Source organism: Stenotrophomonas sp. STEN240 (assembly GCF_056756175.1).
The window spans coordinates 1-57,671 of record NZ_JBRRBO010000025.1 but is presented as its reverse complement, the minus strand read 5'-3'; the positions used below and the strand labels follow the sequence as shown (position 1 = coordinate 57,671).

The window sequence follows — 57,671 nt, the reverse complement described above, 5'->3', positions numbered from 1 at the left end:
ATCTCGGCACCGGTGTCGTAGCCGAAGGCCGGGAGCACGCGGCTGTTGAAGAAGCTGCCGTTGTCGACGATCTGGGTCTGCGCCTGGTCGGCGGTGATGCCGTTGGGATGGATGTCCACGGTGAAGCGGATATCACGTTCCTCGCCCGGCGCCATCGGCGTATCCAGATGGTAGATGCGGTAGCCCAGCTCCTCGTCGTGGGTGGTCAGCTTTGCGCCGCCCAGCTCGATGCTGGCAAGCGTGCTGTCATCGCCCATCGCGACGTGGATGTCGGGGATGGCGGCCGCATGCGTATTGCGCACGCGGTAGACGCCATCAATGCGTACCGACTGCGTCTCCGGATGCAGGTCGACCATGTTGTCGATGGCGACAATACGAGGCTGCGGCAGGTCCTTGTACTTGCGGTACTCACGCTCATAGCGGGCCTGGCGGTCCAGCATCTGGTCCGGCGAGACAAACTCGTTGCGGATGTTGGTACTCCAGTACAACCAACCGCCGCAGGCGATGAAGGCGAGCGTGGCGGCTGCCAGGCCTGCACCCAGCGGACCGCGCAGGCGCTGTTTGGCCAGGCGCAGGCGCTGCCGCCATCCCGAATCCACACCGCGTACCCACAAAGCCGCGCACAGCAACAACAAGGCCAGCAGGAACAGCGCCCAGTAGCCCTGGAAGGCCAACTGCCCGGTCAGGAAATGGCCGTAGCCGTTCATATCCGAGTACGGGGCGATCGGCCAGCTGCCGAAGTTGTACAGGTTCTGGGTGTAGTCCAGCATGCCCAGCACCGATTGCCCGATGAGCAACAGGATCAACAGGGCATAACCCATGAACTTGTTGTTGCTCAGCACCTGCAGCACCAGGGCCATGCCGCCCATCAGGATGTAGACCACCGAATCCAGTGCCAGCGTCTTCAGGTACAGCAGTGGCTCGATCTGGGTGTAACCCTTGCTCAGCTGGATGGCGATAGCGGTCAATCCACCCACGGCCTGGAAGGCAAATACGACGGCCACCAGGGTGAGGAACTTGCCCAGCAACGGCACCCAGTTCGGCACTGGCATGGCATCGCTGATGCCGGCGATGCGCGCGCTGCGCTCACGCCAGACCAGTTCGCCGGCGTAGAACAGCACGATGATGATCAGTAGGAAGCTGAAGCTGCCCTGCAGGGCTTCCAGCATCTGCGAGGTCACAGGCCAGCTGGGCGTGCCGTACATGGTGCGGCGGTGCAGGGCAGTTGGGATGAAATTGGCCATGCCCAGCACCAGCAACACCAGGAACGGTGCGCTGCGGAACACGCCTACGGCATCGAATCCGACCTGACGCAGCAGCTGCCGCCAACCGGTGGCGGCGTTGAAGCTGGGCGTGACTTTGGGTGCAACCACGGTGCTGCGCTTGCCGTCGGTGGTGGCAGTGCTGGTGATCTTCTTGCCACGTCTGCGGCCGGTGCCACTGCGCTCGGTGCGGAACAAGGCAAAGGTCGCGGCGAACAGCGCGCCAGTCACCGCCAGCCACAGCACGCGGTTTTCCAGCAGATAGCCGCTGAAGGCGGGCAGGCCGGTGTTGCGTTCTTCGGCCGACCAATAGCGCATGGCTTGGCTCATCGCACGCATGCCGAGCGGATCGAGCAGCGAGGCGATCCGCATATTGTCGATATCGGCCAACAGGACGCGGCTGACGCCATACAGCACAAAGAACACGATGACGCCGATGTACACCCACAGGATGTTGCGGGTGGTCACCGCCAGCAGCGACAGCAAGGCGGTGGTGAACAGCACGTTCGGCACCACCATGAACGCGAACGCCCACAGGTAGGGCCGCAGCGATACCGGGCCGAGCCGGGCGGCATCGATCCACGGCATGAACTGGGCGATGAACAAGCCCGCTGCGATGATCGCGTACATCAGCAGGCTGGCCAGCAAGGCAGCGCCGAGCCGGCCCAGCAGGTAGTCACGGCGTTTGATCGGGCTGGAGAACACCAGCTCGGCGGTGCCCAGCTCGAAGTCGCGCAGCAATGCATTGCTGACGAACAGGGTGACCACCAGCAGACCGATCAGGGTGAAGGAGGTCATGAGGGTGGTGATCACCGACGGTGCATTGCGATGCACATTGCCGATGCCGCCACCGATCTGCACCGCATCACTGGACGCGGCGCCAAAGGCCAACAGTGCGAACAGAGCCGCAAGCAGCCACAGCAGGGGAGAACGCAGCTGCTCACGCAGCTCGAAGCGCAGGAAGGCGAGGGTCATGGTCGTCTCCGTCAGGCGGCCTGCGCCTGCAGGCGCAGGCGCTGGAAGTAGACGTCCTCAAGACCAGGTGCCACCGGCTCGAAGCCGGCTTCCGGGCAGCTGTCGGCAAATACATGGATTACCGGATTGCCGCCAACCAGACGGGTCGACAGCACGGTGAAGCGGCTTTCGTAGCCCGGCAAGGCTGCCTTGGCCACCTGCTTGCGCCATACCTGTGCCTGCAAGGCATTGATGGCGTCAGCCGGGCGCCCGGTCAGCAGCACCTCACCCTTGTTCATGATGGCCATGGTCGGGCACAGGTCGGTCACGTCCTCGACGATGTGGGTGGACAGGATCACCGCCACGTTCTCGCCGATTTCGGCCAGCAAATTGAGGAAGCGGTTGCGTTCCTCCGGGTCCAGGCCGGCGGTGGGCTCATCGACGATGACCAGTTGCGGATTGCCCAGCAATGCTTGGGCAATGCCGAAGCGCTGGCGCATACCGCCGGAATAGGTGCCCAGCTTGCGCTTGCGTGCATCCCACAGATTGACCTGTTGCAGCAGGGCCTCGACCACTTCCTTGCGCTGCTTGCGCGCGGTCAGGCCCTTGAGCACGGCGAAATGATCGAGCAGGTCGAGCGCGCTGACCTTCGGATAGACGCCGAAATCCTGCGGCAGGTAGCCGAGTTTGCGCCGCAGCGCGTCCTTGTCGCGCAGGATGTCGATAGTGGCGCCATCGGCGGTGGTCAGGGTGGCGCTGCCCGCATCGGCTTCCTGCAGGGTGGCCAGGGTACGCATCAGGGAGGACTTGCCGGCGCCATTGGGGCCAAGCAGGCCGAACATGCCGCGGGGAATGTCGAGATCGACGTTTTTCAGTGCATGTACGCCATTGGCGTAGGTTTTCGACAAACCACGGATCTGCAGCATGTGACAGGGCCTCTCCTTGGATAATGACCGCAACAGTGTGCTTCGGCCGTGCTTTCGGCAATGCGCCGGAAGTCACTAGGTCCAGGGACTGCGGCAGGGCCGGAATGTGACCGGCGGGCTCAGTTGGGGAGACGGGCTAAGTTGTAGGAGCGGCGTAAGCCGCGAAGCTCCCGCACCAGCAGATTGCGCGAAACCCTTTTCGCCAACATCGCCAACATCGCCAACATCGCCAACATCGACAGGTTCGTCAGCTTCGCGGCTTACGCCGCTCCCACAAGGGCAAGGCAATGGCCTTTGCCCCCTCCCTTTTGCGCAGCAAAGGGGAGGGCTGGGGAGGGGTTGGCTTTGCGCTGTTGGATGTGTGGCTTCGCGGCTTACGTCGCTCCCACAAAGGCAAGGCAATGGCCTTTGCCCCCTCCTTTTTGCGCAGCAAAGGGGAGGGTTGGGGAGGGGTTGGCTTTGCGCTGTTGAATGTGTGGCTTCGTGGCTTACGCCGCTGCAGCAGCTCTTGGCGCTGAGGTATTGCCAGGAACGCTTCTGCCGAGCATGGCTCGGCACTACGTTACGGTGCGGGCGCTTCGTAGAGCTCCAGCGGCAGGTCGTCGGGGTCGGCGAAGAAGGTGAAGCGGCGGCCGGTGAATTCGTCCACGCGGATCGGCTCGCAGACCACGCCTTCGCGCTGCAGGTGCGCGACCACATCGTCCAGCTGCGCCACCCGGAAGGCCAGATGGCGCAGGCCACGGGCTTCCGGCCGGCTGGGGCGTGGCGGCGGGTTGGGAAAGGAAAACAATTCCAGCTGGCTGCCATCGGCCAAGCGCAGGTCCAGCTTCCATGAATCACGCGCGCTGCGGTGGTTCTCTGCAATCACCTCAAGCCCAAGAATGCGTACATAGAAATCGCGTGACCGCGCATAGTCCGATGCGATCACCGCCACATGGTGGATGCCACCCAGCAGGTTCATCGCGCGGCATCCCGCCAGCGTCGGGCGATATCGATGGCCAGCGCGTACGGCTCGGGTTCGTTGCGGTTGCTCAGCACGATGACCGTCAGCTTCTGTTTGGGGTAACGCACGATCACATTGCGGAAGCCGATGCTCTCGCCGCTGTGCCACAGCGCATCGCCGTTGATGCGCCAACCAAAGCCATAGAACGGTACGTCGGGCTCCTTGGTCGGGGTTGCCGGGTTGAAGGCAAGCTGCAGCGAGCTGGCCTTCAACAGGCGCTCGTCATACAGCGCCGCATCCCACTTGGCCAGGTCATCAATCGAGGAATAGATGCCGCCATCGCCGAGTACCGCGCTGGTGGTGCTTTGATCGGTGCGCTGCCAACGGCCATCGATCTGGCTGTAGCCATACGCGCGGTTGGGTACTTCATCCACGCCATCCTGGTGGGCGTAGCTATTGCTCATGCCCAGCGGCAGGAAGATGCGCTGCCGCAGGAAGCTGGCAAAGTCGGTGCCCGACGCCTTGCCGACGATCAGTGCGAGCAAGGCATAACCACCATTGCTGTAACGGTAATCGCTGCCCGGCGCGAAGTAGCTGCGGTCCTGCTTCTCCAGCAGATGCAGCACGTCGATGTCATGCACCTGGCGGCTGTCGGCCGGGTCCATCAGATCTTCGTAATCGATCAGGCCACTGGTATGGCTGAGCAGCTGGCGCAGGGTCATCGTGTCGGCCACGGCTGGCAGGCTGGGCAGCCATTTCTTCAGCGGGTCGTCGATACCCAGCTTGCCGTCCTCGGCGAGCAGCAGGATGGCGGCGGCGGTGAACTGCTTGCTCACCGACGCCAGGCGGAAATTGCTGGCCGGGGTGACCGCGGTGCCGTCTTCCAGCACCGCCAGCCCATAGCTGCGGCGGAATGCGGGCTGGCCGTCCTTCAATACCAGCACCGAGGCGCCGGGGACCTGGCCGTCATAACGCTGCATCAATGCGTCGATGCCGGGATCGGGCGGGGCCAGTGGCGCCGCGGCGGCCAAGCTGGAACACACCAGACTGGAGCACGCGAACAGGCATAGCAGGGCGAGTCGGGGTTTCCAGCGAGGCATGGTGGCTCCAAGGTTGGTGATCAGGCTTTCTTGCTGGCGATCCAACGGTCGATCTTGGCTTCCAGGATGTCCAGCGGCATGGAGCCATCCTTGAGGATCTCATGATGGAATTCGCGCGGATCGAAGCGTTCGCCGAGTTCGGCCTTGGCCTTTTCGCGCAGCAGCCGGATCTTGATCTCACCGACACGGTACGCCAACGCCTGGCCCGGCAAGGCCATGAAGCGCTCGACTTCCGAGGCGGCATCGGCAGCCGGGATGTCGGCGTTCTTGACCATGTAATCGGTGGCCTGCTGGCGGCTCCAGCCAGCGCCGTTGAGGCCGGTGTCGGCCACCAGCCGCACGGTGCGCAGCAAGGTGGTCTGCAGGTAACCGAGCTGATCGTACGGGTCGCTGTACAGGCCCAGTTCCTGGCCCAGTGATTCGGCGTACAGGCCCCAGCCTTCGACATAGGCGACATCACCGCCGAGGCGACGGAAGCGCGGCAGCGCGGTCAGCTCCTGCTGCGCGCCAAGCTGGTAATGATGGCCGGGAATGGCCTCATGCAGGTATTGCATGGTCACCGCCCAGCGCTTGCGCGAGGGCAGGTCACTGGTATTGACGTAGAGAACGCCCGGTTGCTGGCCATCGGCGCTGCCGGGCTGGTAGCTGGCGGCGCTGGAGGTGGCGGCGCGCTCGGCCTCGACGGCCTTGATTTCCAGGCGGGCCTTGGGCCGCTCGTTGAACAATGCCGGTACCGCAGCGTTCACCCGGCGGCCTGCATCGGCGTAACTGGCCAGCAGGGCATTGGCGTCGCGGAACACGAACTGGCGGTCATTGCGCATCGCGTTGAAGGCTTTCTGCTGCGAACCACGGATCCTGGCCTGCTTCATCACCGTATCGATGCGGGCCTGCAGGTCTTTCACCTCCTGCTCGCCCAAGGCGTGGATTTCTGCCGGCGAGCGTGCCGGTGAGGTGGTGCTGGCAACGTTGTGCGCATACCAGGCGCGGCCATTGGGCAGCGCGGCCATGCCGTCGGTGCTGCGTGCGGCGGCCATGTATTCGGTGGCGATGAAACCGCGCAGCGAGCGGTAGGCCGGCATGATCCGGTTCTCGATCATGCGCTTGTACTCGGCAGTGAGCCTGGCCTTGTCCTCGGCGGAAAAATCCGCCGGCATGTTGCGGATGGGGCCCCAGAACAGGCTTTCCTCGGCGCTGGGTTTGATCACTGCATCAAGCTGCGGCAGTACTTTTTCCATCAGTGCGCGCGGCTGCACCACGCCGGCGGCCTTGCCTTCGCGCATGTTGGCGATGGCCTGATCGAACAACGGCGGGATGCCGAGCGAGCGCCTGGACCAGTTTTCATAGTCCTTGACCGTACGGAAGGGCTGCGCACCGGCGCCGGAGCCGAGCACGGCGATGATGCTGGACAGGTTGTAGTACTGGTTGATCGGCAGCATCCAGGTCGGGTACTGCTCGCCGGCCAGCGAGACATGCGCATCGCGCACGAAGATCTCGTAGCTGAGCAGGTCCTGGCCCTGCAGGCCGGTGGCGCCGACGGCTTCGACCTTGCCCAGCCATTCGACCATGAAATCGTGTGATTGCTGGCGCGAGGCCGCGGACAGGAAGTTGGGCAGCTGGTCGTTGTAGCGCGGGTCGCCCTGGAAGGTGGCCTGCAGCGGGTTCAGCCGCATCGAGGCATCCCAATACTCGTCATAGATGCGGTTGAGCTTGGCGGCGTTGTCCTGCTTGATCGGCAGCGGCACCGCTGCGGGCCTGCGAGGGGCTGCGCGTGGCGCCGCACGCGGCGTGCTGCGGGCGCCGGCTGCGCGGCTCTGCGGCGCGGCTTGGCGCTGGGTTTTCTTCTTGGCGGCCTCGGCAGGCGCTGCAACGGGCAGCATCATGATCGAGGCAATGGCGAGCGCAAGCAGGCGCAACGGGCTGGAAGACATCAGGTGTTCCGCAAATACATCGACCCGGGAGCTTGCCCGATATCGGCGGTGACGACCAGCCGTGGCGTGGATGAACACGCGCAGCTTATACAGCTTGGGTTGTGTCCCATGCCCTGCGGCAATGCCTGCAGGGCATGAGCAGGGCTCAGCGGTCGCCGGCGCGGGTGAACGGCACGCTGTCCGGGGCTACCGCACCGCCGGAAATGATGAAGCTCATCGCCTGGTCCACGGTCCAATCGGTGGGCGTGAGCAGTTCCACTGGCACGATTTCCAGGTAACCCGAGGTCGGATTGGGAGTGGTGGGCACATACACGGCGGCCAGCTCGCGGCCGGTGCCCTGCTCGGTGATGACCCGGGTGACAAGGCCGATGGACTTCATGTCACGGTGCGGGAAGTCGATCAGTACCACGCGCTGGGTGCTGCCGGGCTTGGTCTGCAGGATGTCCAGCAGCTTCTTGGCGCTGTCGTAGATGATGCTGGCCAGCGGGATGCGGCGGATGACCGCGCCGAACCAGCGCAGCAGCTGTTGGCCGATGACCTTGCGGCTGAGGATGCCGACCAGCAGGATCACCAGCAAGGTGGCAAGCAGGGCAATGGTGTCCTGCATCCATACGGCCTCGACCCAGCCCAGGTAATCCGGAAACGAGGCGGCAATCCGCTCGGACAGCGGAACCACCAGCGGGCTGCTGATGCCCGAGAGCAGGACGAACACGAACTTGACGACCACCCAGGTCAACCAGATCGGCAGCAGGGTCAGCAGGCCGGTAAGGAAAAGACGTTTCAGGGAGGGACGGGGGGCGGGGGAGACGGCTTCGGGTGACATCGCGCAATTGTAGCGGTCGGCTGTCAGCCGCATACGTGCGGCCAACGCCCGGAACAGCTGCGTTCAGAGAAATCTGTGTTGCCGCAGTGACTCAGTCGGCCTTGCGGGCATCCGGCTTGAGCCGCACGTAGACCTGCTTGCGCACCCGCGCCACCACCTCACCCTTGGCGTCGAGCACTTCGTTCTCGAACCAGTGCAGGTATTTGCCGCCGCCGGCAGTGGCCGCCCGCACTTCATCCAGGGTGGCCTCGTCCAGCCGGAACTCGGTCCACACCACGCCACGGCCGGGCTTGAGGAACTCGATGGCGCCGGCCTTGTCCCAGACGAAGTAGCGGCTGCCCATGTTCTGCAGCAGGCACAGCATCCAGAACGGATCGGTCATCGCAAACAGGCTGCCGCCAAAGTGGGTGCGCACGTAGTTGACGTTCCACGGCCGCTGGCGCAGCTCGACCCGCACGTAGCGGTAGTCGGCGCTGATGTCGGTGACATGGATGCCGGCAAACAGGAATGGCGGCCACAGGTTGATGCCGCGGCGGAACAGGCTGGCTTTCATCGTGAAGGCGGATGCACGGGGGAGTTGGAGTCTAACATCCGCAGGCGTATGGAAAGGCTAGTTGGGCCAGGGCGGGGCGATCCGGTAGCCGTCACGGCCGGCTTGTTTGGCCTGGTAGAGGGCGCTATCGGCCGCTTCGAACAACCGCGCCGGGCCGTCATCCAGGCCCGGCAACACCGTGCACAGGCCGATGGTGACGGAGGTTTTGATCTTGCTGTGATGGGCCTTGTCCACCGGAATGCTGAGCTGCCGGATCTGGCTGATCAGGGATTGCACCAGTTGCTCGGCCCCGGCCGGCGGCGTGTCGGGCAGGATCAGCGCGAACTCATCGCCACCAAAGCGCGCGGCCAGATCACGCGGGCGCCGCGCTACTTCCTCGATGGTGCGGCCCAGGTGACGCAACAGGCGGTCGCCTACCTGGTGCCCATAGGTGTCATTGCAGGCCTTGAAGTGATCCACGTCGATCAGCAGCAGGGTGAGCGGGCGTCCGCTGCGGCGTGCCGCATCGTTCTCCCGACGCAGGGTTTCCTCGAAGCGCATGCGGTTGGCCAGCCCGGTGAGCGTGTCGCGGTTGGCTTGCCGGCGCCAATAACGCATCTGCCAAAGCGTCCAGACCCCCATCATGGCGGCAAAGCCCATCGTCGCCGAGACCGGTTCGAACCAAAGGTTGGCACCGTGCAGCAGGCCCAGGCTCAGCAGCAGCGGAACCGGTATGGCCAGCACGCCCAGCAGCCAGCGCCAACGGAAGCGGGAGGTGATGGCGAATGCGGCAAACGCCACCAGCAACGCGCTGATCGCGATCTGTGCGGCGGCCGGCAGGGTGGTGATGGCATTGCCGGCCAGCAGCATCGAGGCGACATTGGCCTGGTACTCGCTGCCGCTCATCCAGCTGTCGTGGGAGGTGGGCGTCAGCAGGCGTGGGGCGATGCCATTGGCTGTCATGCCGACGATCAGCAGCCGCCCCTTCAGCAGACTTGCCGGTACCCGGCCTTCCAGCACATCCACATAGGACAGCTGTGGAAAGCTGCCGGGTGGCCCTGCGTAGCGCAGCCGCACGTAGTTGTCGCGATGCCACTGGTAGGGGGAGCGGGTGCTGGCGGCGGGGTTGGTCAGGCCGGGCAGCGGCTCCTGCACGCCAGCCAGGGCCGCTCCCAGGGCCAGCCAATGCGGCGAGCCGATACCGGCCTTCAGGTAGATGCCACGGGCCACGCCGTCGGCGTCGATCTCGATATCGGTATGCGCCAGACTTGCCGAGGCCTTGGTAATGGCAGGCACCGGCAGCAGTTCTTCCGGCACGGCCTCGTCGCTGGGCGGCGCGGCCAGTACCGGCAGCACCACGCGTCCGTTGCGGCTGATGGCCGCCGCCAATGCCGCGTCCTGGCCGGCATCGTTGCGGTCGGCCTCCGGCAGCATCAGGTCCAGCGCGACGCGCTCTGCCCCGGCGTGATGCAAGCGGTCGAGCAGTTGCGCATGGGTGCTGCGCGGCCATGGCCATTGGCCCAGCTGCTGCAGGCTGCGATCGTCAATGGCGATGATCGCAAGGCGCGGATCGGGTGGGTACTCCCACTCGCCGGTCAGCAGGTCGTAGCTGGCGACGTCCTGCTGCCAGAACACGCGCCCATGGCTGGCCCAGGCCGCCAGCAGGCTGCAGCTGAGCACGAACAGCAGGCGGAAGTGCCAGCGTGGCCGCAGCGGTCTCACAGGGCGAGCAGCAACAAGGCGCCAGCGCCGAGGCCATAACAAAGCCGGCACGACAGTTGGATCTGTTGCGGCGTCGAGAACATGCCGGCATAGCCGTCATCGGCGATGCTCTGTACGCGGACGTGCAGGTTGCCGCCGCGCCATGGGCGCTTGAGTGAGACTTCGGGGGCATCGGTCTGCCGATCCAGCAGCAGGCGCGAGAAATCCGCATCGCGTGCAATCTGCACCCGGTAATGGCCGGCGTCGCCGTCGGCCGGCCAACGCAAGGTGAGTTGGCCTTTGTGCACCGTGTCCGACTGCAGTGGCGTCGCCAGCGGTGCATCACTGAGCTGCAGTGGCAAGGCCTGGCCATAGCGGCCGGGCGCGCCCTGCGCATCAAGCGAAGCCACGCGCCAGAAATACCCACCCGCCGCCAGCGGGTGGCTGATGCGCAATTGCTGGCTGCGGCTGGTCTGTTCGATCAACGGCTGCACGAACGCGGGGTTGTCGGCGACCTGCAGGACCGTGCCGGTGGCATCGGCAACCTTGGCCCATTCAAAACGTGGCTGCAGCTGATGCAGGGTCTGGCCGTGTGTCGGCGCAAGCGTCAGCGGTGCAGGCAGGCCTTCTGGGACGGAAAAATCACGTTCGGCATCCAGGCCTTCGACGCCATCGGCGTCGACTGCGCGTACCAGCAGGCGCAGCTGGCCCGGCGGCAGGGTGTCGATCTGGATCTGTGGCGCGCTGACCTCGCGGGCAAACAACTGCACGTCGGGTGCGGCTGCCAACACGATTTCCACCCGGTAACGTGTAGCGCCATCTACCGGCTGCCATGCGGCCAGCAAGGGCAGCGGTTGCAGGCGCAGCTGTGACTCCAGCAACGCGGGCGGCGCCGATAGTTTTTGTTGTTGAGTAGGGGCGGTGCCAGTCGCACGCACCAAGGTGGCATGGCCAGCATCGATCACCCGCTGGCCACCTTGATTGCCGACCTGCACATGACCCTCGACGACTTCGGTGCTTGCCGGGCTGTTCTCGTCACCGGCGTTGACCCGGAACAAGGTGCCGCGCACGCTGCTGGTCGCGGTGGGGGCGGTGATGATGTAACGCGATGCTGGCCCGCGCGCTGGTGTCACCTGGCTGCTGCTGCGCCCGCGTTGCAGGCGGATGCGGGTGTCGACCATGCCGGTGGCGCCATAGCTGCTGAGCTGATCCAGCTGCAGCTGGGAGTTCTCGCGCAGTTGCAGGCGTGAGTCATCGGCAAACCCCAGCGTGACACTGGCATCGTCGCCGGTCTGCACACGGCTGCCGATGGTCAGCAGCATGCCGGCCTGCAGCGGGCGGGTGCCATTGACCGGGTCGCTTGCCTCGGCGTGGCCGCGCATTGCCAACACCCTTGCTGGCGCTGGCTGCACGCGCAACCAGCTGATCGGGAAGCGCAGGTTCTGGCCGGGCGCAAGCCGATACGGGTCATCTATCTGATTGTGTGCCTGCAGCCGTTGCCACGGCACATCGGCCTTCAGGTAACGCGCGCCCAGGTCCCACAGGGTATCGCCGGGGCGGGCGCGGTAAGTCCAGTCCTGCGCGCTGGCGACCGTCGCCCAGCAGAGCAGAAAGGCAGCCAGCAGCAGTTGCAACAACGAGGGGCGAACGTTGGTATTTCTCACGGCGACTTTGATTCCGAAAGCGCGTGTCCGTTACGCTCACATCGTGCAGGCTGCAATCTCATACGCATCCTATCCCCTGGCCGTGGCAGGCACCACGGCGGGATCATCCTTGTATGAGTCGTCCATTTCCGTGCGATTGACACACAAATTGAGCTGTCTGGAAACAACTCAGAACAGCAGCGAGGACATCTTGCGGCGGTAGCGACCTACCAGGTCTTCGTCCTCGATCACGCGGAAGGCATCGATCAGCGCTTTCTTCGGCAGGCTGTCACGGAAGCCGCGATCGATCCGCAGCATTTCAATGAACTGCTCCAGCGCGGCTTCATCTTCGCCGGCCAGCAGATGCTGGATGCCCAGCAGGTAACGGGCTTCCAGATCATTGCCGTCCGCCTGCACGCGCGCGGCCAGCACATCGGCCGCCGGTGCGTCCTGCAAGGCTGCGGCAAAGTCCAGGCGCGCGCGTGCGCGGATGGCGCGGTCGTCGGTGGCGAGGTTGGCGGGCAGGTTGTCCAGCAGCGGCCCGGCTTCACCGGTGGCACCGATCTTGAGCAGGGCCAGGGCAAGGTCGAGCTTGAGTTCGTCCTTGTCGGGTTCGGCGCTGATGGCCTCACGCAGTGCGGCTACTTCGGCCTGCGGATCCAATGGCAGCGCCTGGACTTCTTCCTCGACAGCAGCGGCCTCGGCCGGCACCACGCCGTGTTGGGTGAGAAATTCGCGCAGCTGGCCCTCCGGCATAGCGCCGGGGAAGCCATCAACGATCTGCCCGTCCTTGATCAGAAAGACGGTCGGCACCGAGCGGATCTGGAAGGCGGCAGCAATCTGCTGCTCCTTGTCCACGTCGACCTTGGCCAGCTCGAAGGCGCCGTTGTATTCACCGGCGAGTTTTTCCAGGAGCGGCCCCAGGCTCTTGCACGGCCCGCACCAGGTTGCCCAGAAATCCACCAGAACAGGGGTCTGCGAGGATTTCTGCAGGACCTCGGCTTCGAAGGTTTCGGTGGTGGCCTCGAAAACGTGGGGAAGATCGCTCATGGCTGACTACGTTGCTGACAGGAACCCCCTTTATGGCGACGTTGGGGCAGATTCTCAACCGCCAGAGGTACTGGAGCGGCGTTTTCGGCGCGGGAGGCCTGTGCTGGCTGGCTTTGCGAGATTGTTGATGATGGAGGCCTGGCGTTGGGGGCTACGGGGGCTTTGGGGGCTTCGGGGCTTCGGGGCTACGGGTAACGCCCCTGCCGAGCATGGCTCGGCACTACGCTTCTGCTCCCTCCCTTTGGCCGTAGGCCAAGGGGAGGGTTGGGGAGGGGTGGTTTTTAGGCCGGTAGATGTTGCCTGGCTAGCAGCTGCCCATCGTGTGCGCGATCGGATTGCTGGGCACGCCCCTGCCGAGCATGGCTCGGCACTACGCTTCTGCCCCCTCCCTTTGGCCGCAGGCCAAGGGGAGGGTTGGGGAGGGGTGGTTTTTTAGGCCGTTAGATGTTGCCTGGCTAGCTTCTGCCCATCGTGCGATCGGATTGCTGGGCACGCCCCTGCCGAGCATGGCTCGGCACTACGCCTACGCATGAAAAACGCCGCTTCTGCGGAGAGAAGCGGCGTTCTGGTTGCTTCAGCGCTGAGCCGTCGCGGCAGGCTCAGGGGTGGCTGGCGGGTTCCTGTGCCGGTGCCAGCGGCACCGTCACGGCGGCCGGGGCCACGCTGGGCGCGGCCGGCAGGCTCAGCTCGGGGTTGATCTGCTGCGCCTGCAAGGCCTTGATCTGCTGGTTCAAGGCTTCCAGCTGGGAGTTGGTGGCGCGCAGGTCCGTGCTCAGCGCTACCGCCTGCTGCTTGCGCTCCTGCAGGGCATTGCTGACCTGCAGCGACTGCTGGCGCTGCTGCTCTACTTCCTGCTGCAGCCCGCGCAGGCGGCGTTCGTTCATGGCGACCAGCTTCTCGCTATAGGCCTTGCCGGCCTGCAGGCGCACGGTGTCCAGGTAGACCTGGGCCAACTGCTTGGTCTGGTCGGCGAAGGTGAGGTAGAGGCTCTCGGCGTTGTCCACCGACTCGGTACGGATCACCCGCCAGAATTCCTTCTCATGGAACAGGGCCACGTAGTAATTCAGGGAATCGGCGTGGAACAGCAGGCTGGCGCCGTAGTTGCCGTTGTAGGTGGTGCGCAGTTCGGTGAGGGCGTTGCTGCCCATCAGCCGTTGCAGTTCGGCCACGGTATTGCCCACGGCGCTGTCTTCGCTGTTGGCGGGGGCGGCCGGTACCTCGGCCTCACCGCGCTGCCAGCGCCCGGCCATTGCAGCGGGGGCCGTGAGCAGGCCGACAACAAGCAACAGCGCGCAGCCAAGCCGGCTCGGAAGCATCTCGATCCTTCTCATAAGTCCTCGTAATTCCCCCGAACTGCGATGGTCGTCGCATTTAATGAATGCGCCGGTTTCGGACCCGAGCATAGCACGCGATTTGGCGGCGAAAAGGCCGGTGGTGTGGGCGTTTCCCTTGTTTGGGAGGGCGCTCATTCGACCAGTTGGCTGCGGCCGCATTGGATCGACTGCATATGCACGTCGGTGCGGCCCAGCTGCAGCCCCAGCACGTCGGACAGCAGGTTCGACAACAACTTGCCGACGCCATCAAGCAAGGGCCGCAGCAGGTTGTCCACCACCGGCTTGAGCAGCAGGCACAGCACGCTGCTGCAGCTGCCACTGCCGGTGACCGGGTTGTAGCTGCCGTTGCCGCTGAGCCCGCCGGGTTTGGTCTGCAGGTATTTGGCCAGCGAATTGCTTACGCAATCATTGAAGCCCAGCCCGGCAATCAAACCCTGGCAGGAAGTCAGCCCGAGCACGTCGAGCAGGCCGCCGATCAGGTTGGGCTTGCTGAGCGTGGTTTCGTAGAGAAAGCCCTGCCAGACCTCGCCCTGCACTTTTTTCGGCGTGCAGCCCAGAACCCAGCTTTCGCAGGTGGGTATTTCGGTGACCCAGCTGCCCAGCGGCGGCAGGTTGGCGGCGGCATTGCCATTCTGCAGCGCCTGGACCACGGCGGCAGGCTGGTACAGGCCGTTCTTCTGGGTGGCTTCCAGGTATTGCACGGCCAGGTCCTTGGCTGCGGTGCCGCTGTTGCCCTGCGGGGTGAACAGGGACTGCACCGTACCGAGCAGCACATCGACCAGGTCTGATACCAGCTTGCCGACTTTCAGATCGTTGGGTTTGACCGTGCCGGTCTGTCCTTCGCTGAGGATCAGCTGGTCGCGTTGTGACAGCGCTTCGAGGATTATTTTCTTGGTGAGTACGTCGCGGCCGAGCAGGCTGACCAGTGATTCGTCAGCGAGCCCGGTGCGGCACAGCTCGCGGGTCGAATTCCATGGCGTGGTGGCCTTGCCGATGCAGACGTTGGCGATGGCGCTGGTGACGTCGACGGTGGCAGTAGCCGGCTGGCTGCTGCAGTCGATCGCGGTGAGTTGCCCGTAGCCATCGATCACATCGATATAGGTCGGCAGTTTGATACGCGTGCCCAACCAGTTCAGCACCGCGCCGAGTGCGGGAATCCGTTGCGAGTCGATATCCAGGAACAGCCGTACCTGGCTGTTGTAGGCGGTGCTGCCCACCGGGCCGATGGCGATCGAGGCCGGTTCGACAATGCTGGCCTTGGCCTTGAGCAGGCCGAGCAGATCCAGTTGCGGGACTTCAACGGCATGTTTGGAGTTGGCGATGGAAATGCTGGTGCCGAGCAGATCCAATGCATTCAGATCCACATCCAGGGCGCCGCTGGCTGCTTCGCTGCCGCCTGCCACCTTGGCGAACAGGCCGCTGCTGCTTCCATTAGAACCCAGTTGCACAAGTACATCGCTGATGCCGGCGCCGAGCAGTTTCTGCTGCAGCAGGCGCAGATCAACACCGGCGACGCCTTGCTGGCTGGCCAGCGAGGCCATCACTTCCAGCAGCTTGCCAACCGACACCTGTTTGGCGGCCAGCAGATTGTTGAAGTCACCGACGTTGATGTCGGTGGCGACCGGGATGCCCAAGGCCTGCAGCAGGCCGCGCGGGGTGATCTTGACGTTGGCCAGGCCCTGGTAACTGGCGATCTGGGTCTGGGTCAGATCGACCCCGACCAGGCGCAGAATCCCCTGCAGCGGCGCATTGCTGTTGGTGTTGAGCAGACGCGAACCTACGCTGAAGGCGGCCTGCGGTGGCATGCGGCGGGCAACAGCGGTTGCGCTGATGCGGGGCAGGGAAGTGAGCTGGCCCAGGAACGGCACCGATTGCCGCGAGGCAGTGACCTGCACCGCGTTCAAGGGACGGCTGCTGGCAACCCCGACAAAGCGCGCGCCCGGCGCCAGCTCGGCGCCCCAGTAGCCGCAGCTGATCGCCAATTGACCGCCAAATTGATTGTCGACCAAGGCATTGCTGCGTGCTGCCAGATTGTCCTTGTAATCGGTGGTGCACTGCTCCAACCGTTGTGCGCCGGCCATTGCGGCCAGGTCGGCGGTTTTCTGTACGTCACGCTTGCTCCAGTACAGATAGCCCACTTCTATCAGGCCCAATATCACTACCAGCCCGAGCAGCAACAGCAGCATTGGCAGCCCCGCGCCGCCACGTTGATGCGCGCTGTGCGGGAGATCGCGGAGCGCGCGTGACAGGCGGGACGAAGACGGGCGCGGGCTGTGCATGGTAGGCCTCAGCGGCTGCCGCCGCCTTGCTTGGAATTGGGGAGCGCGGCTTCGAAATACTCGGGAATGGGATGGTCAAAACTGTTGAGGTAGCGCTGGTAACTGCGGCTGGCGGCCTCGCCGAGCATCGGCAAGGCGGTGCCTGCACGGCTGCCATCGGCCTGCATGCGCAGCAGGTCGCGGGTGGTGTCGCCGATCTGCGAACGGGGCAGGTCGACAACGGCGGTGCTTGCTGCCGTGACCGCCGCAGCGCTGGCGTTGTTGTCGCTGGTATTTGCAGTGGGCGCGGTGCCATCGGACATGCGTTCGATCAGCGGCGCGTGCTGCGCTGCTGCGGGTGTCGTGCTGAGCGCGGCAATCAGCACGGCAGCGGCAAGGGCTGCGGATCGGATCATGGTGTTGCCTCCTGCGCGGTGGACGTGGAAGGACTGAAACGGTCCAGCATCGAACCGGGAGGACGTGAGGCGTGGGCGGCATCGGCGCGTTGCTGTGCGGCCAGCGTGGTGCTGTTGGCCAATGGCGCGGCTGCAGCGTTGGACGCCGCCACCGCTTGCCGCAGCGTCTGCGAGAGCCGGTAGATTTCCGCGCGGGTCGGCGCTGGCAGATTGGCGCGCTGGATCATGCTTTCGGCGGTTGCCGGTTGCCCGGACAGCAGCGCCCACAAGGCCAGATTGGAAATGGCGCGGATATTGTCCGGCCCCAGTTCGGCGGCCTTGGCCAGCGGCGCACGCGCCTGTTCTATCTGCCCAGCCTGCAGCAGGGCAAAACCCAGATCGCCCAGATAGGCGACGTTGAGCGGGTCGGCGCGTACCGCATTGTCCAAGGCCACTCGCGCTCCATCCAGATCGCCGGTGGCCGCTGCGACCAGCCCCAGCCCATGCCAGGCCGGTGCCGCCTGCGGGCCCTTGGTCAGACCCCGGTAGATCGCGCTGGCAGTGCTGCTGTCGCCGGTTTCGCGCAGGGCATTGGCCTGCAGGATGCGCAGCTCCGGGCTGTCGCCGAAACGCTGCCGGAATGCGTCGATGTGCGCCAGCGAGGCGTAGTGGGCACCCTGCGCCTGCATCTGCTTGAGCAGGCCCAGGTACATGCCGCGATCATCCTGCGCGGCTTCCACCAGCGACGGTTCAATCTGCGGTTGCCGGTAAGCGTTGCGATTGCTGGCACAGCCGGCCAGAAGCGCAACCGTCATCATGCTCAGCAGCGCGGTCTTCGTGTTCATTACATCCCCTTGATCGCGGCGGCCAGCGAAATGATCGCCGGCCCGGCCAGTACCAACATCAAGGCCGGCAGCAAGGTGATCATCATCACCACGGTCATCTTCACCGAGAGCTTGCCGACCTTCTCTTTCATCTTCATGCGCCGCTGTTCGCGCAGGCGCATGCCGAATTGTTTGAGCGGCTCCTGTACCGCGCCGCCATGCTGGTGCACCTGCAGCACCATCTGCATCAGGCTGCGCAGGTCGTCGTTGCCGAAGGACTCGGACAGCCGTCGCAGCGACTGTGCACGGCTGCGTCCGCGGGTATAGCCGGCGTTGGCCAGCTGCAGTTCCTTGCCCAGTACCGGAATGGCGATATGCAGTTTTTCGCCGACCATCTGCAGGCTCTGGTCGATGCTGAAACCAACACCCTGCAGCAATCGCAGCAGGTCGATCAGCAACGGCAGCTCGTCATCCACCTTGCGGCGCAGGCGTGCCGCCCAGCTGCGCAGCAGCAGTTTGGGCAGCAGGATGCCCAGAGCGAAGCCGACCAGCACGATGATCAGGATGTCGCTGCCGTGCGGGCGCATCAGCAACACCGCCAGCAACGGCAGCAGCACGGCCAGCAACAGGCGCATGGCCAGGAATGCGGCGGTGCCACTTTGCTGGCTCCAGCCCACCTGTTCCAGCAGCAGCCTGTCCTCCGGGGCCAGCAGGGCTTTCTGCACGCGGCTGCCATCGAAGTGCTGGCCGATGGCGGCCAGGTCGGCCAGCCGGCGGCGCCACCAGACCGCTTTGGGGGCGTTGTCCTGTTCAAGATGCTGGGCGCTTTCCAGAGCGTTCTGCAGCGCTGCGCCGGCTTGCTGACTGCGCCGGCCGCGATACAGCAGGCCGCCGGCGGCCAGCACCAGGGCCAGCACGACCAGCAACATGGCGAGGGTGTACAGCAGGTTCATGCTGCGCTCCAGGCGGGGGAGACCGTGCGTGTGTTCATAGCGATTTGGCCAGCCGGTACAGCAGGAAGCCGCCACACAGTTCCAGCAGCACCGCGATCAGCAGGATCTTCTTGCCGAGCGGGTCGTGGAACATGGGCTGGAAGAAATCCGGGCTCATCAGCGCCATCGACAAGGCCGCGCCGACCGGCAGCAGCGCCAGCACCCAGGCCGACATGCGGGTTTCGGAGGTGGTGGCCTGCAGCTCGCGCTGCACTTCTTCAAGGTCACGCATGAAGTCGCTCATGCGTTGCAGGATCTGGTCGCTGCGGCCGCCGATGCGGATGCTGGTGCCCAGGATGACCGCCAGCATTTCCAGTGGGCGCAGCCGGTAGGCCTGGGCGGCATGCTGCAGGGCGCGGTCCAGATCCATGCCCGCGCGGGTATAAGTCAAGGCGTTGTCGAGAATGGGCCGCAGCGGCGGATCGACATTCTGGGTGGCGCTCTGGAAAGCCATCGACAAGCTGTTGCCGATGCCGGCCATGCGCACCATGTTCTCGAGGAAATCCGGCATCTGCGCGACCAGCCGCTGCTGGATCTTGTCGATGCGACGGTATAGCCACAGCGCCACGCCCAGCAGATAGAGCAGCAGCACGAACGCGCCAAACCAGGCGCTGCCAAGACGCAGGCCGGCGCCGATGGTGGCGGCGATGCCAGGCAGGGCGATCAGCACCAGGGTGCGCGGCGAGTCCTTCAGTCCAGCGCGGCGCAATAGCTCGGCCCAGCGCTGGCTTGGCGGCCGCTGGTTGCGGGCTTCTTCGGCCGCGCGCTGCGGATCGGGGCGTGACAGCCGGGTGTCGGCGTGGCTGGCGGCAGCGCGCTGCTGCACGCGGGTGGCCAGACCCCACCACAGGCCCATGGCTACTGCCACCAGCAGCACGGCAAGGCTCCCGAGCAGCAGCGGCAGCATCATGAGGGGAAGCTCCCCATGTTGGCCTCGCGCAGTTCCTGCCGGAACGGTTCTAGCTTGTAGCAATGCGGGTGGAAGCCCAGGCCTATCCAGCGGTCGCGCTCACGGCTGTCCGGGTCCACCCAGGCCTCGTGCTTGAACAGTTCCTGGCTGGTGATGACGTTGTCGCTGACGCCGGTGATCTCGGTGATGGAGGTGATCACCCGGCGCCCGCTGCCCAGCCGCGAGATCTGCACGATGAAGTCGATGGCGCTGGCAATCTGCCGGCGCAGGCTGTCCTCGCTGCCCTGGAAACCTGCAAAACCGGCCAGCATCTCCAGCCGGTACAGGCAGTCACGCGCGTTGTTGGCGTGCACGGTGGCCATCGAACCGTCGTGGCCGGTGTTCATCGCCTGCAGCATTTCCAGTACTTCCGCGCCGCGTACCTCGCCGACCACGATGCGATCCGGGCGCATGCGCAGGCTGTTGCGGACCAGGTCGCGGATGCTGACCGCGCCGCTGCCATCGAAGCCGCCCATGCGCGATTCAAGGCGCACCACATGCGGATGATTGAGCGCCAGCTCGGCGGTGTCCTCAACGGTGATGACGCGCTCGTTGTGCGGGATGAAGGTCGCCAGCGCATTCAACAGCGAAGTCTTGCCCGAGCTGGTGCCGCCGGAAATAAGGATGTTGCAGCGCCCGCGCACCATCGCATTGAGCAGCGCATACATCGGCTTGTCGAAGGCGCCACGGCCGAGCAGTTCGTCCGGGGTGAACGGGTCCTTGCGGAACTTGCGTATCGACACCATCGGCCCATCCACAGCCAGTGGCGAGATGATGGCGTTGAGGCGGCCGCCATTGGGCAGGCGCGCATCGACCATCGGGTTGGAGTCGTCCAGGCGCCGGCCGAGCGGGGCGATGATGCGGCGCAGGATGCGCAGCAGGTGGCGGTCGTCGCTGAAGCGTTGGGTCGAGCGGCGCAGCATGCCGCCGGCCGAGACATGCACGTCCTTGTAGCCGTTGATCAGGATGTCTTCGATCTCCGGATCGCGCAGCAGGTCGTCCAGTGGGCCAAAGCCGGTGAGTTCCTTCTGCAGCGCGCTGGCGACGGCTTCCATTTCCTGCGCATTGACCGGGATCTTCCACTCCTTGACGAAGGCCGCAGTCTGCGATTGCACGTACTTGCCGATGGTTTCCGGCGCCCAGGAATCGATGTCCACGCGCTGGTCTTCGACATGGTTGAGCAGGTATTCGTGGGCGGCGGAGAGCACGCTCTGGAACTGCTCGGTCTGTTCGAACGGAACACTGGGCGCCGGTTCGGGAGACAGTGCTGCCACGGCCAGACGCGGGGACAGGGGAGTGACTTTGTCTTCCATGGTTATCTACCCAGCAAAGTGGCGAGGCGTGCCAGCGGTGAGGCCGGTGCGGTGGACGAAGGTGCAGCTGCACGACGGCGGTCCAGCCGCTGCTGCAATGGCAGCAGTGCTTTCAGATACGCATCACGCGGTGCCGCGTCGGTAAGCAGGCGGCCGAGCCCGGCGTTGGAACGCAGCACCCGCGCGCGGTCGGGCAGGGTGGCAAGCAGCGGAAGATTGAAACGCTGGGCGATCTGGGTGTCGGCAAGGCCGCCATTGGGGTCGAAGCGGTTGACGATCAGCTGCAGGCGCTCATCGCGCAGGCCACGGCTTTCGAGCTCGCGCATGGTCTGGTCCAGCGACACCAGCGAACCTATCGCCTGGTCGGTCACCAGCCACACTTCCGATGCGCTCTTGAGCAGGGTATTGGGCAGCAGTTGCAGCGGCAGCCCGCCGACATCGCACAGGCTCAACGGGAATACGCTGCGCAGGCGGTCGAGCAGGGCGATCGGCTCGTGCTTCTTAAGCAAGGTGCCGCTGCTGATGCCAAGCAATGCCAGGCCGCTGGGGTGATGGGCAAAGGCGGTGCCGGCAAAGGTGCGATCCATGCGTTCGACATTGCGCAGTGCTTCTTCATAGCCGAAGTGGCTTTCCATGCCCAGGTACAACGCGGCATCGGCAGCGGGTTGGCCCAGGTCGATCAGCAGCAACCAGCCCTGCAGGCCGGCGACATCGGGAGAGGTTGGGTTCTGCTCGGCCAGGCTCACGCCCAGATGGGTGGCCAAGGTGCTGGTGCCGACACCGGGCCGGACGCCGAGCAATACGATCAGCCGGCCATCGGCGCGGACTTCCGGTACGACGCTGCTGGCCCGCGCCGGGGCGGGAACCGCAGCTACCCGTTCAAACACTTCCAGCATCTGTGCCGGACTGTTGTCGACATCGATGAAATCACAGACGCCGGCGCGCATGGCGGCCAGTAGATGTGCGGCCTGTTCCGGACCGGTGGTGCCCAGCCCGATCAGCGCCGGGCAGCCCGGCAGCGCATGCAGCTGGCGGGCGACATCGGTGGAGTAGGCGGCATTGCCGCCGCAGTAATCGAGCAGCACGAATGCCGGGCCGTTGGCGCCCTCCAGCAATTGCCGTGGATGGATTTCGCGGCTGTCTACCCAGCGCAGGTTGGCCTGCCCGGCCAGTGCCGCGCCCAGACGCGCCATATGGCGGTTATCCGGCGCGTACAGCAGCAGGTTCAGTTCTGGATGGCTTTGGGTCTGGGGCAACGGCATCACCGGGGGCATGGCGGCGCTTCAGCGAGAAAAGCCGGGGAGTTGATCGGGACTGGCCGGGTGCAGCAGCCATGCACCCCAAACCGGCAGTTTGGGTTGCGCTTCGCGTTGCCCGGGCAGGGGTATCTCGGTGCCGCGCGCCAAGGGCTTGACCAGCCGTGGCGTCACCACGATGACCAGTTCCTTGTCCTCGCGCTTGTAACTGAGGTTGCGGAAAAACGAGCCAAGTATCGGAATGTCTCCCAGTAGAGGGATCTTGTTGACGTTGGAAGACAGCTGGCTGCTGACCAGCCCGCCGATGACGAAACTCTCGCCGTCGCCGAGCTCAACGGTGGTGTCGGCACGACGGGTGGAGATGGCCGGGATCTGGGTGCCGTCCAGGGTGATGCCGCGGCTGTAGTCCAGGTCGCTGGCTTCCGGGGCCACCTTCAAGGCGATGCGATCGGCCGACAGCACGGTGGGGGTGACGGTCAGGCCGATGCCGAACGGTTTGAAGCTGACCGTGGTGGTGCCAAGGCCTTGCGGTTCGAGGATGGGCAACTCGCCGCCGGCCAGGAAGCTGGCACTCTGCCCGGACAGCGCCACCAGGGTGGGTTCGGCCAAGACGCGGGCCATGCCATTGGCCTGCAGCAGGTCGATATTGGCGCTCCAGGCGCCGGGCAGTGAGCTTGCCACCAGCTTGAACGCCGACGACAAGGCGCCGCCACTGTCGCTGCTGCCGCTGGGCGAGGTGATGCCGTAGCTGAAGCCGCCGTTGATGTTCTTGAAGCTGATGCCGACCTGGCGCAGCACGCTGCGGTTGAACTCCACCACTTTGACTTCGACCTGCACCACGCCGCCGTTGGCAATGGTGGCTGCATCGCTGATCATGCCCTTGTCGCCAATGGCCGAGGCCGCCGCCTTGCGGCTGGCCTCGTGTTCCAGCAACGAGGCGGCACTGCCTGACAACAGCGCCTGGCCACCTTGCACGGTGAGCTGGCTGCCGCTGCCGTCAAGCAGGCCACCTTGCACGGCGTTGCGCACTTCAACACGGATGCGCGTTGGTGCGGCCTGCTTCTGCAGCCACAGCAGCAACGTGGTGCTGCCCGCGGATTTGCCGACCAGCAGCGCTTCGCTGTTGCGCCCGATGCGGGTGATGTCGGCGATGGAGGGATCGGCGATGGCGATGCGCTCAACCCCTGCCGGCAGATTCCACGGGTGCTGCTCATTGAGTTCGAGCACAACGGTATTGCCCAGGGTCTGTGCCTGTGCGGCCGGCGCAAGCGGCGGCGCAAAACCGCCCAGGCCGAGCAGCGTCAAACCGAGCAATGCAGCAGATACGGTGTTGGAAGAGCGCTGGTGCAAGAGAAAGCCCCCGGTCATGGCGAAGACAGACGGTTGGATGGGGTCGTACCGCGGATGATTTCGATGCCCTGGCGGGGTGCGGGGCGTGTGGCGCGCCGCCGCTGTGGCTCGGCGCTGTTGCTGGCAGCGGCTGGCGCACGGGTGGTGTTGCCGCCGGCCAGTGCATTCAGATCAATGCCGGCATAGGCACGGTTTTCCGGGCGCGCGGCGGCTTCGGCCGCGCCTTCCATATTGCTGCGCACGGCCAGCACCGGAGCCGGCGTGGCGAAGAGGGCTTCGTCCGCCAGGCCGGTGTCGCCGGGGTTGCGCAGGGCCAGGAACAGCTTGCCGCTGTGCGCGGCCAGCAGCAGCCGGCCGGCGTCCTGCACCGGCACCGCCAGGATCGCGCTGCGCGCCTGCGCGCCGTCGCCGTTGGACGTGGTGGAGCCACGGTTGTCGCGGGCGGCAATGGTTTCGGCCCGACTACCCGGTTCGGGTGCGGTGCTCCCCACGGTGTTGTCCTGTTCGGCGCTGGCAGGGTTCGCCTGGCCGATGTCGGCGTTGCCGTAACCCAGCACCTGCAGGCGCGAAAGCAGAAGACGGGCTTGCGGATTGGCCTGCCCACTGCCGCTGGCGGCGGGGTTCTGCAGGCTCATGAAAACATCGACATAGTCGCCAGGGCTGACCCGGTTGCTGACCCCGGCCAGCTCGTCGACCGGCACGGCAACGGCGCGTTCGCCGGGTTTGATGCCAATGGCGATGCCCTGCAGCAGCTGTTCGGTGGTGATCATCGCGCCGGCGGCGATGTTGACTGCCGGCGTGCGCCCGTCCACCTCGGCGATGGTGGTATAGCCGTTGGCCGGCGGCAGCGCCATTTCAGCGATGGACAGATCGGCAGCGCTGATGGGGTGGCCGGCCGGAAGATCCTTGTTGGCCACGACCAGCATGCGCTTGGGCACACTGGTTGCCGCAGGCTTGTTGGCCATGCCTTCGGGCGTTGGCGCGGCTTTGCGGCCAAGTCCAAAGGCCAGCACCATCAACAGCGCCGCCAGGACCAGTAGCAGGATTGCAGCTATGCGTATTGCCTTTGGCATCGTGAAGCTCCTTCCCCTTGGAGTCCCTGGTCAGCGGTCGCCCAGATCCAGTTGAACAACAGCGGTACTGCTCAGTGATTTACCCATGCTCCAACCCATCAAGGTGCCGGTGCCCGGCATGAAGGGGTGGGCGTCATGGTCATAGGACGTGGTGACCTTGATGCACTTGACCGAGCTATCGGCAGCGCAGGCATAAGGTTGAGAGACGGCGATGGGTGCGGCAGCGGCGCTGCTGCAGCCAGACGCTGTCTTGGAATAGTTCAACAGCCATTGCATCGAGCGTGCGGCAGCTTCGCAGGCATTGCTGCGTCGCTCGGCGGTACTGCCGTAGCGCAACGATGCGCGTGCGCCTTCACCTGCCGCCAGGGCCAGTGATTGCTGGGCGGCGAAGATCATCACCCCGGTGAAGGTGATCAACAGCAGCGGCAGCACGCCGAACAACATCATCAGTGCGAACTCGATGGTGACCACGCCGCGTGCGCGTCGCCTGCCTGCCCGTGATTGCCTAGACATACGCTGCTCCCTGCACGATGGTGCCGATCATCGCCATGCCCATGTACGCCGCATACGGGATGCCGCGGCGCCCGCGACGTGCCGAACGCAGATCCATCTGCCAATCCATCACCCGGTTTGAGCCCTGCAGTGACTGCACCATCCGCTGCAATGGCAGCGGCGCGCAGCGTGTGGCGGGTGCCCATGCGATGACGATCAGCGCATGCGCACCGGCGGCCAGGCTGGCAATCAACCAGATCGGCAACAACGCACTGCCGCCCAGCAGAAAACCGATGACCGAAAACAGCTTCACATCACCGGCGCCCATCCAGCCGATGGCATAGAACGGCAGCAAGGCCGCCAGCCCCAATACGCCACCGAGCAGGCAGTTGCCCAGCGATGGCGAGCCGGCGAGTTGCAGCAGCTGCATTGCCAGCACGCAGGCCAACACGGCCAGCAGCACCCGGTTGGACACGCGCCTGGCGAACAGGTCGCTGATGGCAACCTGTACACCAAGCAGCAGCGCAGTCAGATGGATGGCGGTCATGGCGGCGGCCTGGGCTCAGCTGGTCGGCGCGGTACCGCCGCTGCCGCCTACCAGGGCGGTGAGCTTGTCCAGTACGGTCTGGAAGATCGTCTTCAGGCCATCGCGTGCGAAGAAAATGATCAAGCCGGCCACGACTGCGGCCAGCAACCCGTACTCAAGTGCGGTGACACCATCTTCTTCGCGGAAAAACCTGCGCAGCTGTGCGTTCATGATGTTCTCCCTGATGACCCGGTGTCGGTGTTGCACCGACGGTAGCCGGGTGCTGGGCATTGCTGCCCGATTGAGGTCATTGGGATACGCATGACACCGGCAAGAGTGTGCCGACGGTTGCTCAGGCTGCTGGGCGTACCAGCAGTTTCCTACCCTTGCTTCCGTTGTCCCCTGTCGGCACGCAGCGCATGCCCGGAAACATCATTGCAATCGCCCTGCTGGACGCATGCGCATATTCGGCAAGATTCAATTGTTTTTCGTATATGTGATGGACTTGGCTAATCCGCCGTGGCGAACCCGGCGTGAAGACTTGTTTTCTTTGTCAGTATCTATTGCGAGGGAAGTCGCTCGTTGTTCCTGTGAGTGCGTATCTGTAATACGGGTTTCAGGCTGTGCGGCAGGGGATTGCAGGTTGGGTAGATGACCTGCAGCGGATGGTCAGGCTTCTGAAGCGCGTGCTTGTCCAGGATGCGCAAAGGCTTTCACATGGATGCGGTTGTCGGCGGAAATGGTTTGAGGTCATTTGATCTTGCGTCGCTGAGCGGCACGCTGCGCGTGTGCCACGTTGAGCTCGTGCTGCTTGATGACCAGCCGCCCTCGGCATCGATTTCTTCCTTCGTTCATGACCAGGCGCTGTTGTGCACGTTCGAGATCGGTGCGCGCACGCGCGGTCGCTTTGTGCTGCCGCTGGACTGGTGCCTGCTGGGCTGGCTGCAATCAGTGGACCCGCAAAGCAGCTGGTGCCATGGCGTACCGCTGCAGTCGGGCAATATCGTTTCGGTGATGCCCGAGGGTGTTACCGAGTTCGCCTTGGGTGCGGGCAGCCGCGTCACCTTCGTACTGGTGCCGGTGAAGCGCTTCCAGGAACGCGCCGCAGCACAGCGCTTGGGCGGGCTGGGCGAGGAGGCGGCGGTGCCACTGCTGAGCGCACGCCCGCATGTGCCCCTGCAGGAGTATTACCAGGGTTTGCAGGAGCGCATCCAACAGGGCGAAGTGGGCGCCGAAGAAATCGACGCGATGCTTGATGCCCACGTCAAAGAGGTTGTCACCAACGGCCCGCCCGAGCGTGCAGGCTGCAATCGCAGCCGCCGCGCCAGATACCTTATTTTCCGCCGCGCCGAAGACATGATGTATGCCAACCTGCGCCGGCATATCTATATGCATGAGCTATGCGATGCGGCAGGTGTGAGCGAGCGCGCGCTGCGCTATGCCTTCGAGGAACTGGTGGGTATTTCGCCCGTGCGCTATCTGTCGATGCTGCGCCTGTGCGAAGCCTGCCGCAGCCTGTCCAGCGCCGATGCCGGGCGCAAGTCGGTCAAGTCGATCGCGCTGAGTTGCGGCCTGTGGGATCTATCGCGTTTTGCCGACAACTATCGCAAGGTGTTTGGCGAGCTGCCGAGCGAAACCTTGATGCGCGGCACCTACAGCCCGGCCTGATCACCACGGAGTGTGATGGGCATCAAGCGCCGGTTGCTGCTTGCCGATTACGTGCATCGGCGTGCCGTTAACGGGCAACGGTTTGCCAAATCAACGTATTGCTGTGCCGGATGCGGGTAAGTGGCGGCGCCCTGCAGCGCTGTACTGGACTCACAGAGAGAACCCCTCCACGCCTGGTGGGGTTGAGCTGGAGGCCCCAAATGAACCGCATCTATCGGCTGGTATGGAACCGCACCCTGAATGCATTCGTGGTGGGGTCGGAATTGGCCAGCGCTCAAGGCAAACGCTCGGGTCCGGAGAAGCTGTCACCGGTGGTTTCATGGCGTCTTGCTGGCCTGGGTAGCGCCATTGCGCTGGCCATGGCCGGGCCAGCGGCGGCGACCGACGCCAAGCTGGCCGACCTGCAGGACCTGGTCGCCAAATACAGCAACACCGATGCGCAGCAGATTGTTGCCACCCATCTGCCTGCTGCGAATGCAGGTGTGTCGCTCAATGCGTCGGTAACGCTGCCAGCGGTACTGCAGGTAAATGCGGCGGCGGCCGTGTCGCTCAAACCGCAGACTGCTGCGCCGCGCGCCCCAGTGCAAGCCCAGCTTGGTGTGCGCGCAGTATTGCCGCAGCTGCGCCCGCACGGTTCGGCGGGCGCACCGGCAGCGGCGTTGGCCGTGGTTGCCGATGCCGCATTGGCGGTAAAGCCGTTGGCGGCCTCGGCCAATGCAACGGTCACCGCGACGGTGGGTCCGCTCACCGGCACCGGCGCAGGCCTGCAAGGTATTGCCGCCGTGCTGCTGCCGGGCAAGGAAGAAGGCGGCAGCCCCTTGCACGGCACGCTGGTTTCAACGGCAGGTGCGGTCAAGGAGCTGACCGGTGAAGTAGTGACCGGCAAGCCGCTGGCCGCGGTGCAGACGCTTACCTCGCATGCCGGCACGACCGTGGCATCGCTGACCCAGCACGTGGGTGGCGGTGTCGCTGATCTGACCGGCGCGCTGTTGCCGGGCAGCCAGCAGGGCGGCAGTCCATTGCACGGCACGCTGGTTTCAACGGTGGGTGCGGTGAAAGAGCTGACCGGTGAAGTGCTCAGTGGGCAACCTGTAACCGCAGTACAGACGCTTACCTCGCATGCCGGCACGACGGTGGCATCGCTGACCCAGCACGTGGGTGGCGGTGTCGCTGATCTGACCGGCGCGTTGTTGCCGGGCAGCCAGCAGGGCGGCAGTCCATTGCACGGCACGCTGGTTTCAACGGCGGGTGCGGTGAAAGAGCTGACCGGTGAAGTGCTCAGTGGGCAACCTGTGGCTGCAGTACAGACGCTTACCTCGCATGCCGGCACGACGGTGACATCGCTGACTGGGCAAGTGGGCGGCGGTGTCGCGGGTGTGACGGGGCTGTTGTTGCCGGGCAACCAGGAAGGCGGCAACCCTGTGCGCGGAACCCTGACGGGGGCGCTGGGTGCGGTCGAGGAATTGACTGGCGGGGTTGCCAAGGGCACGGGCCTGGGGGGATTGGTCAATGGCGTGGTCAACGGTGTAGCGCCGGTGCTGGATGGCGTTGGTGGTCTGCTGGGTGCAGTAGTGGGCGGCGTGACCGGATCGAGCACCTTGGGTAGCGGCGTCACCGGCACGGTGGGCGCGCTGACCGGCGGGCTGAAGGACACCACCGGTGCGCTTGCCAATGGTGACGTCGCCGGCACCGTGCAGAACCTGCTGGGTACGGTAGATACCACTGCATCGACGTTGCTTGGCGCTACCGGCAATACGCTCGGTGGCGTTACCGGGTCCGGTTCCGGTGTGAGTGGGCTGACCGGTACGCTGAGTGGGGTGATTGGTGGTGTGACCGGCGGCTTGTCGAACGTGGTGGGTGGCCTGACCGGCAACCCGGTCATACCCAGTGCGGCGCCGCCAGTGGCGCCCGGCCCGTCGGGTTTGATCGTCGGCAACGGCGGACTGGTGGGCTCGGTGAACCAGCTGGTGGATTCTCCGCTGACCTCGCTGCTCGGGGGCAATCCCTATATCCAGAGTGGCAGCCTGAAGGTCAACAGCACCAATGTGATGCAGACCTATTCGTCGCTGGAGCTGCTGAACACCATACCGGTGGTGAATCTCAGCCCGGTCGGTGAATTGCTGGATGGTCTGGGCGGCCTGGCCACCGGCGGCAACTCGCACCTGACCTTGATCGGTGGTGTCACCTCCGACAGCTACATCACCAACATCAACAACGGTGACCCGGGCGGCCTGCTGGGTCTGGTGCTGCCCGATGGCGCGCCGGCCTGGGCTTCGGACTGTGTGGATCTGCTGGGTCTGGCCCAGCTCAAATGCTGGGCGGTACCCGCGGCGCAGGATTATCAGGTGTTGATCGGCGATGGTGCCTTTGCCAATGGGTCCAAGGAAGTGGTGATCGGCAGCAATGCCGAGCATCGGTTGGCCGCACAGACCGCCGACCAGGTATTCGTCGACGCCACCGGCGGCAAGACCGGCGTTCCCACCGCCGATTACGACGCACGCCAAGGCCACTCGGTGGTGGTTGGCGACAGCGCCAAGGGCACCGCCAATGCGCAGACCCTGCTCGGCGCCGGGGCAACCTCGAACAAGGCCAACAGCGTTGCGCTGGGCTACAAGTCCGATGCCGCGCGCGGTGGCCAGGACAGCTACGCCGCGTTCGGCCTGACTGCCGCGCAGACCTCGATCGGCGAAGTGGCGGTGGGCTCGGCCGGTCGCGAACGCCAGATCACCCATGTCGCCGCCGGCAGCCTGGACACCGACGCGGTGAACCTCAAGCAGCTGCGCGGTGCACTGGATCAGATCGATGATCTGGGGCTGGCCGCAGTGGTCTATGACGAGGACGCCAATGGCGTCGTCGACTACAGCAAGGTCACACTCGGTGGTGGTCAGGCCGCAAGTGGCACGGTGCTGGCCAATGTTGCGGCCGGCGCTGTGGCGGCAGGCAGCATGGAGGCGATCAATGGTGGCCAGCTGTTTGGGCTGGGTGGCTCGATGGCGACGTATCTGGGGGGCGGCGCGACCTTCACTGGTGGCGTACTGGGCGCCCCGAACTACCAGATCAACAGCATCGGCGTGCTGGGCGTGGCTTCGCTGCAGCAGTACGCAAACATCGGCGGTGCGTTCAGTTCCATCAGCGATTCGCTGTTGAATCTGTCCAACCTGCTGCCGCGCAGCGTCCCCGGTGGCAGTGATCCACTGGCGGTGAAGTATGTCGCAGATGGCGCCGGCAACCCGACCAACGAAGTTCGCCTGACCGGCGATGGCAGCGGCGCAGCGGTCGCCTTGGGCAATGTCGCCAATGGCAGTGTTGCCAGTGGCAGCCTCGATGCAATCAACGGTGGCCAACTGGCCACCACCAACGACGCGCTGGCCTCGACCATCGGCGGCACCCTGCAATACGACAACAGTACCGGGCAGTGGAGCGCAGCCAGTTTCAACATCACCTCGATCAACAGCGGCGGCGCTGCTACCCAGCAGACATTCGGCAATGTCACCGACGCCTTTGCAGCAATGGATAGCTCCATCGTCAACGTCAACAACCGCATCGACAACATCCAGAACGGCGGTGCCGGCAATGCCTACTTCGCGGTCAATTCGACCAAGCCTGCAGCCTCGGCCACCGGCCAGGACAGCGTGGCCGCGGGCCCGCAGGCAACTGCCAGTGGCAACCAGGCGGTGGCCATCGGTGATGGCGCCAATGCATCGGCAGCCGGCAGCGTTGCCCTTGGAGCAGGCTCGGTGGCTAACCGTGCCAACACCGTGTCGGTTGGTGCAGCCGGTGCCGAGCGCCAGATCAGCAACGTCGGCGACGGCAGCGAGGCCACCGACGCGGTGAACCTGCGCCAGCTGCAGGCCTCGCAGCAGGGCACGGTGCGCTATGACCAGAACACCGATGGCAGCACCAACTACAGCAGCGTGACGATGGGCCGCCCAGGCACCAGCACCGTCATCCACAACGTGGGTACCGGCGTGGCACCGACCGACGCGGTCAATGTGGCGCAGCTCAACAAGGGCATGGGGGATGTCATGGATTGGTCGAAGAACTACACCGATCAGCGCTTCAACGATGTGGGGCGTGACATGAAGCGGATCGACGACCGTGCTTCGGCTGGTGTCGCCTCGGCGATGGCCATGGCCGGCCTGCCGCAGCCAACCGAAGCAGGCCGACGCATGGCCTCGATGGCAGCCAGCACCTTCCACGGTGAGTCGAGCATGGCGGTGGGCGTGTCCGGTGTTACCGACGGCGGCCGCTGGATCTACAAGCTCAGCGGCTCGGCCAATACCCGAGGCGATGGCGGGGTGACCGTGGGGGCGGGCTTCCAGTGGTGATCACGGGCAGCGGCAGGCTGCAGCTGGACAACCATGGTTATGCATCGAGGACGCTATGAACACGAAATGGACCGTACTGGCCTTGCTGGCAACCCTCACCGCCTGTGGCAAGGGCCAGGTGCGCGAAGAATTTCCGGACCCGGCGCGTGCCTATCCGGCCGGGGGCACCTACGTGAATCTGGACAACCTGCGGCAGTACGCGCCGGGCATGAACAAGCGTCAGATCCAGGCGCTGCTGGGTACGCCGCAGTTCAATGAAGGTTTGTGGGGGGTGCGGGAGTGGAACTACGTCTTCAATTTTCGGCGTTCGGTAGGGGCCGAGCCGATTCGATGCCAGTTCCAGGTCCGGTTTGACGCGGACGGCGTTGCCAGCGGCCAGGCGTGGCAACCAGCAAGCTGCGCCGCGTTGCTGGAGCCGGCTCCCGCACCACCCGCACCACCACCGCCTCCGCCGCCGGAGGTGGTTGCGCCGCTGCGGATTTCGGCAGATGCCTTGTTCGCTTTCGATAGCGCCAACCTGTCGGCAGCCGGTCGCGCACGTCTGGATGAACTCCTGCAGCAGCTTAAGGATCGCAGTGCGCAGGCTTCGCTCACCATAATCGGCTACACCGATCGCATCGGGAGCGATGCTTACAACCTGGAGCTGTCCAAACGCCGCGCACAGAGCGTGCGCAGCTACCTGGTCGAGCAGGGCATTCCAGCAACCTCACTGCATGCCGAAGGGCGGGGCAACAGCGCGGCACTGGTGCAGTGCGAGCAGGTTAGCGGGCAGGCGCTGCTGGATTGTCTGGCGCCGAACCGCCGCGTGGAGATTGCCGGGATGGGCGGTTGAGGGCGCTATGAGCGCGGCAGGCGATGCGAATGTCGCCTGCTGCCCTCACAATGGCGGCCGGTAGCCGTGGCAGCTGTGCCCCGGCCAGAGCCTGGCAAGGTGTGCTGTGTTGAAGTGGAACAAGGTAATGGCCTGGGCTGGGCCGCTGGCGGTAGTGGTCTTCATTGCGGCGGTAGCCGGCTTTGGCGCGCAGCTGCAGGGCTATGACCAGATGCTGCATCCGGTGTCGCTGCTGGGCGCGCGCGGCATTCCCGGCGGCACCGCCTTCAGTCTGCTCGGCTTTGTAGTGCCAGGCGTGCTGGCGGCGATTGTGATGCTGGACCTGATCCTGCGCATGCCGGCCAGCGCGCCGCGTCCGTTGCGGGTTGGCGGGCAGATGCTGCTGCTGGGCGCAATCGCCTTTGCCGCGATGGGCCTGTTTCCGCTGGACGTGGACGATATCGAGAACCGCGCCAGCCAGTTCCACGCCAGTGCCTGGTTGCTGTGGTTGCTGGCGTTCACTGCTGCAGCCATTGCCTTGCGTTTTGCTGCGGGCAAGGCCGCCGGCTGGCGCACGCTGTCGACACTGACCATTGTCTGTGCGCTGTGGATGGTCTGCAGTGCGTTCTTGTTCGAAATCGCGATGCCGGTGGCGATGGCGCAGCGGCTGGCGTTCCTGGGCTGGCTGCTGTGGTTGTTGGCGGCAGCGCGGCTGGCGCCGGCACGGAGCTGAGCGGTAGAGGCCGCAAACCTGGGATTGCCGGGGCAGGGCACGCGCAAGTAACGCGTCGGCAGCAGTTCCAGGTAAAACCTGTTTTTTTAAAACCTCTATATTTCAATGACCTGCGGCCCTGGGGTGATGCAGGTAGGCGTGCTGATTGGAGTGCAATGATGCACTGCGGTACCCTTTGCCGCTTTGCCGTTGCCCAGCGTTGACATGTCCAGCGTCGAACCGAATATCTACGATCCCCAGCAGGTTGAAGCCGCCGCCCAGAAATTCTGGGAGGCCGAGAAAGCATTCGAGGTGAACGAAACCTCGGACAAGCCGAAGTACTACTGCTTGTCGATGCTTCCGTACCCGTCCGGTGCGCTGCACATGGGCCATGTGCGCAACTACACCATTGGCGACGTCATCAGCCGCTACAAGCGCATGACGGGTTTCAACGTGCTGCAGCCGATGGGCTGGGATGCGTTCGGCCTGCCGGCCGAAAATGCCGCGATCAAGAACAAGACCGCGCCGGCCAAGTGGACCTACGCCAACATTGCCCACATGCGTGGCCAGTTCAAGGCCATGGGCTATGCGATCGACTGGTCGCGCGAGTTCGCCACCTGCACACCCGAGTACTACGTGCACGAGCAGCGCATGTTCACCCGGCTGATGCGCAAGGGCCTGGCTTACCGCCGCAACTCGGTGGTGAACTGGGACCCGGTCGACAACACCGTGCTGGCCAATGAGCAGGTCATCGATGGCCGCGGTTGGCGTTCTGGCGCCCTGGTCGAGAAGCGCGAGATCCCGCAGTGGTTCCTGCGCATCACCGATTACGCCCAGGAACTGCTGGACGGCCTGGACGAACTGCCGGGCTGGCCGGATTCGGTCAAGACCATGCAGCGCAACTGGATCGGCCGCTCCGAAGGACTGGAAATCCAGTTCGACGTGCGCGATCTGGACGGCGCTGCACTGGATCCGCTGCGCGTGTTCACCACCCGCCCGGACACCGTGATGGGCGTGAGTTTCGTGTCCATTGCCGGCGAACACCCGCTGGCCGTGCACGCCGCCAAGAACAACCCGCAGCTGGCCGCATTGCTGGCCGAGCTGAAGCAGGGTGGTGTTTCCGAGGCTGAACTGGAAACCCAGGAAAAGCGCGGCATGGACACCGGCCTGCGCGCCATCCACCCGGTCAGTGGCGAGCAGGTGCCGATCTGGGTCGCCAACTTTGTGTTGATGGGCTACGGCACCGGCGCGGTGATGGCGGTTCCGGGTCACGATCAGCGTGATTTCGAGTTCGCCACAAAGTACAACCTGGCCAAGAAGCAGGTCATCGCGCTGAAGTCGCCGAAGAACGACGACGAACGCAACTACGACGACACGCGCTGGCAGGACTGGTACGGCGACAAGAGCCGCGAAACCGAGCTGGTCAATTCGGCCGAGTTCGACGGCCTGGATTTCCAGGGCGCGTTCGAGGCACTGGCTGAGCGTTTTGAACGCAAGGCGCAGGGCCAGCGCCGGGTCAATTACCGCCTGCGCGACTGGGGCGTCAGCCGCCAGCGCTACTGGGGCTGCCCGATCCCGGTGATCTACTGCGACAAGTGTGGCGCGGTGCCGGTGCCGGAAGACCAGCTGCCGGTGATCCTGCCCGAAGACGTGACCCTCAACGGTACCGGTTCGCCGATCAAGGCTGACCTGGAATGGCGCAAGACCACCTGCCCGGATTGTGGCGGCGCGGCCGAGCGCGAAACCGACACCTTCGACACCTTCATGGAGTCGAGCTGGTACTACGCCCGTTACACCTCGCCCGGCGCCCGTGAGGCGGTGGACAAGCGTGGCAACTACTGGCTGCCGGTGGACCAGTACATCGGTGGCATCGAGCACGCCATCCTGCATCTGATGTACTTCCGTTTCTTCCACAAGCTGCTGCGTGATGCGCGCATGGTGGACAGCAACGAGCCGGCGCAGAATCTGCTGTGCCAGGGCATGGTGATTGCCGAAACCTTCTACCGCCAGAACAGCGACGGTTCCAAGGATTGGTTCAACCCGGCCGACGTGGATACGGTGCGTGATGAACGTGGCCGCATCACCGGCGCGACCCTGCGCACGGATGGCCAGCCGGTGGTGATCGGCGGCACCGAGAAGATGTCCAAGTCCAAGAACAACGGCGTCGATCCGCAGACCATGGTGGCCAAGTACGGCGCCGACACGGTGCGCCTGTTCTCGATGTTCGCCGCACCGCCGGAACAGTCGCTGGAGTGGAACGAGGCCGGCGTCGACGGTATGGCGCGCTTCCTGCGCCGGCTGTGGGCGATGGTGCACAAGCACGTTGCCGATGGTGTTGCGCCGACGCTGGATACTGCAGCACTCAGTGCCGAGCAGAAGGCGATGCGTCGCAAGACCCACGAAACCATCGGCAAGGTCAGCGACGACTACGGTCGCCGCCACTCCTTCAACACCGCCATCGCTGCGGTGATGGAATTGTTGAATGCACTGGCCAAGTTCGACGATGCCAGCGCGCAGGGCCGTGCGGTCCGTCAGGAAGCCCTGCAGGCGGCCGTGCTGCTGTTGAACCCGATCACTCCGCATGCCTGTCACGGCATGTGGCAGCTGTTGGGTCACGCTGAAACGCTGCTGGAAGACCAACCGTTCCCGCAGGTGGACACGGCGGCGCTGGTCAAGGACTCCCTGACCCTGGCGGTGCAGGTCAACGGCAAGCTGCGTGGCACCATCGACGTGGCTGCCGATACCTCGCGCGAGCAGATCGAAGTCCTTGCCAAGGAAGAGCCGAATACGGCGAAGTTCCTCGATGGCCTGACCATCCGCAAGGTCATCATCGTGCCCGGCAAGATCGTCAATATCGTTGCGGCGTAAGCCGCAACGGGTATCTCAAGCGCTGTTCACGCGGCATCAGGCAGGCTTGCTGCCTGTTGCCGCCCCCGGCCGGCTCATCCAGACTGTGTGCATGACTCGATACCTGACTGCCCTGATTCTCGCCGCCAGCCTCACCGGTTGCGGCTTCCATCTGCGTAACAAGCTCGCGCTGCCTGCCGATATGCCGGCGGTGCAGGTGGATTCAGCGGTGCGTTACAGCGAGTTGGTCAAACTCCTCAACCGTGGCCTGCGCGCCTCCGGCGCTACGGTGCTTGAAGAAGGCGACACGCTGGCCGCCGCCGGCAAGCGGTCCGGCGCTGCGCGTCTGCAGATCCGTTCCGAGCGTTGGGGCGACCTGCCCATCGCCATCGACGCCCAGGGCCGTGCCCAGGAATACAGCCTGCGCTACGCAGTGGTGTTCATGTTCACCCGCCCCGATGGCACGGTGATCGTGCCGGAACAGGCGGTGGAACTGTCGCGTGACTACGTGTCGCCGCCGCAGGACGCCACCGGCACCACGACCGAACGCGAAATCCTGGCCGACGAACTGCGCCGTGAAATGTCGGCCTCCATCCTGCGCCGCATCGACAGCGTGGTCCGCGCCGATCTGGAGAAAGCCCTGCACGCCCCGGTGCCGGCGGAGGGTGCTGCCGCGCCCGAGCCCAAGCCCGATGCTGCAGGCGGGGTGCGCTGAGTTGGCGCCGCTAGGCGCTGCACAGCCGCAGCAGGCCTGAACGATGGAACTGCGACCGGAACAGCTGGCCAGCCAGATAAGCGCCCAGCCCTTGGCGCCGGTGTACCTGATTGCCGGCCCCGAACTGTTGCGGGTGATTGAAGCCGCCGATGCGGTGCGTGCCAAGGCGCGTGCCGACGGAATTGGCGAACGCGAAGTATTCGATGCCGATGGCCGCGATTTCGACTGGGGGCAGCTGTCCTCCAGCTTCAATGCGCCCAGCCTGTTCAGCGCCCGCCGTCTGGTCGAGGTGCGCCTGCCCAATGGCAAGCCTGGCAAAGAGGGCGCCGAGGTGATCAGCGACTTCTGTGCGCGGCCCGCGCCGGACGTGGTGCTGCTGATCACCGCCGGCGAATGGAGCAAGGCACACCAGGGCAAATGGGCCGAAGCGGTCAACAAGGCCGGGGTGCTCTCGGTGGCCTGGGCAATCAAGCCGCACGAGCTCGCCGATTGGATCGAACGCCGCCTGCGCAGCAAGGGCCTGCGCGCCGATCCGGCTGCCGTGCAGCGATTGAGCGAACGGGTTGAAGGCAATCTGTTGGCCGCCGCGCAGGAAATCGACAAGCTGGCCTTGCTGGCCGATGGCCAGCCGCTGGATGTGGCCAAGATGGAATCGCTGGTGGCCGATGCCGCCCGTTACGATGTTTTCAGGCTCAGCGATGCCGCCTTCTCCGGACAGGCACCGGCCGTGCTGCGGATGTTGGCTGGGCTGCGCGCCGAAGGTGAGGCGGTGGCCGCCTTGATGCCGATCCTGATTCGCGAGCTGCTGATCACCGCCGGGCTGGCGCGGGTACAGGCCAGTGGCGGCAATCTGGGCGCGGAAATGAAATCCAAGGGCATCTGGGAGTCACGCCAGGCGCCCTTCAAGCGGGCGCTGCAGCGCCATCCCGATCCGCGCCGCTGGGAGCGCTTCCTCGCCGAAGCATCGCAGGTGGACCGCATGGCCAAGGGGCGCGCCGAGGGCGATCCCTGGCTGGCCCTGGAGCGCCTGCTGATCGCCTTGGCCGAAGCCCGCGCGGTGCGCCTGCTTGTCCGTGGCGTGCGCTGACGTGGCCGGGCCGCCGCTGGCGGCCGCTGCCGGGCAGCGGGGCGTGTGGCTGCTGTACGGCGGCACCTTCGATCCCGTGCACAACGGCCATCTGGCCATCGCCCGCTGCGCCGCTGCCGAACTGCAGGTGCCGGTTCACCTGATGCCGGCCGCCGACCCGCCGCATCGTGCGCCACCCGGCGCCAATGCCGCTCAACGCGCGCACATGCTGGAGCTGGCGGTCGCTGGCGAGCCCGCACTGCAGGTGGACACCCGCGAGCTGCAGCGTGCCGCGCGGCTGCCTGGTGTGCCCTCGTGGACGGTGGACACCCTGCGCGAGATCCGCGCCCAGATTGGCCCGCAGCGTCCGCTGGCAATGCTGATGGGGGCCGACAGCCTGCTCGGCCTGCCCAGCTGGCATGAATGGGAACATCTGCTCGATCTTGCGCATATCGTGGTGGCTGAACGCCCTGGCAGCGGCCTGGACGGCGCATTGCCGGCAGCGCTGGCGCAGCGCCTGAACGGTGCCTGGGCCGGTTCGGCGCAGGCCCTGGCCGATGCCCCGGCGGGGCGGGTCTGGCGGCTGCGGCAGCCACTGCATTCAGAATCGGCCACCGCGCTGCGCGCGCTGATCGCCAATGGCGGTCAGCAATGGCGCGATTTGTTGCCTTCGGCCGTGGCGGAGTACATCCTTGCCCAAGGCCTGTATGGCAGCGCCGCAACGGTGTGAATGCCGGCGGCGGCCAGGTTCTCTATAATCGTTCCCCTTAATTCATCGAGTTCTGCTGCTTTGACCACCGAAGCCCAAGTCATCAAGACCCAAATGCCCAACCCGGCACCCTCCGTGCCGGCCCTGTTGGCGTCCGTCCATTCCGCCCTTGAAGAGATCAAGGCCCGGGATGCCGTCGAGATCGACGTCCGTGGCAAGTCCAGCGTCGCTGATTACATGGTTGTGGTCTCCGGCACCTCCACCCGTCACGTCAAGTCGATCGGTGAAGAAGTCGTGCGTTTCGCCAAGAACCTGGGCGTGATGCCGCTGGGTGTCGAAGGCGAGCGCGAAGCCGAGTGGGTGCTGGTGGACCTGGGCGACGTCATCGTCCACGTCATGCTGCCGCGCGTGCGCGAGCTGTATGCGCTGGAGCGTCTGTGGACCGTTGGCGACCAGCCGCGCTCTGCCTATGACGACGAAGACGAGCAGGATGCGGGCTGAGCCCCACTGTTCCTGATTCTGTGACGGCGCCGCAGGGCGCCGTCTTCGTTTGTGCCGGCTGACAGGAGGCCACGCATGAAAGCCAGATTGATCGCCACCGGCGAACGCGCACCGGCCTGGGTGGCGCAGGGCTTTGCCGAATATCAGAAGCGCTTGTCGCACTGGCTGCCGCTGGAACTGGTGGAAATCGAGCCGGGCCTGCGCGGCAAGGGCCGCGATCCCAAACGCGCGATCGAGGACGAAGGCAAGCGGGTACTGGCCGCGCTACCCAAGAATCCCTACGTGGTGGCACTGGACGTGCCCGGCCGGCAGCTCAGTTCCGAACAGCTGGCGCAGCGGCTGGAACACTGGCGCACGCAGGGGCGCGACCTGGCATTCCTGATTGGTGGCCCGGAAGGGCATGCCAGCGAGGTGTCCGCAGCGGCCGATGAGAAGTGGTCGATAGGCCCGCTGACCTTGCCGCATATGCTGGTTCGGCTGGTAGTTGCCGAGCAGTTGTATCGCGCAGCAGCGATGTTGGCCAATCACCCCTACCATCGCGCGTAATTAACGTATAGAATGCGCCTCCCCGCCCGAATAGCTCAGCCGGTTAGAGCACTTGACTGTTAATCAGGGGGTCGTTGGTTCGAGTCCAACTTCGGGCGCCAAGATTCAAAGAAAACCCGCATCGTCAGATGCGGGTTTTTTCTTGTCCGCGGTTCAAGCAACCCCGGCGCAGTCGGCGCCGGGGTCGGCAACATCACTTGAACGTGTACTTGGCACCCAGGGTGAAGTAACGGCCAACCGCGCCGCTGTAATGCAGCGGGTTGTAGTTGACCGCGCCATAGGTCTGTGGATCCAGCGGCGCAATGCGATCGGTGACGTTCTGCACCGAGCCGAAGATCTCGAACGCATCGGTTGCACGCCAGCGGCCGGACAGGTCGATGGTGTAGAACGCGCGCAGTTCGCAGCCACGCGGTGCGTCGGAGCCATCGCCATAGCGATTGGCACAGCTGTCACCTTCAAAGGCAACGTTGTCCATGCTGCCGATGTAATTGGCGATGCTGCTGATGCTGAAACGGTCCATGTCCCAGGTCAGGCCGAAGTTCAGACGGTCCTTCGGCGTACCGATGCAATTGGTGACATCGCAGTTGCCGTGGGTGCCGGCGTACTGGAACACGGTGCCGGTGCCATCGTCGCGCTCGAACGAGTTGATGCGGGTCCACTGCAGGTCCATCAACAGTTTGCCGTAGTTGCCCAGTTCCACTCGCTGGCGGATGTCGAAGTCAAACCCGCGGATGGTGGTTGCTGCGGAGTTGATATAGGCAACGCTTACCGCCAACAAGCTGCCGCTGTTGGGAATGCCTGGCAGGTCGTTGTCCGAGCGGATGCCATTGCCGGCAGCCAAGGCCAGGTCGGTATCGCCACTGTTGATCTCATTGGTGCGTTTGATCTGCCATGCATCGAAGGTCATCGTCGTGCTTGAGGTCGGATCCAATACCAGACCAACGGTGTAGCTCTTGGACTTCTCGGGTTTCAGGTTCGGGTCGGGCGAGGTGATGACGGCCAGATTGACCGCGCAGTCCGCAGCGGTTGCGCCGGGGGCCGGGGTGCCACTCGGGCAGCGCACCGGGTCGCGCGCAGTGCTGAAGCCGGCTTGTCCACCATCACCAGCTTCCGCCGGACCCGGTGCACGGAAGCCTTCGGCATAGGTGGCACGCAGCGCGATCCAGTCGGCCGGGGTCCACTTCAAACCGACTTTCGGCGTGGTGGCGGTGTCGCCGCCCTTGTATTTATCAACGCGCAGTGCGCCGGACAATTCCAGTGATTCCAGCACCGGTGCGACGACTTCGGTGTAGGCAACGGCTACTTCCTGGGTGCCTTTGTAGGCCGAATAGCCCAGGCCGATGATGTCGCCCAGATCGGTGTAGCTCTGCGGGTCGAGGTTGGCCTTCTGCCGCCGGTACTCGGCACCGAATGCAAAGCCCAAGGGGCCGCCGGCCAGATCGGCAAGGCTGCGGGTGGCCTTGAAATCGATCATATCCAACGACGTTGATGCGTTGGCATGGATGGTTGGCGAGATGTAGTCATACAGCGCCTGCGAGTTCAGCCCTGCATTGGCGCCAATACGCCACCAGCCCACCGGGCTGTTGGGATCAGTCAATGCGGTGCGGACATGGCTGTAGCGCAGGAAGCCTGTGCGTTCGTTGACCAGTTGGGTCGCCGAGTGCAGATAGGCGGTATCGATATCCCATTCGCCTGCGGTGCCCTTTACGCCAACCAGGAAGCGGGTGAACTCATTGGTGTTGGTGGTCACGCGCGGGCCGACGTCGAAGGCTGCGTAGCGCAGACGTGCGTCCACGCCCAACGGGTTATCGGGGTGGCCGGCACCCAGTACCGTGGCGCCGGGGCCACTGCTGGCATTGACCGGGCCGCCCGGGTAACCCCAGGTGCCGGAGACGCCATTGGGGGTGTTGTAGAACACGTTCTTTTTCTTCGAGTAGCCGAACTCACCGTACATCTCGTAGTTGTCCGACAACACGAAGGTGCCGCGCGCGAACAGATTGCCGAACTCCTCGCTCGGGCTCAGGCTGCGGAAATCCTGGGTTTCCCAAAGGCAGCCACCGCCTGCATCGGCCGGACTGATGTTGGAGAACTGGGCACAGCCGGGCAGCGACTGATACAGCCCGGTTGCCGGGTCGCGGATGCTGCCGACCGGCGAGTTGCCGGCGACGGTGCCGCCTGCGGTGATGGCGCCATTGAGCGGAAAGAACTGCCCGCCTGCCACGCGATCAAAGCCGTAGCGGCCAAGGTCACCATTGCCGATCCATTTGCGGTCGCGGCGATCGGAAATGCGGATGTCATCGGTCTTGCTGAGGTCGATGCTGACGAAGGCGTTGTAGCCATCCGTGTCCAGATCGCCAACGCCTGCGGTCAACGATGCCTTGCGGGCGTTGCCGTCGCTGTCGCCGGAGGTGCCGTAGGACGCCTTGAGCATGGCGCCGGTGAAGTCACGACGCAGGATGATGTTGACCACGCCGGCGATGGCGTCGGAACCGTAGATGGCCGACGCGCCATCCTTCAGCACCTCCACCCGCTCGACCGCATCCATCGGGATGACGCTCAGGTCGGTGAAGACTTTCTGGCCGTCATCGGCCAAGCCATAAGGCGCCATGCGGCGGCCATTGAGCAGGACCAGGGTCGAGGCTGCACCCAGGCCGCGCAGGGAGATGCCCGAGCCGCCGCCGGCAAAGCCGGTACCAAAGCTCTTGGGAATGGAGCCTGCACCATCAGCGGTAAGGGTCTGCAGGTACTCGGCGATGGTGGCCTTGCCGGTACGGTCGATTTCCTGCCGGGTGATGACCTGCACCGGCGAAGCGGTTTCAGTGGTGGCGCGAGGGATGTTGGAGCCGGTGACGGTGATCCGGTCCAGGTTGGTGGCTTTTTCGTCCTGCGCCATGGCCAGCGGTGCGGTCGCTGCCAGGGTCAGGGGGACAAGCAGAAGACGGGTGAGATTGCCTGTTATGGCGTCGCTGAGACGGTTGCTGCGGGGGTAGGTCGAATGTTTCACGGTCTCTCTCCAGGGTACAGCGGCAAGAAGGCCGCCAGAGCGCGGCCAAAGAACATCGACGGCCGCGAATCTAGGTTTCCCATGGGTGACGACGCAGTGAAATAATCATTAATAGCCACAGACAGTTTGGCGGTTCTTATGGCAGCGTTTAGATAGCGCTGCCATAAGGGGCGATACGCCCTGTTCAGCCAAGTTTGAAGTCGACCGGGATCAAGCCATAGGCCTGCACCGGGCGGCCGCCATCGGTAGCGGGTTGGAACTTCCAGCGACGCAGCACCTGATTGCGTGCGGCGGTATCCAGACTGCGGTTGCCGCTGCTGTGCTCGACGCTCACTTCCAGTGGCGTGCCATCCACGTCCACCAATACCCGCAGAGTCACCGTGCCTTGCGCACCGGCGAGCAGGGCATCGCGCGGATAGCCCGGCGGCGGTGCCTTGAGGTAGCGCAACTGCACACCCTGCAGCGGTGTGGAAACAGCGGTCGAATCACTGGCCGGCAGATTGTCGATGGCCGGGGCTACATCCACTGGTGCGGTGACTACCGCTTCGGTGGCGAAGACCGGCATCGGTGCGTGGTCCACCGGTGTGGCCAGCGCCGGCTGCCGTGGTGGTGAAGGCGTGGACGTTACCGGCACGTCGACCGGTGGCGCAGGTGGGTTGGGGACGATGGGTTTGGCGTCGGGCACCTGCCAGCGCTCGCGCACCGCATCGCTGTGGATCGGCACCTGTGACAGCGGGATCAGCAACAGCCCCAAAGCAAATGCGTGCAGGGCCAGCGCGGTGCTGTAGGCGAGGATGCGCGAGGGTTCTACGTGCAGGGACGGACTGCGGTGTTGTTGCGTGCGGACCATGTACCACCTCCATGCGTGGGCGTGTGACAGAGAACAACGCGCGATGACACGGGACGGGGTTGCTGACTGCGGTCCCGTAGCTGCAGTGCGCCTGTTATCGGTGCGCTCGACAAGCGGGGGGATTGTTTCCGGTCAGCTGGCGGACAGCTTGATGGTGCGCAGGTGGGTCCTTGTGGGAGCGGCGTCAGCCGCGAAGCAGATGGATATGCAGCTTTTGTAGGAGCGGCGTCAGCCGCGAAGCAGATACATCTGCAGATGGCACAGCTGCCAAGGGACTTCAGCGGCGTCAGCTTCGCGGCTTACGCCGCTCCTGCACCGGACAGCCGCGAGTGCGGGCCGGCAAGGTCGATGACCAAAACAAAAACGGCGCCCGCAGGCGCCGTTCCGGTTGCGATCGCAAGCGGGCTCAGCGGCCCAGTTCGAACACCACGTCCAGGTTGACCGACACGGTGGTTTCGCCTGGCGACACGGCGGTGTCCATTTCCGCCTTGGCGCTGCGGCCGGCGGACATGGCCATCATCGGCATCGGCCGGAAGCCGCCCTGGTTGCCCTCGGAGATGCTGACAATGCGGCGTACGCGCAGGCCCAGTGCCTTGGCATAGGTCTCGGCGCGGGCCTGGGACTTCTTCAGCGCGGCCAGGCGGGCTTCGTCATAGACCGGCTCGGGCTGGTCGATTTCAAAGCTGGGGCCATTGATCTGGTTTGCCCCCTGCGCGGCCAGGCTGTCCAGCACCTTGCCCAGTTTTGTGATGTCGCGCACCTTCAGGCTGACGGTGTTGTTGGCCTGGTAGCCGGTGATCTTCGGCGGCTCGTTCTCGGCGTAGCGGTACTGCGGGCTGAGGTTGATGCCGCTGGTCTGGATGTCGCGCTCGGCGATGCCAGCGGCCTTGATCGCGGCCATCACCTTGTCCATCTGCACGGCGTTTTCGCGCATGGCGGTGTTGCCATCGACGGCCTGGGTGACCACGCCAGCCGACAGCGTGGCGATGTCTGGAACCCGGTGCGCTTCGGCCTGGGCCGAGACATTGAGCAAGGTGGCATCACTGGCAACGGCGGTGGGCACAGTTTGGGCGTGAGCGGTCATCGAGGCTCCCAGGGCAAGTGACAGGGACAACAACAGTGGAGCAAGGGCAGTACGGCGCATGGTGATCCTCCTTGGCTGGATCGTGAAAGTGACTACGGGGCGATGAACGGGTGGTGAGCCGGCTCGGGGTTGCAGTGACTTTGACTGCTTTGCCGATCATTCAGCCAGCCGCCGCAGGTTATGCTTCCGCGATGCTTTATCTCGCCTCCCGTTCCCCCCGCCGCAACGAACTCCTTTCCCGCCTCGACGTGCCATTCCGGACGTTGGATCTGGACGTGCCTGAAGTGCGGGCGGAAGGTGAACCCGCTGAAGCCTACGTGCGCCGGGTGGCCTTGGACAAGGCGCAGGCCGGCCTGGCGCTGGTCGCCGACGATCCGCAGGCAGTGGTGCTGGGCTCGGATACCGAGGTGGTGCTGGGCGATCGGGTCTACGGCAAGCCGGCCGATGCCGCCGATGCGGCGGCGATGCTGGCCTCCCTGGCCGGGCGCACGCATCGGGTGATCACCGTGGTGGCCCTGGCCGCCGCCGGGCGCCACGCGCTGGAGACAGTGGTCTCGGAGGTGACATTCGCGCCGATGAGTGCGGCGCAGATCCAGGCCTATGTCGCTACCGGTGAACCGATGGGCAAGGCTGGTGGCTATGCCATCCAGGGCGGCGCGGAGCGTTTCATCAGTCATTTGGCTGGCAGCTACTCCGGGGTGATGGGGCTGCCGTTGCAACAGACCGCTGCGCTGCTGGCGGCGTTTGCCGCCGGAGCGGGTGACGATTCCATGGACAAGGGGGAGTGAAGGACGTGTCCGAAGAAATTCTGGTCAATGTCACCCCGCGCGAAACCCGCGTGGCTGTGATCGAAAATGGCATGTTGCAGGAGCTGCACATCGAGCGCGGTTGGCGCCGGGGCGTGGTCGGCAACATCTACAAGGGCAAGGTGCAGCGGGTGATGCCGGGCATGCAGGCGGCCTTCGTCGAGGTGGGGCTGGACCGCGCTGCGTTCCTGCACGCCAACGATGTGGTGCGGCCGGCGCCGGTTGCCGCCGATACCGACGAAACCGCGCCCAGCCTGCCACTGCCGTCCTCGGTGCCGATCGTCGAGCTGCTGCGCGATGGTCAGGACGTGGTGGTGCAGGTGGTCAAGGACCCGATCAGCACCAAGGGCGCCCGCCTGACCACCCAGATCAGCATCCCGTCGCGTTATCTGGTGCTGCTGCCGCAGTCCAAGATGGTCGGCGTGTCGGCGCGGATCGAGGATGAAGGCGAGCGCGCACGGCTGAAATCGCTGGTGACCGAAATTTCGGCCCAGCACGGCGGCTACGGCTACATCGTGCGCACCAACGCCGAAGGCCAGCCGGCCGAGGCGCTGGCCGAAGACATCTCCTATCTGTCGCGGGTGTGGGCCGTGGTGGAGCGGCGTGGCCGCGAAGCACCGCCGTGCAGCATCATCTATGAAGACCTGAGCCTGCCGCTGCGTTCGGTGCGCGACCTGATCCGCAAGGACGTGGACAAGGTCAAGGTCGACTCCAAGGAAACTTTCGGCCAGCTGCAGGCCTTTGTCGCCAAATACATGCCGGTGCTGGGCGAGAAGCTGGAGCTGTATACCGGCGACCGCCCGATCTTCGACATGTTCGGGGTCGAGGACGAGATCGTCCGCGCCTTGAACAAGCAGGTGCCGCTCAAATCCGGCGGCTACCTGGTCATCGACCAGACCGAGGCGATGACCACCATCGACGTCAACACCGGTTCCTTCGTTGGCCAGCGCAATCTCGAAGAGACCGTGTTCCGCACCAATCTGGAAGCGGCGCAGACGGTGGCCCGGCAGCTGCGGCTGCGCAACCTGGGCGGCATCATCATCATCGACTTCATCGACATGGATGACGCCGAACACCGCCGCCAGGTGCTGCGCACGCTGGAAAAGGCACTGGCCCGCGACCACGCAAAGACCACGGTGTACGACTTCTCGCCGCTGGGTCTGGTGGAAATGACCCGCAAGCGCACGGTCGAGAGCCTGGAACGGCAGCTGTCGGAAACCTGCCCGCAATGCAGCGGCCGCGGCAGCATCAAGACCGCCGAGACCGTCACCTACGAAATCTTCCGCGAGATCACCCGCGCCGTGCGTCAGTTCGAGGCCGCGCGCCTGCTGGTGATCGCCTCCAGCAAAGTGGTTGCCCGCATCACCGACGAAGAGTCGGCCGCGGTCGCCGAGCTGGAGGAGTTCCTGGGCAAGAGCATCCGCTTCCAGGCCGATGATCAATACCTGCAGGAGCAGTTCGATGTCGTGCTGCTCTGAGCACGCTCACTTCGCGGCACGGAAGCACGAAGTGAGCTGATGACAACGTTGTTGCGCCACCGCCTACGCCGCTTCCGTCGCTACGCCTTGATGGCATTGGCGATGGCGTTGGTGTGCGTTGCCCTGCTGGTGGGCACGGTCAGCCAGCTGCTGCCGATGGTGGAGGCGCATCCGGACAAGGTTGCCGCCTGGCTCAGCGAGCGCGCCGGCCAGCCGGTGGCCTTCGACCGCCTGGATACGCGCTGGACCCGGCGCGGCCCGCTGCTGCAACTCGATGGGCTGCGGATTGGCGAAGGTGACGGCGTACGCATTGGTCAGGCCGAAGTATTGGTGGCGGTGTATTCGGGCCTGCTGCCCGGCGCACCGCTGACCGAGCTGCGCCTGCGCGGGCTGGCATTGACCCTGCAACGTGACGATGACGGCCGCTGGTCGGTGCGCGGCTTGCCCAGTTCCAAGGCCGGCGGCGATCCGCTGGAAACCCTGCGCAGGCTCGGAGAGCTGCAGGTGATTGGTGGCCAGCTGCAGATACAGGCACCGTCGATCGGTCTGCAGACCCGCGTCCCGCGCATCGACCTGCGCCTGCGCGTGGATGGGCAACGCCTGCGGGTGGGTGCCAAGGGCTGGATCGATACCGGCGCCGCACCGGTCACTGCGGTATTGGATTTCCAACGCCAGCGCGGGGACGGGCAGGCCTGGTTTTCGGCCGATCCCGCCGAGCTGGGCGCGTGGGCACCGCTGTTGAAGTTCGCCGGGCTGCAGATACGCCAGGGCAAGGGCGAGCTGCAGGGCTGGGTGCAGTTGCGTGACAAGCGGGTAGTGGCAGTCACCGCCGAAGGCGAGCTGGAAGCCGTGCAGTTGGCCGGTGCGCCGCTGCAGGCAGGTGACGCCCCGCCAAGCCTGGCATTCAGCAACCTGCAGCTGCGCGCGCGCTGGAAGGCCATCGACGGCGGCTGGCGGCTTGACGCGCCACGTCTGCGGATCGCAGCCAACGGCGCTACCCAGACCCTGGACGGCTTGCTGCTGGCAGGTGGAAAACATTTTGCGGTGCAGGGCAAGCAACTTGATGCCGGCCCGCTGCTGCAGGTGGCAGCGCTCAGCGACCGGCTCGAACCCAGCCTGCGGCGTTGGCTGCAGCGCTCGCAGCCCTCGCTGCGCTTTGCCGATATCAGTCTGTTGGGAACTGCCGATGGCGCGGTGCGTGGCAGTGGCGAGCTGCTCGATGCCAGTTTCGCGCCGGTCGGTGGCAGCCCGGGAATCAGTGGCCTGCGCGGCCATTTTGAAGGCGACGCGCAGGCGTTCTCGCTCGCGCTGAAGCCCGATCACGTGGTGCGCTTTGATTGGCCCACCGGCTTCGGCGTGCTGCATGAGCTGCAACTCTCCGGTGACCTGGTCGGCTGGCGCGAAGGTGCCGGCTGGCAGGTGGGCACGCCTGCGCTGCGCATGCAGGGCCTCAACTATGCCGCTGACATACGCGGCGGCTTGTGGTTCCAGGGCGACGGCACCCGGCCGTGGATCAACCTGGCGGCCAAGATCGACGACGTACCTATGACCGCTGCCAAGCAGTTCTGGGTGCGCTCGAACATGAGCGAGGCGGCAGTGAAGTGGCTGGATGCGGCGCTGGTGGATGGCACCCTGCGCGGCGGCACCGGTCTGGCGGTGGGCGATCTGGACGATTGGCCGTTCACCGGCAACAACGGCCGTTTCGAGGCCGGCGGCCGCATCGATGACGGCGCCATCCGCTTCCAGCAGGACTGGCCGTTGATGCAGCACGTCAACGCCGATATCACCTTCGTCGGCGGCGGCTTCGATCTGCATGGGCGCGGCGATCTGGCCGGGGTCAAGGTCGATCAGCTGCGTGCGGGCATCGCCAGTTTCCGTGAATCCAAGCTGGAGGTGCAGGCCAGCACGGTGGATGAAAGTGCGCGTCTGCTGGCGATGCTGCGGCAGACACCGCTCCAGGCCAGCTATGGCGACACGCTGGACAATCTGACAGTGAGCGGGCCGGCTGCTGTCAGTTTTGACCTGTTGCTGCCGTTGCATCACGACAGCGCCGGCCACCTGCAGGGTGATATCGATCTGCGTGGCATGCGCATGGCCGACAAACGCTGGGACCTGCAGTTCGACGGCGTGCGCGGCAAGGCGCAGTACAGCAGCGAGGGCTTCGACGCGCCGGCGCTGCAGGTGCGGCATCAGGAACGTGACGGCGTGCTGGCGCTGCGCGCCGGCAAGCCGGTGAAGGATCCTGCCCATGCGTTCGAGGCCGAACTGAGCGCGGACCTGGATGCGGGCAAGCTGTTGGATCGCGCGCCGGAGTTGGCGTGGCTCAAGCCCTATGTACATGGCACTTCGGCATGGACGGTCGGGGTCAGCCTGCCCAAGGTGGCGGCAGCTGCGCGCAGCGGTCCGCCGACGCTGCTGACGCTGCGCTCGGACCTGCAGGGCACCCGCCTGCAGCTGCCGGCGCCCTTGAACAAGCCCGCCGCCGATGCCCTGACCACCACGGTGCAGGCTGCCTTGCCGATGGGCGCCGGGCGTATCGATGTCTCCTTCGGCAAATTGATGGCGCTGGCCGCACGCAGCCAGAACGGCAAGACCGGCGTGCAGGTCACCATGGGCAATGACCGCGTCGATCACGAACCGCCGGCCGAGGGTCTGGTGGTCAATGGCCGCACGCCCTCGCTGGATGCGCTGGAGTGGATCACCCTGGCGCGTGGCGGCGACAGCAATGGCAGCGACGGCGGCGTGGCACTGAAACAGGTGGACGTACTGGCCGACCAGCTGATGATGGTGGGCGGGCGTTTTGCGCAGACCCGGCTGCAGCTGCGCCCGGGTGCCGATGCGGTCGCGGTGCAGCTCGATGGCCCGGCGCTTGCCGGCAATCTGCGCGTGCCAACCGCCGATGGCGGCACGGTCAGCGGGCAGCTGGCGCGGGTGTATTGGCAGCCTGCCGCAGCGGCAACGGCCGAGTCCAGCGACACCCCGGCCGAGCCCATCAATCCGGCCAACATCCCACCGTTGGCACTGGATATCGACGACCTGCAGTTTGCCGCGATCAAACTCGGCCAGACCCGGCTGCGCACGCGACCGACCGGCGACGGCCTGCAGGTACAGGAATTGGCGATACGCGCGCCCAAGCAGGTCATCGACGTGCACGGGCAGTGGCGTGGAATGGGCGCGCAGGCGCGCACCCAGGCAACGGCGGACGTACAGAGCGAAGACCTCGGCGACCTGCTGCAGCGTTTGGGCTACGCCGGCCAATTGCGGGGCGGGCAAGGCAAGGCACGCTTGCAGGCAGGCTGGCAGGGCGGGCCGATGGCCTTCAACCTGGCCAGCCTGGAAGGTGGCCTGGATCTGGACCTGCGCAACGGCCAGCTGCTGGAAGTGGACCCGGGCGCCGGCCGCGTGCTTGGCCTGCTCAGCGTGGCGCAGCTGCCACGGCGCTTGCTGTTTGATTTCCGCGACCTGTTTTCCAAGGGCCTGGCGTTCAACCACGTCGAAGGCGCGATGCGCTTCGGCAATGGCCAGGCCAGCACCGACAAGATCGCCATTGAGGCGCCGGCAGCGGAAATCACCATCCGCGGCCAAGCGGATCTGGTTGCCCAGCAGTTCAACCAGACCATCGATGTGAACCCGCGCTCGGGCAATCTGCTGACCGTGGTAGGCGCGGTGGCCGGCGGTCCAGTGGGCGCTGCGGTAGGTGCCGCAGCCAATGCGGTGCTGGGCAAGCCGCTGGGCGAAATCGGCTCCAAGACCTATAAGGTGACCGGGCCCTGGAAAGATCCCAAGGTCGAAGTGCTGGACCGTGAGGCGGCCCGCATGCCGCCGCCGGCGGTTACACCCGGGGCTGCAGGCAGCCCCTGAATCACTGCAGGCTTGCATGAGGCGGGTCTGCCCCCATCTGGATTGACATGACCGAAAACGCTCTCACGCTCGCCGAAACCCGCCTGCTGCTGCCTTCAGGGCTGGATGCCAATCGTCTGGAACGCACCTTTGGCACCTTGTTGGGGCCGGGTATCGATTTTGGTGACCTGTACTTCCAGCATTCGCGCCGGGAGAGCTGGAGCGTGGAGGACGGCATCGTCAAGGACGGTGCGCATTCGATCGAACAAGGCGTCGGTGTGCGCGCGATAGCCGGTGAAAAGACCGGTTTTGCGTATTCGGACGACATCCAGCCGGCCGCATTGTTGGCGGCGGCGCAGTCGGCGCGGGCGATCTCCCGCGAGGGCGGCGAACAGAACGTGCGCTCGCTGGTGCGCGGCACCGGTCGCGCGCTGTACCCGGCGCTGGACCCGGTGGACAGCATCGGCAACGAAACCAAGGTGGAAGTACTCAAGCGCCTGGACCGTTACCTGCGCGCGGCGGACACGCGTGTGCAGCAGGTGATGGTGAGCCTGTCCGGTGGTGTCGATACGGTGCTGATCGCGCGCAGCGACGGCGTGCTGGCGGCCGATGTACGCCCGCTGGTGCGGCTCAATGTGCAGGTCATCGTTGAACAGAACGGTCGTCGCGAGTCCGGTTATGCCGGTGGCGGCGGCCGCTACAGCTACCAGGAACTGTTTGCAGGCGAACGCCCGGAAGCCTTTGCCCGCGAGGCACTGCGCCAGGCGCTGGTGAATCTGGAAGCCATTCCGGCCCCGGCCGGGGTGATGCCGGTGGTGCTTGGCCCGGGCTGGCCGGGCGTGCTGCTGCACGAAGCGGTCGGCCACGGTCTGGAAGGTGACTTCAACCGCAAGGGCACCAGTGTCTATGCCGGCCGGATCGGAGAGCGTGTGGCCTCACCGGGTGTGACCATCGTCGATGACGGCACTCTGGATGGGCGCCGTGGCTCCTTGAACATCGATGACGAAGGCACACCGACCCAGTGCACCACCCTGATCGAGGACGGCATCCTGGTCGGCTACATGCAGGACACGCTCAACGCGCGTTTGATGGGCGTTGCGCCGACCGGCAATGGCCGCCGCGAATCCTTCGCGCACATGACCATGCCGCGCATGACCAATACCTATATGCGCGCTGGCAACCATGATCCGCAGGAGATGATCCGTTCGGTGAAAAAGGGCCTGTACGCGGTCAATTTCGGCGGCGGCCAGGTCGACATCACCAGTGGCAAGTACGTGTTCTCGGCGACCGAGGCTTACCTGATCGAAGACGGCAAAATCACCGCGCCGGTGAAGGGCGCGACCCTGATCGGCAACGGCCCGGAGACCATGCAGAAGGTGCGCATGATCGGCAACGATCTGGCATTGGATGAAGGCGTGGGCATCTGCGGCAAGGACGGGCAGAGCGTGCCGGTCGGTGTCGGCCAGCCGTCGTTGCTGATTGATGGGCTGACGGTGGGTGGCACGCAGGCTTGAGGGTGCGGTTGAAGAGCCCCCCTCATCCGCCCTCCGGGCACCTTCTCCCGTAAACGGGAGAAGGGACAGCTGGCATTTGGAATTCTGTGGCGTCAGTTCGAACTGCAGCTCTGCAATTCCTTCTCCCGCTTGCGGGAGAAGGTGCCCCGAAGGGGCGGATGAGGGGAAGCTTTTCGCTACAGAACCAAACCAGCAGCAAACCCCCTCAACCCAGATCAATCCTGCGCGTCGTCGTCATCCACATCATCAGCATCGTCATCACCGCCGCCAACTTCCGCAGCCGCACTCAATACCGGCACCAGCATCAGCTCGCGCAGTACCTGGTAGATCTCGCGGTAGGCGCGCGGCGGCTTGTTCTTGGCTTTCTCGGCCAGCGCATTGCGGACCAGCGTGCGCAGCCCCTGACGGTCGGCTTCCGGGTGCTCGTCCAGCAGCTCACCCAGGGCGACGTCGCCCTCGGTCATCAAACGCTCACGCCAGCGCTCCATGCGGTGCATGATGGCCACTTCACGGCGCGAGGTCTCGCTGTTGGCGTCCAGCGCGTCGCGGATCGCTTCCAGGGTTTCGTCTTCCTCGCGGCGCATCTGCTTGGCAAGGAACGCCAGCTGGCGCTTGCGGGCACCGTGCGAGGTGATGCGCTTGGTGTACTCGATGTGTTCCAGCATGCCTTCCGGGATAGGCAGGCGTGCCAGCTGGGCCGGGGTCAGCTCCACCAGGGTTTCGCCCAGCGCCAGCACCTCCAGCGCTTCGCGCCGGTTCTGGCTACGGCTTTCGCCCAAAAATTCACCGGTTTCTTGATCGCGTCCGCGCATCGCACTGCTACCTACTAAACTTCATGACAGGAAAGCCGGGCGCTCGCCGGGCTTCACGAGGGATCCCCGTCACACCGCCGCCAGTCAGGCAAGACCGGGCAGATGTGAAGGGATTCGGCCACCAAGGATAAAGCATTGAACGTCATTAGCACCCAAAACCCTGCCGTCGACGACAGCCTGCAGCGCCTGGAGCGGTTGACCGGCATCTCCCAGCGGTTGCTGGAGCGGGCCCGCGCGATGGGCGCCAGCCAGGCCGAGGTCAGTTGCAGCGAGGACCGCGGTCTGGATGTGAACGTGCGCCTGGGTGAGGTCGAGACGGTCGAGGCTACCCACGACCGCGGCATCGCGGTGACCGTGTATTTCGGCCAGCGCAAGGGCAGTGCCAGCACCGCCGACCTGCAGGAGTCCAGCCTGGAAGCCACCGTGGCGCAGGCCTGCGCGATCGCCCGGCATACCGAAGATGACCCTGCCGCCGGTCTTGCCGACCCGGCCCTGATGGCCACCGAATTCCCCGATCTGGACGGTTGGCACCCTTGGGAGCTCACTGCCGAACAGGCGCTGGACCTGGCCCTGGCCTGCGAATCGGCAGGCCGCCAGAGCGATAGCCGCATCAGCAACTCCGACGGCGCCTCGGCCTCCACCGCGCAGAGCGTGTCGGTCTACGCCAACTCGCATGGCTTCATCGGCCGTGATCGCAGCAGCCACCATTCCATCGGCTGCGCGCTGATTGCCGGGCAGGGCGACGGCATGCAGCGCGATGGCTGGTATACCAGCGCCATCGCCCGCGAAGACCTGGACGACCCGGCGGCGGTAGGCCTGCGTGCGGCCGAGCGCACCGTGGCGCGGCTGCAGCCGCGCTCGTTGCCGACCGGCGAGGTGCAGGTGCTGTTCGCTGCGGAAATGGCGCGTTCCTTGGTAGGCCACCTGCTCAGCGCGGTGTCTGGCGGCGCGCTGTACCGGCGTGCCAGCTTCCTGCTCGACAGCGTGGACACCCAGCTGTTCCCGGAGTGGTTTGGCATTGACGAGTTGCCGCTGCTGCGTCGCGGCCTGCGTTCCAGTTCCTACGACGGCGAAGGCGTGGCTACCCGCAATTCGGCCCTGATCACCGACGGCGTATTGCAGCGCTACATCCTGGGCAGCTACTCGGCGCGCAAGCTGGGCCTGCAGACCACCGCCAATGCCGGCGGCGTGCACAACCTGAAAGTGAAGGCCAATGCAGGCGATCGCGCGTCCATGCTGTCAGGTATGGGAACCGGTCTGCTGGTGACCGAACTGATGGGGCAGGGCGTGAATGGCATCACCGGCGACTACTCGCGCGGCGCCGGTGGTTTCTGGGTGGAGAACGGGCAGATCGCCTACCCGGTGGACGGCATCACCATCGCCGGCAACCTCAAGCAGATGTTTGCCGGTATTGAAGCGGTGGGCACCGACGTGGATAAGCGCTCGCATGTCTCGGTCGGCTCGATCCTGGTCGGCAAAATGACCGTGGCAGGTAATGATTGACGCAGTCTTGGTAAACAGCGGACTATTCTTATGTGGGAGCTAGTGCGCTCCCTATAGCTGTCAGCCAATATTGATACGCCCTTTACAAGGATCTTGGGGAACAATGAGCGATTACCAGAACACTCCGCCGCCGCCGCCGACCAGCGCCGGTGCTTCCGACGACAACAGCATTGCAATGCTGGTGCATCTGTCGGGCATCTTTTTCAGCTTCATCGTGCCGCTGATCGTTTGGCTGGTGAACAAGGACAAGCCGGAAAAGGCCTTCTTGAATGCAAACTCGAAGGAAGCGCTGAACTTCCAGCTCACGCTGCTGGGCGCGTACTTCATCAGCGGCATCCTGATGGTCGTGCTGATCGGCTTCCTGACCTATGCCGTGGCATGGATTGGTGGCCTGGTGTTCGCGATTCTTGCTGGCCTGGCGGCCAACAAGGGCGAGACCTATCGCTATCCGATGACCATCCGCCTGATCAAGTAATCGGCGCGAAGGTTGTTTGGCAGAAAGCCCGGCGAAAGCCGGGCTTTTTGTTTTTGTGCGTTTGGGTGCAGTGCGGCTTTGCCGCTTTGCCCCCTCCCTTTGCCGAAGGCAAGGGGAGGGCTGGGGAGGGGTTGGCCGTTCGCGGCCATGCAGGCAGTGCCAACTTCGCGGCTGACGCCGCTCCCACAAACCCCGAATCAATGCGAGCGACGTACCGTCAGTTCGGCCAATGCCGCCAACGCTGCCGCACGCTGGCCGAACGGAATCAATGCTGCCTGCATCGCGGTTGCCAGTTCGGCCAGGGTCGCCTTGGCGCCGTCCATGCCCAGCAATGAGGGGAAGGTCGACTTGTCCTGGGCCTGGTCCTTGCCGGCGGTCTTGCCCAACTGCTCGGAGCTGGCCTCGACATCGAGGATATCGTCGCGGACCTGGAAGGCCAGGCCCAAGGTGTCGGCAAAGCTGTCCAGCTGTGCAAGCTGGGCGTCGCTGGCCTCGCCGCACAACGCGCCCATGCGCACTGCCGCGCGGATCAGCGCGCCGGTCTTCAGCGCATGCATATGCTTGAGATCAGCCAATGCCTGTTGTTGACCGGTAGCGTCGATGTCCAGGGCCTGCCCACCGCACATGCCGCTGGCGCCAGAGGCGCCTGCCAATGTCTTTATGCAGTTCAGCGCCAATGCCGGTGGCATCCAGGCGTCGGCGAGGATCTCAAAGGCGCGGGTCTGCAGGGCATCGCCGGCGAGGATCGCGGTGGCCTCGTCAAAGGCGATATGGGTGGTCGGGCGGCCGCGGCGCAGGTCGTCATCGTCCATTGCCGGCAGGTCGTCGTGTACCAGCGAATAGGCGTGGATCAGCTCGACTGCTACCGCAGCGGCATCCAGGCGCGCTTCTTCGGCCGCGAACAGGTAGCCGGCTGCATAGACCAGCATCGGCCGCATGCGCTTGCCGCCGCCCAGCGCCGCATAGCGCATGGCCTGGTGCAGGCGTTGCGGGGCAAGCTCCGGGTCGGGCAGGGCGTCCTGCAGCTGTTCTTCGGTGCGCTCAAGCCAGCGGGTGAGCAGGGCGTCAGTCTTCATTGCCACTGCTTTCAAAGGGTTCGGACTTTTCCGGCTGGCCCGGGTCGGTGAGCAGGCGTACGCGCAGCTGGGCCTGTTCCAGCGCCTGCTGGCACTGGCGATAAAGGCCAACGCCACGTTCGTATGCGGTCAGCGACTGTTCCAGACTCAGGTCGCCGGCTTCCATCTTCTCGACCAGTTGCTCCAGTTCTTCAAGCGACTGCTCGAAGTGGGCCACCGGCGAGGTTTCATTGGGGGACTTCTTTGCCATGGCGCAAGTGTGAGCGGGCAGCGGGAAAGGGTCAATTCACCGGATCTGGCGGTTGCCATTCAAGATGGCCGCCGTGCGCCTGCAACCAGGCCTGCAGCGGCGCCGAGATGACCCGGTCAGCGGCCGCCAGCACGCTGTCGCCATCGCATAGCAGCGGCAGTTGCGCGCGCAGCCACGGTGGCACATCCGAGTGCTGCAGGCGGTGTTTGAGCTGGTGGCTGTGGTTGCGCCCAGCCAGCTGGATGCGCTCGCCGCCTTGGCGTTGGCGCAGGAGCAGGGGTTGATCAAACGCCGCTGCGCCGTGCAGGAACAGCATGCCGCCATCGGGCAGCCGCGCCGGCTCGGCGCCGTTCCATTGCTGGCTCCAGCCCTTGGGCCAAGCCGGCAGCAAGGGGGCGGCATGCAGTTGATCGCGCCAGCGTACGACCCGTGCGCGTTGCCAGCGGAATTCAGCCTGCTGGTCGCTATCGGCGGTCAGCAGCTGTTGCTGGATTGCCTGCACACCCTTGGCCGGCAGCGGCGGCAACCGTTGCTGCTGGGCCCACAGGCGCAGCACGCGGGCTTGCTGCGCAGCGCTGAGCTGCTTGAGCGGGCTGAGCTGCAGCGTGTCGCCGTTGCCCAGACATTGCTGCAGCAGGTCGGCGTCATTGCCGCCCAACAACTGCGCCGCCTGCGCCGCGAGGCCTGCGCTGCGTGCCATCGCCGCAGCGGCATGCGGCCAGCGCTGACGCAGCAGCGGCATCACCTGCAGGCGCAGGAAATTGCGGTCGAAATCCGCGCTGTCATTGCTGGGATCATCAATCCAGTGCAGTTGCTGCTGTTGTGCATAGGCCTCCAGCGCGGCGCGCGGCACGTTCAGCAGCGGCCGCCACAGCGTGCCGGGGCCGAAGTCGCGCTGCCCGCGCATCGCGCCGAGCCCATCCACGCTGGAGCCACGCAGGGCACGCAGCAGGAAGGTTTCTGCCTGGTCGTCCTGATGATGGGCCAATGCAAGCCACTCGCCTTGGCCCAGATGGACTTTGAAGGCGGCATGGCGCGCATCGCGCGCGGCGGCTTCCAGGCCGCGGCCGGCGTCTCTAGGCACATCGACATGGGCTACCTGCAGCGGGATGTTCCATTGCGCGCAGAGTTCGATGCAGTGTTGCTGCCAGTCATCGGCGACCGATTGCAGGCCATGGTGTACGTGCAAGGCGCGCAGGCTGCCAGGTTGGCGCCCCGGCGCGTTGGCGAGCAGGTGCAGCAGCACTGTCGAATCCAGGCCGCCGCTGAAGCCGACCATCACCGGGATGTCGGTTGCGTCCTGCAGGAGAGTGGGAGAAAGCGGATTCATGGCCGCGCCGAGTATCGGCGGCGGCGGCGATGGCTGCAATTGTTGCTGCAACTGGGTTGTGGGAGCGGGCGCGGCCCCCGAACCCGGGGGGCGGCCGGGTTGGGGGGGGGGTGGGATGTAAA

General features: G+C 65.1%; 46 protein-coding genes and 1 tRNA gene (1 of these 47 running past the window's edge). 17 read left to right on the top strand and 30 right to left on the bottom strand.

All coding sequences use genetic code 11. The features are described 5' to 3' along the window. The 23 genes from ACVOKO_RS12295 to ACVOKO_RS12185 all read right to left on the bottom strand — a co-directional run. A protein-coding gene (locus ACVOKO_RS12295; RefSeq protein WP_346499191.1) for an ABC transporter permease/M1 family aminopeptidase crosses the window boundary here: on the bottom strand, positions 1-2,237 show its 5' portion. It extends 1,345 nt beyond the left edge of the window; only the first 2,237 of its 3,582 coding nucleotides appear in the window; it begins with the start codon at positions 2,235-2,237; its stop codon lies off the left edge, out of view. 11 nt (positions 2,238-2,248) lie between these two features. Continuing rightward, on the bottom strand, positions 2,249-3,142 hold the full coding sequence (locus ACVOKO_RS12290; RefSeq protein ID WP_346499190.1) for an ABC transporter ATP-binding protein: 894 nt from the start codon (positions 3,140-3,142) through the stop codon (positions 2,249-2,251). A 562-nt stretch (positions 3,143-3,704) separates the two neighbouring features. Next, complete coding sequence (gene gloA2 / locus ACVOKO_RS12285) at positions 3,705-4,103, bottom strand: SMU1112c/YaeR family gloxylase I-like metalloprotein (protein ID WP_346499189.1); 399 nt, start codon at positions 4,101-4,103, stop codon at positions 3,705-3,707. Beyond that, entirely contained in the window at positions 4,100-5,185 is a 1,086-nt protein-coding gene (locus tag ACVOKO_RS12280; protein ID WP_346499188.1) for a serine hydrolase domain-containing protein, read from the bottom strand. Before ACVOKO_RS12280 ends, gloA2 begins: the two co-directional genes overlap by 4 nt. Positions 5,186-5,205: 20 nt before the next feature. Beyond that, positions 5,206-7,113, bottom strand: a complete 1,908-nt coding sequence (locus tag ACVOKO_RS12275; RefSeq protein WP_346499187.1) for a DUF885 domain-containing protein — start codon at positions 7,111-7,113, stop codon at positions 5,206-5,208. Positions 7,114-7,258: 145 nt separating this feature from the next. After that, a complete protein-coding gene (locus ACVOKO_RS12270; RefSeq protein ID WP_346499186.1) occupies positions 7,259-7,936 on the bottom strand; it encodes a DUF502 domain-containing protein in 678 nt (225 codons plus the stop codon). A gap of 91 nt (positions 7,937-8,027) precedes the next feature. Continuing rightward, complete coding sequence (locus ACVOKO_RS12265) at positions 8,028-8,489, bottom strand: DUF4442 domain-containing protein (RefSeq protein ID WP_346499185.1); 462 nt, start codon at positions 8,487-8,489, stop codon at positions 8,028-8,030. 57 nt (positions 8,490-8,546) lie between these two features. Continuing rightward, positions 8,547-10,190 carry a CHASE2 domain-containing protein gene (locus ACVOKO_RS12260; protein ID WP_346499184.1) on the bottom strand — a complete coding sequence of 548 codons (1,644 nt, stop codon included), beginning with the start codon at positions 10,188-10,190 and terminating at the stop codon, positions 8,547-8,549. Continuing rightward, complete coding sequence (locus tag ACVOKO_RS12255; RefSeq protein WP_346499183.1) at positions 10,187-11,833, bottom strand: FecR family protein; 1,647 nt, start codon at positions 11,831-11,833, stop codon at positions 10,187-10,189. The genes ACVOKO_RS12260 and ACVOKO_RS12255 overlap by 4 nt, the downstream gene beginning before the upstream one ends. A gap of 168 nt (positions 11,834-12,001) precedes the next feature. Further along, the gene (trxA, locus tag ACVOKO_RS12250; RefSeq protein ID WP_346499182.1) at positions 12,002-12,862 is read right to left on the bottom strand and encodes a thioredoxin; all 861 of its coding nucleotides are present in this window, start codon (positions 12,860-12,862) and stop codon (positions 12,002-12,004) included. 599 nt (positions 12,863-13,461) lie between these two features. Further along, positions 13,462-14,178: a DUF2968 domain-containing protein gene (locus ACVOKO_RS12245; RefSeq protein ID WP_346499181.1), complete on the bottom strand. Its 717-nt coding sequence runs from the start codon at positions 14,176-14,178 to the stop codon at positions 13,462-13,464. A 149-nt stretch (positions 14,179-14,327) separates the two neighbouring features. Beyond that, on the bottom strand, positions 14,328-16,475 hold the full coding sequence (locus tag ACVOKO_RS12240) for a TadG family pilus assembly protein (protein ID WP_346499180.1): 2,148 nt from the start codon (positions 16,473-16,475) through the stop codon (positions 14,328-14,330). An 8-nt stretch (positions 16,476-16,483) separates the two neighbouring features. Further along, positions 16,484-16,870 carry a DUF3613 domain-containing protein gene (locus ACVOKO_RS12235; RefSeq protein ID WP_346499179.1) on the bottom strand — a complete coding sequence of 129 codons (387 nt, stop codon included), beginning with the start codon at positions 16,868-16,870 and terminating at the stop codon, positions 16,484-16,486. Beyond that, positions 16,867-17,694, bottom strand: coding sequence for a tetratricopeptide repeat protein (locus ACVOKO_RS12230; RefSeq protein WP_346499178.1), 828 nt, complete (start codon positions 17,692-17,694; stop codon positions 16,867-16,869). The genes ACVOKO_RS12235 and ACVOKO_RS12230 overlap by 4 nt, the downstream gene beginning before the upstream one ends. Next, on the bottom strand, positions 17,694-18,626 hold the full coding sequence (locus ACVOKO_RS12225) for a type II secretion system F family protein (RefSeq protein WP_346499177.1): 933 nt from the start codon (positions 18,624-18,626) through the stop codon (positions 17,694-17,696). Before ACVOKO_RS12225 ends, ACVOKO_RS12230 begins: the two co-directional genes overlap by 1 nt. 34 nt (positions 18,627-18,660) lie before the next feature. Continuing rightward, a complete protein-coding gene (locus tag ACVOKO_RS12220; RefSeq protein ID WP_346499176.1) occupies positions 18,661-19,575 on the bottom strand; it encodes a type II secretion system F family protein in 915 nt (304 codons plus the stop codon). Next, positions 19,572-20,927, bottom strand: coding sequence for a TadA family conjugal transfer-associated ATPase (locus tag ACVOKO_RS12215; protein WP_346499175.1), 1,356 nt, complete (start codon positions 20,925-20,927; stop codon positions 19,572-19,574). Before ACVOKO_RS12215 ends, ACVOKO_RS12220 begins: the two co-directional genes overlap by 4 nt. A 2-nt stretch (positions 20,928-20,929) precedes the next feature. Next, positions 20,930-22,183 (bottom strand): CpaE/TadZ family protein, encoded by a 1,254-nt coding sequence (locus ACVOKO_RS12210; protein WP_346499174.1) that lies wholly within the window; start codon positions 22,181-22,183, stop codon positions 20,930-20,932. Positions 22,184-22,210: 27 nt separating this feature from the next. Further along, positions 22,211-23,533 carry a type II and III secretion system protein family protein gene (locus tag ACVOKO_RS12205; protein WP_346499173.1) on the bottom strand — a complete coding sequence of 441 codons (1,323 nt, stop codon included), beginning with the start codon at positions 23,531-23,533 and terminating at the stop codon, positions 22,211-22,213. Positions 23,534-23,547: 14 nt separating this feature from the next. After that, a complete protein-coding gene (cpaB, locus tag ACVOKO_RS12200; RefSeq protein WP_346499172.1) occupies positions 23,548-24,606 on the bottom strand; it encodes a Flp pilus assembly protein CpaB in 1,059 nt (352 codons plus the stop codon). Between the two features lie 30 nt (positions 24,607-24,636). Beyond that, positions 24,637-25,119: a pilus assembly protein gene (locus ACVOKO_RS12195; protein WP_346499171.1), complete on the bottom strand. Its 483-nt coding sequence runs from the start codon at positions 25,117-25,119 to the stop codon at positions 24,637-24,639. After that, positions 25,112-25,645: an A24 family peptidase gene (locus ACVOKO_RS12190; RefSeq protein ID WP_346499170.1), complete on the bottom strand. Its 534-nt coding sequence runs from the start codon at positions 25,643-25,645 to the stop codon at positions 25,112-25,114. The genes ACVOKO_RS12195 and ACVOKO_RS12190 overlap by 8 nt, the downstream gene beginning before the upstream one ends. Before the next feature lie 15 nt (positions 25,646-25,660). Then, complete coding sequence (locus ACVOKO_RS12185; protein WP_346499169.1) at positions 25,661-25,855, bottom strand: Flp family type IVb pilin; 195 nt, start codon at positions 25,853-25,855, stop codon at positions 25,661-25,663. 486 nt (positions 25,856-26,341) lie between these two features. Here ACVOKO_RS12185 and ACVOKO_RS12180 point away from each other — a divergent pair, with 486 nt between their 5' ends. From ACVOKO_RS12180 to ACVOKO_RS12130, 11 genes are all read left to right on the top strand, one after another. Further along, positions 26,342-27,292, top strand: a complete 951-nt coding sequence (locus ACVOKO_RS12180; RefSeq protein WP_346499168.1) for a helix-turn-helix domain-containing protein — start codon at positions 26,342-26,344, stop codon at positions 27,290-27,292. A 200-nt stretch (positions 27,293-27,492) separates the two neighbouring features. Beyond that, positions 27,493-31,620 (top strand): ESPR-type extended signal peptide-containing protein, encoded by a 4,128-nt coding sequence (locus ACVOKO_RS12175; protein WP_346499167.1) that lies wholly within the window; start codon positions 27,493-27,495, stop codon positions 31,618-31,620. A gap of 55 nt (positions 31,621-31,675) precedes the next feature. After that, entirely contained in the window at positions 31,676-32,452 is a 777-nt protein-coding gene (locus ACVOKO_RS12170) for an OmpA family protein (RefSeq protein WP_346499166.1), read from the top strand. A 109-nt stretch (positions 32,453-32,561) separates the two neighbouring features. After that, positions 32,562-33,164, top strand: a complete 603-nt coding sequence (locus tag ACVOKO_RS12165; protein WP_346499165.1) for a DUF998 domain-containing protein — start codon at positions 32,562-32,564, stop codon at positions 33,162-33,164. A gap of 204 nt (positions 33,165-33,368) precedes the next feature. Further along, positions 33,369-36,011: a leucine--tRNA ligase gene (leuS, locus tag ACVOKO_RS12160; RefSeq protein ID WP_346499164.1), complete on the top strand. Its 2,643-nt coding sequence runs from the start codon at positions 33,369-33,371 to the stop codon at positions 36,009-36,011. Between the two features lie 91 nt (positions 36,012-36,102). Next, positions 36,103-36,705: an LPS-assembly lipoprotein LptE gene (locus tag ACVOKO_RS12155; RefSeq protein ID WP_346499163.1), complete on the top strand. Its 603-nt coding sequence runs from the start codon at positions 36,103-36,105 to the stop codon at positions 36,703-36,705. Between the two features lie 43 nt (positions 36,706-36,748). After that, on the top strand, positions 36,749-37,792 hold the full coding sequence (holA, locus tag ACVOKO_RS12150) for a DNA polymerase III subunit delta (protein ID WP_346499162.1): 1,044 nt from the start codon (positions 36,749-36,751) through the stop codon (positions 37,790-37,792). A 43-nt stretch (positions 37,793-37,835) separates the two neighbouring features. After that, positions 37,836-38,501, top strand: a complete 666-nt coding sequence (nadD, locus tag ACVOKO_RS12145) for a nicotinate-nucleotide adenylyltransferase (RefSeq protein WP_430980768.1) — start codon at positions 37,836-37,838, stop codon at positions 38,499-38,501. 60 nt (positions 38,502-38,561) lie between these two features. Further along, positions 38,562-38,981, top strand: coding sequence for a ribosome silencing factor (gene rsfS, locus ACVOKO_RS12140; RefSeq protein WP_346499161.1), 420 nt, complete (start codon positions 38,562-38,564; stop codon positions 38,979-38,981). Positions 38,982-39,056: 75 nt separating this feature from the next. Then, positions 39,057-39,527, top strand: a complete 471-nt coding sequence (rlmH, locus tag ACVOKO_RS12135; RefSeq protein ID WP_346499160.1) for a 23S rRNA (pseudouridine(1915)-N(3))-methyltransferase RlmH — start codon at positions 39,057-39,059, stop codon at positions 39,525-39,527. Between the two features lie 24 nt (positions 39,528-39,551). Beyond that, a tRNA-Asn gene (locus ACVOKO_RS12130) sits at positions 39,552-39,628 on the top strand. Between the two features lie 92 nt (positions 39,629-39,720). Here ACVOKO_RS12130 and ACVOKO_RS12125 read toward each other — a convergent pair. From ACVOKO_RS12125 to ACVOKO_RS12115, 3 genes are all read right to left on the bottom strand, one after another. Further along, entirely contained in the window at positions 39,721-42,531 is a 2,811-nt protein-coding gene (locus ACVOKO_RS12125) for a TonB-dependent receptor (RefSeq protein ID WP_430980767.1), read from the bottom strand. Between the two features lie 184 nt (positions 42,532-42,715). Further along, on the bottom strand, positions 42,716-43,381 hold the full coding sequence (locus ACVOKO_RS12120) for an energy transducer TonB (RefSeq protein WP_346499159.1): 666 nt from the start codon (positions 43,379-43,381) through the stop codon (positions 42,716-42,718). A 406-nt stretch (positions 43,382-43,787) separates the two neighbouring features. Further along, complete coding sequence (locus ACVOKO_RS12115) at positions 43,788-44,525, bottom strand: SIMPL domain-containing protein (RefSeq protein ID WP_346499158.1); 738 nt, start codon at positions 44,523-44,525, stop codon at positions 43,788-43,790. Positions 44,526-44,656: 131 nt separating this feature from the next. Here ACVOKO_RS12115 and ACVOKO_RS12110 point away from each other — a divergent pair, with 131 nt between their 5' ends. Genes ACVOKO_RS12110 through tldD form a run of 4 tightly spaced genes read left to right on the top strand, consistent with a single transcriptional unit; the run spans position 44,657 to position 52,103 of the window. Beyond that, positions 44,657-45,253, top strand: coding sequence for a Maf family nucleotide pyrophosphatase (locus ACVOKO_RS12110; RefSeq protein ID WP_346499157.1), 597 nt, complete (start codon positions 44,657-44,659; stop codon positions 45,251-45,253). Between the two features lie 5 nt (positions 45,254-45,258). Beyond that, entirely contained in the window at positions 45,259-46,749 is a 1,491-nt protein-coding gene (gene rng / locus ACVOKO_RS12105; RefSeq protein WP_057627141.1) for a ribonuclease G, read from the top strand. A 39-nt stretch (positions 46,750-46,788) separates the two neighbouring features. Beyond that, complete coding sequence (locus tag ACVOKO_RS12100; protein ID WP_346499156.1) at positions 46,789-50,610, top strand: YhdP family protein; 3,822 nt, start codon at positions 46,789-46,791, stop codon at positions 50,608-50,610. A 47-nt stretch (positions 50,611-50,657) separates the two neighbouring features. Next, positions 50,658-52,103, top strand: a complete 1,446-nt coding sequence (gene tldD, locus ACVOKO_RS12095) for a metalloprotease TldD (protein ID WP_346499155.1) — start codon at positions 50,658-50,660, stop codon at positions 52,101-52,103. 215 nt (positions 52,104-52,318) lie between these two features. Here the strand turns inward: tldD and yjgA are convergent, their stop codons facing one another. After that, positions 52,319-52,915, bottom strand: a complete 597-nt coding sequence (gene yjgA, locus ACVOKO_RS12090; RefSeq protein ID WP_346499154.1) for a ribosome biogenesis factor YjgA — start codon at positions 52,913-52,915, stop codon at positions 52,319-52,321. Positions 52,916-53,050: 135 nt separating this feature from the next. Here yjgA and pmbA point away from each other — a divergent pair, with 135 nt between their 5' ends. Together pmbA and ACVOKO_RS12080 are read left to right on the top strand one after the other, a co-directional pair. Then, positions 53,051-54,418: a metalloprotease PmbA gene (gene pmbA / locus ACVOKO_RS12085; RefSeq protein WP_346499153.1), complete on the top strand. Its 1,368-nt coding sequence runs from the start codon at positions 53,051-53,053 to the stop codon at positions 54,416-54,418. 103 nt (positions 54,419-54,521) lie between these two features. Continuing rightward, positions 54,522-54,893 carry a DUF4870 domain-containing protein gene (locus ACVOKO_RS12080; protein WP_057627087.1) on the top strand — a complete coding sequence of 124 codons (372 nt, stop codon included), beginning with the start codon at positions 54,522-54,524 and terminating at the stop codon, positions 54,891-54,893. 197 nt (positions 54,894-55,090) lie between these two features. On the opposite strand, the gene ACVOKO_RS12075 is transcribed toward ACVOKO_RS12080, so the two are convergent. Genes ACVOKO_RS12075 through tilS form a run of 3 tightly spaced genes read right to left on the bottom strand, consistent with a single transcriptional unit; the run spans position 55,091 to position 57,549 of the window. Next, complete coding sequence (locus tag ACVOKO_RS12075) at positions 55,091-55,969, bottom strand: polyprenyl synthetase family protein (protein WP_346499152.1); 879 nt, start codon at positions 55,967-55,969, stop codon at positions 55,091-55,093. Then, a complete protein-coding gene (locus tag ACVOKO_RS12070; protein ID WP_346499151.1) occupies positions 55,959-56,219 on the bottom strand; it encodes an exodeoxyribonuclease VII small subunit in 261 nt (86 codons plus the stop codon). The genes ACVOKO_RS12075 and ACVOKO_RS12070 overlap by 11 nt, the downstream gene beginning before the upstream one ends. Positions 56,220-56,250: 31 nt before the next feature. After that, entirely contained in the window at positions 56,251-57,549 is a 1,299-nt protein-coding gene (gene tilS, locus ACVOKO_RS12065; protein WP_346499150.1) for a tRNA lysidine(34) synthetase TilS, read from the bottom strand. Positions 57,550-57,671 lie beyond the last annotated feature (122 nt).

What these genes read in the sequence shown, in the direction of transcription:
- ACVOKO_RS12290 (WP_346499190.1), bottom strand. Translation starts at nt 3,142, where the DNA reads ATGCTGCAGATCCGTGGTTTGTCGAAAACCTACGCCAATGGCGTACAT.
- gloA2 (WP_346499189.1), bottom strand. Translation starts at nt 4,103, where the DNA reads ATGAACCTGCTGGGTGGCATCCACCATGTGGCGGTGATCGCATCGGAC.
- ACVOKO_RS12280 (WP_346499188.1), bottom strand. Translation starts at nt 5,185, where the DNA reads ATGCCTCGCTGGAAACCCCGACTCGCCCTGCTATGCCTGTTCGCGTGC.
- ACVOKO_RS12275 (WP_346499187.1), bottom strand. Translation starts at nt 7,113, where the DNA reads ATGTCTTCCAGCCCGTTGCGCCTGCTTGCGCTCGCCATTGCCTCGATC.
- ACVOKO_RS12270 (WP_346499186.1), bottom strand. Translation starts at nt 7,936, where the DNA reads ATGTCACCCGAAGCCGTCTCCCCCGCCCCCCGTCCCTCCCTGAAACGT.
- ACVOKO_RS12265 (WP_346499185.1), bottom strand. Translation starts at nt 8,489, where the DNA reads ATGAAAGCCAGCCTGTTCCGCCGCGGCATCAACCTGTGGCCGCCATTC.
- trxA (WP_346499182.1), bottom strand. Translation starts at nt 12,862, where the DNA reads ATGAGCGATCTTCCCCACGTTTTCGAGGCCACCACCGAAACCTTCGAA.
- ACVOKO_RS12245 (WP_346499181.1), bottom strand. Translation starts at nt 14,178, where the DNA reads ATGCTTCCGAGCCGGCTTGGCTGCGCGCTGTTGCTTGTTGTCGGCCTG.
- ACVOKO_RS12240 (WP_346499180.1), bottom strand. Translation starts at nt 16,475, where the DNA reads ATGCACAGCCCGCGCCCGTCTTCGTCCCGCCTGTCACGCGCGCTCCGC.
- ACVOKO_RS12235 (WP_346499179.1), bottom strand. Translation starts at nt 16,870, where the DNA reads ATGATCCGATCCGCAGCCCTTGCCGCTGCCGTGCTGATTGCCGCGCTC.
- ACVOKO_RS12230 (WP_346499178.1), bottom strand. Translation starts at nt 17,694, where the DNA reads ATGAACACGAAGACCGCGCTGCTGAGCATGATGACGGTTGCGCTTCTG.
- ACVOKO_RS12225 (WP_346499177.1), bottom strand. Translation starts at nt 18,626, where the DNA reads ATGAACCTGCTGTACACCCTCGCCATGTTGCTGGTCGTGCTGGCCCTG.
- ACVOKO_RS12220 (WP_346499176.1), bottom strand. Translation starts at nt 19,575, where the DNA reads ATGATGCTGCCGCTGCTGCTCGGGAGCCTTGCCGTGCTGCTGGTGGCA.
- ACVOKO_RS12215 (WP_346499175.1), bottom strand. Translation starts at nt 20,927, where the DNA reads ATGGAAGACAAAGTCACTCCCCTGTCCCCGCGTCTGGCCGTGGCAGCA.
- cpaB (WP_346499172.1), bottom strand. Translation starts at nt 24,606, where the DNA reads ATGCCAAAGGCAATACGCATAGCTGCAATCCTGCTACTGGTCCTGGCG.
- ACVOKO_RS12195 (WP_346499171.1), bottom strand. Translation starts at nt 25,119, where the DNA reads ATGTCTAGGCAATCACGGGCAGGCAGGCGACGCGCACGCGGCGTGGTC.
- ACVOKO_RS12190 (WP_346499170.1), bottom strand. Translation starts at nt 25,645, where the DNA reads ATGACCGCCATCCATCTGACTGCGCTGCTGCTTGGTGTACAGGTTGCC.
- ACVOKO_RS12185 (WP_346499169.1), bottom strand. Translation starts at nt 25,855, where the DNA reads ATGAACGCACAGCTGCGCAGGTTTTTCCGCGAAGAAGATGGTGTCACC.
- ACVOKO_RS12180 (WP_346499168.1), top strand. Translation starts at nt 26,342, where the DNA reads ATGGATGCGGTTGTCGGCGGAAATGGTTTGAGGTCATTTGATCTTGCG.
- ACVOKO_RS12175 (WP_346499167.1), top strand. Translation starts at nt 27,493, where the DNA reads ATGAACCGCATCTATCGGCTGGTATGGAACCGCACCCTGAATGCATTC.
- ACVOKO_RS12170 (WP_346499166.1), top strand. Translation starts at nt 31,676, where the DNA reads ATGAACACGAAATGGACCGTACTGGCCTTGCTGGCAACCCTCACCGCC.
- leuS (WP_346499164.1), top strand. Translation starts at nt 33,369, where the DNA reads ATGTCCAGCGTCGAACCGAATATCTACGATCCCCAGCAGGTTGAAGCC.
- ACVOKO_RS12155 (WP_346499163.1), top strand. Translation starts at nt 36,103, where the DNA reads ATGACTCGATACCTGACTGCCCTGATTCTCGCCGCCAGCCTCACCGGT.
- holA (WP_346499162.1), top strand. Translation starts at nt 36,749, where the DNA reads ATGGAACTGCGACCGGAACAGCTGGCCAGCCAGATAAGCGCCCAGCCC.
- rlmH (WP_346499160.1), top strand. Translation starts at nt 39,057, where the DNA reads ATGAAAGCCAGATTGATCGCCACCGGCGAACGCGCACCGGCCTGGGTG.
- ACVOKO_RS12120 (WP_346499159.1), bottom strand. Translation starts at nt 43,381, where the DNA reads ATGGTCCGCACGCAACAACACCGCAGTCCGTCCCTGCACGTAGAACCC.
- ACVOKO_RS12115 (WP_346499158.1), bottom strand. Translation starts at nt 44,525, where the DNA reads ATGCGCCGTACTGCCCTTGCTCCACTGTTGTTGTCCCTGTCACTTGCC.
- ACVOKO_RS12110 (WP_346499157.1), top strand. Translation starts at nt 44,657, where the DNA reads ATGCTTTATCTCGCCTCCCGTTCCCCCCGCCGCAACGAACTCCTTTCC.
- ACVOKO_RS12100 (WP_346499156.1), top strand. Translation starts at nt 46,789, where the DNA reads ATGACAACGTTGTTGCGCCACCGCCTACGCCGCTTCCGTCGCTACGCC.
- tldD (WP_346499155.1), top strand. Translation starts at nt 50,658, where the DNA reads ATGACCGAAAACGCTCTCACGCTCGCCGAAACCCGCCTGCTGCTGCCT.
- yjgA (WP_346499154.1), bottom strand. Translation starts at nt 52,915, where the DNA reads ATGCGCGGACGCGATCAAGAAACCGGTGAATTTTTGGGCGAAAGCCGT.
- ACVOKO_RS12080 (WP_057627087.1), top strand. Translation starts at nt 54,522, where the DNA reads ATGAGCGATTACCAGAACACTCCGCCGCCGCCGCCGACCAGCGCCGGT.
- ACVOKO_RS12075 (WP_346499152.1), bottom strand. Translation starts at nt 55,969, where the DNA reads ATGAAGACTGACGCCCTGCTCACCCGCTGGCTTGAGCGCACCGAAGAA.
- ACVOKO_RS12070 (WP_346499151.1), bottom strand. Translation starts at nt 56,219, where the DNA reads ATGGCAAAGAAGTCCCCCAATGAAACCTCGCCGGTGGCCCACTTCGAG.
- tilS (WP_346499150.1), bottom strand. Translation starts at nt 57,549, where the DNA reads ATGAATCCGCTTTCTCCCACTCTCCTGCAGGACGCAACCGACATCCCG.